The organism is Vibrio agarilyticus (assembly GCF_012641465.1).
Classification (GTDB): domain Bacteria; phylum Pseudomonadota; class Gammaproteobacteria; order Enterobacterales; family Vibrionaceae; genus Vibrio; species Vibrio agarilyticus.
This window is the reverse complement of sequence record NZ_JABAIK010000007.1, coordinates 1-57,671: the sequence shown is the minus strand read 5'-3', so window position 1 is coordinate 57,671 and position 57,671 is coordinate 1. Positions and strand designations below refer to the sequence as shown.

At 47.2% G+C, this 57,671-nt stretch carries 52 protein-coding genes and 2 pseudogenes (1 of these 54 running past the window's edge); 18 read left to right on the top strand and 36 right to left on the bottom strand.

Annotated elements, in window-relative coordinates:
- The 3 genes from pheS to ihfA all read left to right on the top strand — a co-directional run.
- Positions 1 to 3 carry the end of a phenylalanine--tRNA ligase subunit alpha gene (gene pheS / locus HGP28_RS08610; protein ID WP_168836044.1) on the top strand. Its footprint begins 981 nt before the window's first position, so the window shows 3 of its 984 coding nt (coding positions 982–984); the start codon falls outside the window, past its left edge; the stop codon is at positions 1 to 3.
- 18 nt (positions 4 to 21) lie between these two features.
- The gene (gene pheT, locus HGP28_RS08605; protein ID WP_168836043.1) at positions 22 to 2,427 is read left to right on the top strand and encodes a phenylalanine--tRNA ligase subunit beta; all 2,406 of its coding nucleotides are present in this window, start codon (positions 22 to 24) and stop codon (positions 2,425 to 2,427) included.
- A gap of 493 nt (positions 2,428 to 2,920) precedes the next feature.
- Positions 2,921 to 3,214, top strand: a complete 294-nt coding sequence (ihfA, locus tag HGP28_RS08600; protein ID WP_168836042.1) for an integration host factor subunit alpha — start codon at positions 2,921 to 2,923, stop codon at positions 3,212 to 3,214.
- 53 nt (positions 3,215 to 3,267) lie between these two features.
- Here ihfA and HGP28_RS08595 read toward each other — a convergent pair whose 3' ends face one another.
- Entirely contained in the window at positions 3,268 to 4,041 is a 774-nt protein-coding gene (locus HGP28_RS08595) for a RelA/SpoT domain-containing protein (protein ID WP_168836041.1), read from the bottom strand.
- A 332-nt stretch (positions 4,042 to 4,373) separates the two neighbouring features.
- Between HGP28_RS08595 and HGP28_RS08590 the strand changes: the two genes are divergently transcribed.
- On the top strand, positions 4,374 to 5,021 hold the full coding sequence (locus HGP28_RS08590) for a thiopurine S-methyltransferase (protein ID WP_168836040.1): 648 nt from the start codon (positions 4,374 to 4,376) through the stop codon (positions 5,019 to 5,021).
- 60 nt (positions 5,022 to 5,081) lie between these two features.
- On the opposite strand, the gene purT is transcribed toward HGP28_RS08590, so the two are convergent.
- The 6 genes from purT to HGP28_RS08560 all read right to left on the bottom strand — a co-directional run bounded on the left by purT (position 5,082) and on the right by HGP28_RS08560 (position 12,272).
- On the bottom strand, positions 5,082 to 6,266 hold the full coding sequence (gene purT / locus HGP28_RS08585; protein WP_168836039.1) for a formate-dependent phosphoribosylglycinamide formyltransferase: 1,185 nt from the start codon (positions 6,264 to 6,266) through the stop codon (positions 5,082 to 5,084).
- A gap of 270 nt (positions 6,267 to 6,536) precedes the next feature.
- Positions 6,537 to 7,424: a cytidine deaminase gene (gene cdd / locus HGP28_RS08580; protein WP_168836038.1), complete on the bottom strand. Its 888-nt coding sequence runs from the start codon at positions 7,422 to 7,424 to the stop codon at positions 6,537 to 6,539.
- Positions 7,425 to 7,756: 332 nt separating this feature from the next.
- Complete coding sequence (locus HGP28_RS08575) at positions 7,757 to 8,434, bottom strand: CidB/LrgB family autolysis modulator (RefSeq protein WP_168836037.1); 678 nt, start codon at positions 8,432 to 8,434, stop codon at positions 7,757 to 7,759.
- 1 nt (position 8,435) lies between these two features.
- Positions 8,436 to 8,807: a CidA/LrgA family protein gene (locus HGP28_RS08570; protein WP_246225657.1), complete on the bottom strand. Its 372-nt coding sequence runs from the start codon at positions 8,805 to 8,807 to the stop codon at positions 8,436 to 8,438.
- 67 nt (positions 8,808 to 8,874) lie between these two features.
- Entirely contained in the window at positions 8,875 to 10,296 is a 1,422-nt protein-coding gene (gene sbcB, locus HGP28_RS08565) for an exodeoxyribonuclease I (protein ID WP_168836036.1), read from the bottom strand.
- A gap of 614 nt (positions 10,297 to 10,910) precedes the next feature.
- Entirely contained in the window at positions 10,911 to 12,272 is a 1,362-nt protein-coding gene (locus tag HGP28_RS08560) for an L-cystine transporter (protein WP_168836035.1), read from the bottom strand.
- Between the two features lie 348 nt (positions 12,273 to 12,620).
- Between HGP28_RS08560 and HGP28_RS08555 the strand changes: the two genes are divergently transcribed.
- Positions 12,621 to 13,133, top strand: coding sequence for a lipocalin family protein (locus tag HGP28_RS08555; RefSeq protein WP_168836034.1), 513 nt, complete (start codon positions 12,621 to 12,623; stop codon positions 13,131 to 13,133).
- A gap of 40 nt (positions 13,134 to 13,173) precedes the next feature.
- Here HGP28_RS08555 and HGP28_RS08550 read toward each other — a convergent pair whose 3' ends face one another.
- On the bottom strand, positions 13,174 to 14,658 hold the full coding sequence (locus HGP28_RS08550; protein WP_211091934.1) for an MFS transporter: 1,485 nt from the start codon (positions 14,656 to 14,658) through the stop codon (positions 13,174 to 13,176).
- 88 nt (positions 14,659 to 14,746) lie between these two features.
- A complete protein-coding gene (locus tag HGP28_RS08545; RefSeq protein WP_168836033.1) occupies positions 14,747 to 15,463 on the bottom strand; it encodes an NAD(P)H-binding protein in 717 nt (238 codons plus the stop codon).
- Positions 15,464 to 15,631: 168 nt separating this feature from the next.
- On the opposite strand from HGP28_RS08545, the gene cobT reads away from it, so the two are divergent.
- The 7 genes from cobT (at position 15,632) to btuD (ending at position 21,772) form a co-directional block, all read left to right on the top strand.
- Complete coding sequence (gene cobT, locus HGP28_RS08540; protein WP_168836185.1) at positions 15,632 to 16,744, top strand: nicotinate-nucleotide--dimethylbenzimidazole phosphoribosyltransferase; 1,113 nt, start codon at positions 15,632 to 15,634, stop codon at positions 16,742 to 16,744.
- A 1-nt stretch (position 16,745) separates the two neighbouring features.
- On the top strand, positions 16,746 to 17,546 hold the full coding sequence (locus HGP28_RS08535) for an adenosylcobinamide-GDP ribazoletransferase (protein ID WP_168836032.1): 801 nt from the start codon (positions 16,746 to 16,748) through the stop codon (positions 17,544 to 17,546).
- Between the two features lie 4 nt (positions 17,547 to 17,550).
- Positions 17,551 to 18,129 carry a bifunctional adenosylcobinamide kinase/adenosylcobinamide-phosphate guanylyltransferase gene (gene cobU / locus HGP28_RS08530; protein ID WP_168836031.1) on the top strand — a complete coding sequence of 193 codons (579 nt, stop codon included), beginning with the start codon at positions 17,551 to 17,553 and terminating at the stop codon, positions 18,127 to 18,129.
- Positions 18,126 to 18,770 carry a histidine phosphatase family protein gene (locus tag HGP28_RS08525; protein WP_168836030.1) on the top strand — a complete coding sequence of 215 codons (645 nt, stop codon included), beginning with the start codon at positions 18,126 to 18,128 and terminating at the stop codon, positions 18,768 to 18,770. The genes cobU and HGP28_RS08525 overlap by 4 nt, the downstream gene beginning before the upstream one ends.
- A 174-nt stretch (positions 18,771 to 18,944) precedes the next feature.
- Positions 18,945 to 20,009 (top strand): succinylglutamate desuccinylase, encoded by a 1,065-nt coding sequence (locus HGP28_RS08520; protein ID WP_168836029.1) that lies wholly within the window; start codon positions 18,945 to 18,947, stop codon positions 20,007 to 20,009.
- A gap of 13 nt (positions 20,010 to 20,022) precedes the next feature.
- A complete protein-coding gene (gene btuC / locus HGP28_RS08515; RefSeq protein WP_168836028.1) occupies positions 20,023 to 21,018 on the top strand; it encodes a vitamin B12 ABC transporter permease BtuC in 996 nt (331 codons plus the stop codon).
- Complete coding sequence (gene btuD / locus HGP28_RS08510; RefSeq protein ID WP_211091933.1) at positions 21,005 to 21,772, top strand: vitamin B12 ABC transporter ATP-binding protein BtuD; 768 nt, start codon at positions 21,005 to 21,007, stop codon at positions 21,770 to 21,772. Before btuC ends, btuD begins: the two co-directional genes overlap by 14 nt.
- On the opposite strand, the gene nqrM is transcribed toward btuD, so the two are convergent.
- The 12 genes and pseudogenes from nqrM to HGP28_RS08450 all read right to left on the bottom strand — a co-directional run bounded on the left by nqrM (position 21,773) and on the right by HGP28_RS08450 (position 33,603).
- Entirely contained in the window at positions 21,773 to 21,970 is a 198-nt protein-coding gene (gene nqrM, locus HGP28_RS08505; RefSeq protein WP_168836027.1) for a (Na+)-NQR maturation NqrM, read from the bottom strand.
- Positions 21,971 to 21,984: 14 nt separating this feature from the next.
- Positions 21,985 to 22,497: a NifB/NifX family molybdenum-iron cluster-binding protein gene (locus HGP28_RS08500; RefSeq protein ID WP_168836026.1), complete on the bottom strand. Its 513-nt coding sequence runs from the start codon at positions 22,495 to 22,497 to the stop codon at positions 21,985 to 21,987.
- Positions 22,498 to 22,521: 24 nt separating this feature from the next.
- Positions 22,522 to 22,803, bottom strand: a complete 282-nt coding sequence (locus tag HGP28_RS08495) for a DUF134 domain-containing protein (protein WP_168836025.1) — start codon at positions 22,801 to 22,803, stop codon at positions 22,522 to 22,524.
- Between the two features lie 180 nt (positions 22,804 to 22,983).
- Positions 22,984 to 23,637, bottom strand: coding sequence for a sugar transferase (locus tag HGP28_RS08490; protein WP_168836024.1), 654 nt, complete (start codon positions 23,635 to 23,637; stop codon positions 22,984 to 22,986).
- Between the two features lie 10 nt (positions 23,638 to 23,647).
- Positions 23,648 to 24,847, bottom strand: a complete 1,200-nt coding sequence (locus HGP28_RS08485) for a glycosyltransferase family 2 protein (protein ID WP_168836023.1) — start codon at positions 24,845 to 24,847, stop codon at positions 23,648 to 23,650.
- A complete protein-coding gene (locus HGP28_RS08480) occupies positions 24,837 to 25,949 on the bottom strand; it encodes a glycosyltransferase (RefSeq protein WP_246225654.1) in 1,113 nt (370 codons plus the stop codon). Before HGP28_RS08480 ends, HGP28_RS08485 begins: the two co-directional genes overlap by 11 nt.
- Positions 25,950 to 26,171: 222 nt before the next feature.
- On the bottom strand, positions 26,172 to 27,644 hold the full coding sequence (locus HGP28_RS08475; RefSeq protein ID WP_168836022.1) for a methyl-accepting chemotaxis protein: 1,473 nt from the start codon (positions 27,642 to 27,644) through the stop codon (positions 26,172 to 26,174).
- Between the two features lie 36 nt (positions 27,645 to 27,680).
- Entirely contained in the window at positions 27,681 to 28,538 is an 858-nt protein-coding gene (locus tag HGP28_RS08470; RefSeq protein ID WP_168836021.1) for a transporter substrate-binding domain-containing protein, read from the bottom strand.
- Positions 28,539 to 28,804: 266 nt separating this feature from the next.
- The gene (locus HGP28_RS08465) at positions 28,805 to 30,232 is read right to left on the bottom strand and encodes a GumC domain-containing protein (protein WP_168836020.1); all 1,428 of its coding nucleotides are present in this window, start codon (positions 30,230 to 30,232) and stop codon (positions 28,805 to 28,807) included.
- A gap of 60 nt (positions 30,233 to 30,292) precedes the next feature.
- Positions 30,293 to 31,456, bottom strand: a complete 1,164-nt coding sequence (locus HGP28_RS08460) for a glycosyltransferase (protein WP_168836019.1) — start codon at positions 31,454 to 31,456, stop codon at positions 30,293 to 30,295.
- Positions 31,457 to 31,617: 161 nt separating this feature from the next.
- A pseudogene (locus tag HGP28_RS08455) lies at positions 31,618 to 32,331 on the bottom strand (acyltransferase); the annotation flags it as partial.
- 144 nt (positions 32,332 to 32,475) lie between these two features.
- Entirely contained in the window at positions 32,476 to 33,603 is a 1,128-nt protein-coding gene (locus tag HGP28_RS08450) for a glycosyltransferase family 4 protein (protein WP_168836017.1), read from the bottom strand.
- Between the two features lie 422 nt (positions 33,604 to 34,025).
- Between HGP28_RS08450 and HGP28_RS08445 the strand changes: the two genes are divergently transcribed.
- Positions 34,026 to 35,012 (top strand): NAD-dependent epimerase/dehydratase family protein, encoded by a 987-nt coding sequence (locus tag HGP28_RS08445; RefSeq protein ID WP_168836016.1) that lies wholly within the window; start codon positions 34,026 to 34,028, stop codon positions 35,010 to 35,012.
- 49 nt (positions 35,013 to 35,061) lie between these two features.
- Here HGP28_RS08445 and HGP28_RS08440 read toward each other — a convergent pair whose 3' ends face one another.
- The 8 genes and pseudogenes from HGP28_RS08440 to HGP28_RS08405 all read right to left on the bottom strand — a co-directional run bounded on the left by HGP28_RS08440 (position 35,062) and on the right by HGP28_RS08405 (position 45,011).
- A complete protein-coding gene (locus tag HGP28_RS08440; RefSeq protein ID WP_168836015.1) occupies positions 35,062 to 36,519 on the bottom strand; it encodes a sigma-54-dependent transcriptional regulator in 1,458 nt (485 codons plus the stop codon).
- A 119-nt stretch (positions 36,520 to 36,638) separates the two neighbouring features.
- Complete coding sequence (locus HGP28_RS08435) at positions 36,639 to 37,115, bottom strand: Hpt domain-containing protein (RefSeq protein WP_168836014.1); 477 nt, start codon at positions 37,113 to 37,115, stop codon at positions 36,639 to 36,641.
- A 16-nt stretch (positions 37,116 to 37,131) separates the two neighbouring features.
- Entirely contained in the window at positions 37,132 to 38,715 is a 1,584-nt protein-coding gene (locus HGP28_RS08430; RefSeq protein WP_168836013.1) for a SpoIIE family protein phosphatase, read from the bottom strand.
- Between the two features lie 2 nt (positions 38,716 to 38,717).
- Complete coding sequence (locus HGP28_RS08425; protein WP_168836012.1) at positions 38,718 to 39,494, bottom strand: CpsD/CapB family tyrosine-protein kinase; 777 nt, start codon at positions 39,492 to 39,494, stop codon at positions 38,718 to 38,720.
- 86 nt (positions 39,495 to 39,580) lie between these two features.
- Positions 39,581 to 41,704, bottom strand: a complete 2,124-nt coding sequence (locus HGP28_RS08420; RefSeq protein ID WP_439333846.1) for an SLBB domain-containing protein — start codon at positions 41,702 to 41,704, stop codon at positions 39,581 to 39,583.
- Positions 41,705 to 41,970: 266 nt separating this feature from the next.
- Positions 41,971 to 42,660: pseudogene (locus tag HGP28_RS08415) on the bottom strand (OmpA family protein); the annotation flags it as partial.
- Between the two features lie 356 nt (positions 42,661 to 43,016).
- A complete protein-coding gene (locus HGP28_RS08410) occupies positions 43,017 to 43,346 on the bottom strand; it encodes an STAS domain-containing protein (RefSeq protein WP_168836009.1) in 330 nt (109 codons plus the stop codon).
- 279 nt (positions 43,347 to 43,625) lie between these two features.
- The gene (locus HGP28_RS08405) at positions 43,626 to 45,011 is read right to left on the bottom strand and encodes an O-antigen ligase family protein (protein ID WP_246225651.1); all 1,386 of its coding nucleotides are present in this window, start codon (positions 45,009 to 45,011) and stop codon (positions 43,626 to 43,628) included.
- 410 nt (positions 45,012 to 45,421) lie between these two features.
- Here HGP28_RS08405 and HGP28_RS08400 point away from each other — a divergent pair, with 410 nt between their 5' ends.
- Positions 45,422 to 46,222, top strand: coding sequence for a DUF3800 domain-containing protein (locus HGP28_RS08400; protein WP_168836007.1), 801 nt, complete (start codon positions 45,422 to 45,424; stop codon positions 46,220 to 46,222).
- A 145-nt stretch (positions 46,223 to 46,367) separates the two neighbouring features.
- Positions 46,368 to 46,877 carry a hypothetical protein gene (locus HGP28_RS08395; protein WP_168836006.1) on the top strand — a complete coding sequence of 170 codons (510 nt, stop codon included), beginning with the start codon at positions 46,368 to 46,370 and terminating at the stop codon, positions 46,875 to 46,877.
- Between the two features lie 351 nt (positions 46,878 to 47,228).
- On the opposite strand, the gene HGP28_RS08390 is transcribed toward HGP28_RS08395, so the two are convergent.
- From HGP28_RS08390 to HGP28_RS08375, 4 genes are all read right to left on the bottom strand, one after another.
- A complete protein-coding gene (locus tag HGP28_RS08390; RefSeq protein WP_168836005.1) occupies positions 47,229 to 47,474 on the bottom strand; it encodes a DUF3297 family protein in 246 nt (81 codons plus the stop codon).
- Between the two features lie 16 nt (positions 47,475 to 47,490).
- Positions 47,491 to 47,742 carry a DUF2999 family protein gene (locus tag HGP28_RS08385; protein ID WP_168836004.1) on the bottom strand — a complete coding sequence of 84 codons (252 nt, stop codon included), beginning with the start codon at positions 47,740 to 47,742 and terminating at the stop codon, positions 47,491 to 47,493.
- An 18-nt stretch (positions 47,743 to 47,760) separates the two neighbouring features.
- Entirely contained in the window at positions 47,761 to 48,339 is a 579-nt protein-coding gene (locus tag HGP28_RS08380; protein WP_168836003.1) for a nucleoside triphosphate pyrophosphohydrolase family protein, read from the bottom strand.
- Positions 48,340 to 48,494: 155 nt separating this feature from the next.
- On the bottom strand, positions 48,495 to 49,046 hold the full coding sequence (locus tag HGP28_RS08375) for a DUF1415 domain-containing protein (protein WP_168836002.1): 552 nt from the start codon (positions 49,044 to 49,046) through the stop codon (positions 48,495 to 48,497).
- Positions 49,047 to 49,232: 186 nt separating this feature from the next.
- Between HGP28_RS08375 and HGP28_RS08370 the strand changes: the two genes are divergently transcribed.
- The gene (locus HGP28_RS08370; protein ID WP_168836001.1) at positions 49,233 to 51,356 is read left to right on the top strand and encodes a TonB-dependent hemoglobin/transferrin/lactoferrin family receptor; all 2,124 of its coding nucleotides are present in this window, start codon (positions 49,233 to 49,235) and stop codon (positions 51,354 to 51,356) included.
- Positions 51,357 to 51,446: 90 nt separating this feature from the next.
- Here the strand turns inward: HGP28_RS08370 and HGP28_RS08365 are convergent, their stop codons facing one another.
- Positions 51,447 to 52,835 (bottom strand): MATE family efflux transporter, encoded by a 1,389-nt coding sequence (locus HGP28_RS08365; RefSeq protein ID WP_168836000.1) that lies wholly within the window; start codon positions 52,833 to 52,835, stop codon positions 51,447 to 51,449.
- 325 nt (positions 52,836 to 53,160) lie between these two features.
- On the opposite strand from HGP28_RS08365, the gene HGP28_RS08360 reads away from it, so the two are divergent.
- On the top strand, positions 53,161 to 54,465 hold the full coding sequence (locus HGP28_RS08360) for a ferredoxin reductase family protein (RefSeq protein WP_168835999.1): 1,305 nt from the start codon (positions 53,161 to 53,163) through the stop codon (positions 54,463 to 54,465).
- Here HGP28_RS08360 and HGP28_RS08355 read toward each other — a convergent pair.
- A complete protein-coding gene (locus HGP28_RS08355; protein WP_211091932.1) occupies positions 54,437 to 55,372 on the bottom strand; it encodes a LysR family transcriptional regulator in 936 nt (311 codons plus the stop codon). The two genes, HGP28_RS08360 and HGP28_RS08355, sit on opposite strands and share 29 nt — an antisense overlap.
- Before the next feature lie 446 nt (positions 55,373 to 55,818).
- On the opposite strand from HGP28_RS08355, the gene HGP28_RS08350 reads away from it, so the two are divergent.
- On the top strand, positions 55,819 to 57,045 hold the full coding sequence (locus tag HGP28_RS08350) for a multidrug effflux MFS transporter (protein ID WP_168835998.1): 1,227 nt from the start codon (positions 55,819 to 55,821) through the stop codon (positions 57,043 to 57,045).
- 84 nt (positions 57,046 to 57,129) lie between these two features.
- Here the strand turns inward: HGP28_RS08350 and HGP28_RS08345 are convergent, their stop codons facing one another.
- On the bottom strand, positions 57,130 to 57,627 hold the full coding sequence (locus HGP28_RS08345) for a MerR family transcriptional regulator (RefSeq protein ID WP_168836181.1): 498 nt from the start codon (positions 57,625 to 57,627) through the stop codon (positions 57,130 to 57,132).
- Positions 57,628 to 57,671: the final 44 nt, after the last annotated feature.

The following is a 57,671-nucleotide window of genomic DNA, read 5'->3' as shown; positions in this document are numbered from 1 at the left end:
TAATCCAGAGGATCTATCACAATGAAATTCAGCGAATCATGGCTTCGTGAGTGGGTGAATCCTGCGATTACCACTGACGAACTAACACATCAAATTACTATGGCCGGTCTTGAGGTTGACGACGTTCTTCCTGTTGCTGGCTCGTTCAATGGCGTTAAAGTGGGTTACGTTGTTGAATGTGGTCAACACCCAGACGCTGACAAACTGCGTGTAACGAAAGTAGACGTAGGCGAAGAAGAACTGCTCGACATCGTATGTGGTGCAGCAAACTGCCGCCAAGGGCTGAAAGTTGCTGTAGCAACCGTCGGCGCAGTGCTTCCTGGTGATTTCAAAATCAAAAAAGCCAAATTGCGTGGTCAGCCATCTCACGGCATGCTTTGTTCATTCTCTGAGCTGGGTATCGACGTTGAGTCAAACGGCATCATGGAACTGGCAGAAGATGCGGTTATCGGTACTGACTTCCGTGAATTCCTAGGCCTTGATGACGTCACCATCGACGTAGACCTAACCGCTAACCGCGCCGACTGTTTCAGCATTCGTGGTCTAGCGCGTGAAGTTGGCGTGCTTAACCGTGCCGACGTGGCGCAGCCAGAAGTAGCAGCAGTTGCTGAAACCATTGCTGACACTGTGTCTATTGAAGTGAAAGCGCCAGCTGCGTGTCCACGCTACCTAGGTCGTGTGATCAAAAACGTCAACGTACAAGCTGAAACGCCGCTATGGATGCAAGAGAAACTGCGCCGCTGTGGTATCCGCTCAATCGATCCAGTTGTAGACGTAACGAACTATGTTCTTCTAGAACAAGGCCAACCAATGCACGCCTTCGATCTTGCTAAAATTGAAGGTGGCATCGTAGTTCGTCTTGCTGAGCAAGGCGAAAAGCTAACCCTTCTAGATGGCAGCGAAGCCGAACTGAACGCCGACACACTGGTGGTGGCTGATCACAACAAAGCACTCGCTATCGCGGGCATTTTTGGTGGTGAAGGTTCTGGCGTAACGACTGAAACGAAAGACGTACTGCTTGAGTGCGCCTTCTTTGCACCTGACCATATTCGCGGCCGCGCGCGTAGCTACGGCTTGCATACCGATTCTTCAATGCGCTATGAGCGCGGTGTGGACTATGCACTGCAAGTGACCGCAATGGCGCGTGCAACTGAGCTTCTTGTTGAGATCTGTGGCGGCGAAGTCGCGCCTGTTGTGGCGGTTGAGTCAGAAGCAGACCTTCCTAAGCCAAACCACGTTGCTCTACGTCGAACTAAACTAGACAACCTACTAGGCCACCACATTGCAGATAGCGATGTGGTTGAAATCCTAGAGCGTCTAGGTATGAGCGTTGAAGCAAATGCTGAAGGTTGGGTTGCAGTTGCACCTACATGGCGTTTTGATATCGCCATCGAGCAAGACTTGATTGAAGAAGTGGGCCGTATCTACGGTTACGACAACATTCCAAACCAACACCCAGTTGCAGCGCTTAAGATGCACGACCAAGTTGAAGCGGTTCAACCGCTCAAACGCGTACGTGATCTGCTTGTGGATCGTGGTTACCACGAAGCCATCACTTATAGCTTCGTTGAGCCAGAGCAGCAAAAGTTAATCGTACCAGGTGTTGAGCCACTCATCCTGCCATTCCCAATCTCTGCGGACATGTCGGCGATGCGTCTTGGTCTCATCCAAGGTTTGCTAAACACTGTTGTTCACAACCAAAAACGTCAGCAGCCACGTGTTCGTTTGTTTGAATATGGCCTACGTTTTATTCCTTGTGAATCAGCAGAAAATGGCATGCGTCAAGAGCCGATGCTAGCGGGTGTGATCTCTGGTGCGCGTAGCGAAGAGCACTGGGATATCGCAACCAACACGGTTGACTTCTTTGACATGAAAGGCGATCTGGAAGCGATTCTAGAACTTTCAGCAAACGAAAAAGCGTACTCTTTCGTTGCATTGTCACCTGAAAGCAAAAAAGCGAACCCAGCGCTTCACCCAGGTCAGTCTGCGGCAATTATGGTAGACGGCAAAGAGGTCGGTGTGATTGGTACGGTTCACCCAGAACTTGAGCGCAAGTTTGGCTTGAACGGCCGCACTATCGTGTTTGAAATCGAGTGGAACGCAATCAACGCTAAAGTGATCCCTGAAGCTGTAGCGCTATCTAAGTTCCCTGCAAACCGTCGTGACATCGCGGTTGTGGTGGATGATGCAGTGGCTTCTGGCGACATCGTGAATGCGTGCCTAGAGCAAGGCGGCGAGTTCCTAAAAGCGGCGAAACTGTTTGACGTTTACGTAGGCAAAGGCGTTGAAGAAGGGAAGAAGAGTCTTGCTATCGCACTAACACTGCAATCTGTTGAGCGCACGCTTGAGGATGCGGATATCGCTGGCGCGGTAGATGCCATCGTTGCTCACATCTCGACGAAATTTGGCGCGAGCTTACGTGAATAAACCCAATCAAATGACACGGTATACTTGCCACATTTGAAGTGCCTGTTCCTTGGAAAATTAAGCAATGGGCACTCACGAACCTTATTGCATCGTGTATCTATGTGCATGACGTGCTCGAAGGCTTTGTTCACTTGTTGCCTATCGGTATCTTCAAGTTGTTTGGGTATCAGTGTCTGTTGATTAGTAATTGTAAACCCTGCTTCGGCAGGGTTTTTTATTTATTGCATAGCTAAAGTTGGCTGTGGCAAATTTTGGCGAGAAATAAGCTTCTGTTGCTATCGTGTTGTTTTTGTGTGACAAATGCACGGTGTTGTGTCAAGGGAAGGCAAAAATCGCGTATTAATTCTCAGGAATTTGATAAAAAGTTGGCGAAAATCATAAGCTTGGCATACACTTCTTGTGTAAACCCGATATGTTGTTGATTGGTAGGGTAAATTGACCATTATCGCTATCACACGTAGCATTGTTTAACACAGTTTTTGAGGAAAGGTCTATGGCGCTCACAAAAGCCGATTTGGCAGAGAACCTGTTTGAAAAACTAGGATTCAGTAAACGGGATGCCAAGGAAACGGTTGAAGTGTTCTTTGAAGAAATTCGTAAAGCACTGGAAGGTGGGGAACAGGTAAAACTGTCCGGTTTTGGTAATTTCGATCTACGAGATAAAAATGAACGACCCGGACGAAACCCGAAAACCGGTGAAGACATTCCTATTACAGCCCGCCGCGTGGTGACCTTTCGCCCCGGACAGAAGCTAAAAGCTCGCGTAGAAAGTTTGAAACCTGAGTAAGATGCAAAAAGACCACGCAAAGCGTGGTCTTTTTTATGATGGTTATTGATGCATTAGGCCGCGGCTTGAGGAGTGAGATAAGGCTGCCATGCGTCTTGATAGAGCTGCTTAGACGTTCGGCGCATTTTACTGATTTCGGCTAATTCGATGTCATTTAAATCGCGCTGCTCTGTTGCCGCAACGCGTTCTATTTTTTGGATCTTCTCATAGAGTAGGTGTTCAGGGCCGCTCTTAACTTCTGCAATTGCCGCTAAGTGCATTTGCACCTCTGCGATATGGCCACTTTGGGGTAATTTTACAAGAATGTTTAAATCACGGTAACCCGAACGTGCTGGTTCTTTGAAGCGATTTTTCACGCGCACAATGGTGGTTTCACGTTCAAGCACTTCAAATGCGCTCACCAGTGCTTCAATCGAATCAGCGCTGATCGTCGCTCGAGCGATATCAGTGATCGCGGAAACATTTCCACCCAGTTCAGTTGCGATTTTTTCTTGAGCACGCTCGCGAGATTTGACACCAGCAAAGACGGTTTTGGTGTCACTGAGCAGAGCCGCGCTACTGCATAGTGTTTCGAGTTCGGTTTGGGCAGTGAGCGCATTGTCGTACAAACGCTCAAAATCATTTTCAGGTTGAGGGGGCGTGTTGTCAAAATTGGTGATGCCATAAAGGCCGTTGAGGCTATGGCGAAATAATTTTGGGCAAACTTGATTTTGCCCGGTCGCGCGAGTGGGGTTATCCACTTGGCTAACCAGTGGCGCTGCACTAATTGCAGGCGCTCGGCTTAGTACTAGCAGCATCAATGCTGTTGTGCGAAGCAGTATATTCATCGACAATCCTTACCTTGCATTGTTTCAAAAAGGTGAGCAAAAAGCGCAGGGCAGAAACAAACAGGGTCTAACAACTATATTGGGTCGAGTTATCGAGAAACAACAGTACCTTTACAAAACTTTGCGTTATATCGCACTGTTGGAGAAGGGCGACAGGTTAATAGTTTAATCTGACCGCTGTCAGATAAAAATTCTGTAATTTGCTTCTCAATACGTCAATGATGTTATCAGTAATTGACCGTGGCAAATGCGATCACCTTAACGCTTTGACTACCGTTAATGTCAAGATTTGGTTAGGATGGATAATCAGTCAGCTTTTAAATAAAAATAGAATGCAAGAACAAGAGTTTTGGCACCAAAAATGGGCCAGCAATCAAATCGGATTTCATCTTCTCGATGTTAATCCTCTCTTAAGCCAATATTGGGGTGCAACTCAGCCTGAGCGGCATCATTCCGTCTTGGTGCCTTTGTGTGGTAAAAGTGAAGATCTTGTGTGGCTTGCTGCGCGACACGATAATGTTATTGGCGTTGAGTTATGTCCCATCGCTGTACGAGCGTTTTTTGCGGAGCATTTCTACACGCCAACGGTGACTGAGCTTAGTGGCTCGCATCAGTTATATCAATTTGATGAATTGTCGATTTATAGTGGGGATTTCTTTACCGCGCCTTTGAGTAAAGCGGACCGCATCTACGATCGAGCTGCATTGAGCGCACTCTCTCCGTCACAACGTGAGGCGTATGTTCGTAGGCTGCTTGAACATCTTAACCCCGGCGGAAAAATTCTTTTAGTCACGCTCGATTATGCGCAAGAAGAGATGTCAGGTCCGCCTTACAGCGTGCCTTTTACGGAAATTAGTCAAAGGTTTGAGCAGTGCAAAATCACCCAGTTATTTGTCGATGACGCCGACGAGGCCCATCCGAAAAGAGTGCAAAAGGGGTTAAGTCGCTTTTCTGAGCAGGTTTACTTGATAGAGACTTAACAGACCCCAAAAGGGGCAGGTTGATGACCTGCCCCTTTTTGTGCGCAAGAAAAAACGGGTTTAATCTGGTGAGTAAATGACTTTAATTTGCTTGGCCTGTTCAACCGCTTGAGTCACTGCCGTTTCGGTATTTTCTGCGCGAGTCAATACCACGCCTAAGCGACGGCGACCGTTAATCTCTGGTTTACCAAAAAGACGTAACTGGGTTTTAGGCTTTGCTAAACACTCGGCCATACCGTCAAAACGCACATCTTGTGATTGTCCTTGCCCAAGGATAACCGCAGAAGCCGATGGGCCAAATTGCTCAATCGCACCAATCGGCATGCCGGTAAAGGCGCGAACATGCAGGGCAAATTCTGAAATGTCTTGGGAAATTAAGGTAACTAAGCCAGTATCGTGAGGGCGAGGGGAGACTTCGTTGAAAATGACGTTATCGCCCTTTACAAACAGCTCTACGCCAAAGATGCCATATCCGCCTAATGCGTTGACCACTTGCTCCGCGGTATATTCTGCCGCTTTGCGAGCGTTGTCAGACATAACTTGCGGTTGCCAAGATTCACGATAATCACCGTCTTCTTGGCGGTGACCAATAGGCTTACAAAAATGCACGCCATCAACGGCGCGTACGGTTAGTAGCGTAATTTCGTAATCAAAGTCGACAAAGCCTTCTACAATTACACGTCCAGCGCCCGCGCGGCCCCCTTCCTGAGCGTACAACCAAGCTGCCTCTATATCGTCTTCACTACGAAGTACACTTTGACCTTTACCCGAAGAGCTCATTACTGGCTTGACGACGCAAGGCAGACCAACGGTCTCAATCGCTTGAGTGAAATCGGCGTAATTGTCTGCAAATTGATAAGCGGAGGTGTTGAGTCCAAGTGTTTCCGCGGCAAGTCGGCGAATACCTTCACGGTTCATGGTTAATTGAGTCGCTTTCGCTGACGGCACCACGTTGAGGCCTTGCGCTTCAAGTTCCACTAGCGTGTCGGTTGCAATCGCTTCAATTTCGGGTACGACAAAATCAGGCTTTTCACTGGCTATAAGGGCCGCTAAAGCATCACCATCGAGCATGTCGATTACATGGCTACGGTGCGCGACTTGCATCGCGGGCGCATCGGCATAACGGTCGCAAGCAATCACTTCAAGCCCAAGCCGTTGGCATTCAATGGCGACCTCTTTACCAAGCTCACCAGAGCCAAGCAGAAGCACGCGAGTGGCGGAGGGGCGAGTTGCAGTACCAAACATAGATTTCCCTTACAAAATACAGTGATGAAACGAAAACTGCTGGCGATCATACTGAAAAATGAGCCACATGCAAACGTTTGCGTCATGCGCATCGAAATTGATTCCGGTATTACCTATCGATACGAGGAGGCACGTTAGTTGGCGTTATGTTGGTGATTGTATTGAAAAGATTTACAGAGCTGCGCGGCGTATTTGGGTTTATCAAAATACCGACACAGCTCTATGGCCTTTTACATATGAAAAGAGGCCATGAACTGACGGCTAAAGAGCTTAAACTGTCGTATAGCTCAAAGGTAGATCAGGATTAATGGTGTCTAAAGCGCCTTGAGTTGCCTCGAGGTAGCTGGACTTGCCTGTCGATGATTCGGCTAGAGCGACCGCTTTAATTTCATCAAAGCGTTTGCCGGCAAGATGCAGCTGAGTTAATGCTACTTGCAATGGTGGAAGGCTCGGGTTGAACGCGGCATTTTCTGCATAGGCGCCGATGAAAATATCGCCGCTTTCCAGTTCAATCGCAACGCCACAGTGATTACTCGAATAGGGCGCGTGGCTTTTATTTAGTGCTTTGATCGCGTGCTGAATCAGTACGTCACTGTCTGATGTGCTATAGCCGTGATCGCTCGGCGCCATAAGGCCCGATACAACGCCCAAACTGTGTGGACCAAATGACTCAGGCAGATACTCTTGCAATGTCATTTCAGCGCGCTCTGGTAGTTGCACAACTAATGAATCGGCGGTGGTCAGCTCATTCATGAATTGGCGACAATGGCCACACGGGCTGTAGTTGATCGTAATGCTGGAAAGGCCAGTTTCGCCTTTCATCCACGCATGAGCAATGGCGGATTGTTCTGCGTGCATCGACTGCGACAATGCAGCGCCAGTGAACTCCATATTGGCACCAAAATAGAGTGTGCCAGACAGGCCACGAACAATCGCGCCAACGAGAAACTCTGAGATGGGGGCGTGGGCGTAAGCGGCAGCAAATGGCAGCAAAGCCACACGTAACGCTTGATCAGAAAGCTCAGTTTGTTGCATTAAAGTGTCAAATTGAGCAGCAGTGAGGCTCGCGTTAAATTGGCTATCGGTCACGATAGGGGCAAGATGCTGAGCAAGAAGCGCCGGGGCTTGTGCCAGCGCATTATCAAAACGACTTGTCATTGCAGGTCCTTAAAGTTTACAGAGCACAATCTTATAATAGACCCATTGAAGTTCCGAGATGAGATTCACATTTGGCTTGTCGTTCGCACTAATAATAAGCACAAAATGTCAATAATGATGGGGTAATCGATTACATATGTCGAAGTATGGTTAGATTTTACCAAATCATGGAGCTTTATAGTAATCCCACTTGATGTGGCCGCGCTTTGCTCGCCTATCTGCATCTTCAAGTTGTTTGGTATATCTCGATAGGCTAAGTAAGGTTCGATTGTGTGGCGGTCGTTGCCAATGGCTTTGTTTTAGCAAAGCCATTGGTCGAGTGAGCGATAGCGCTAGACGCTGAGCCACGCCGCAAAGAGGAAAAAGCTCGGGGCTAAAATAGAGGTGATCACGCCACATAGCACCAGCGCGAGTGATGAAAACGCAGCGTCTTCCGGCTGTTTTTCGACACAAGTTGCGGTACCTAGTGCGTGAGATACCGTCCCCATCGTGAGACCTCGTGCGATAGGGTGGCGAATATCGAGTAGTCGATAGATAGGGTATGCGAAAATAGCGCCGAATAAGCCGACCAGCAGCACGAGAATGGCAGCAATCGCCGCTTCGCCACCCAGTTGACGCGACACTTCCATTGCAATAGGTGTCGTGACTGACTTACCAAGCAAGCTCGCAATCAAGGTGAGATCGGTAGCAAATAGGGAAGCGATGAGTGTCGCCGTTAGCATCGACATCACACTTCCGACGAAGCTGGCCAACAAAATGACGCGCCAATGACGGCGAATTTGCGGCAGTTGTTCATATAACGGATAGGCAAGCGCGACTACCGCCGGTTGTAATAGCAGATTGAGCCACTGGTTCTCGGCGTAATAGTGCTCATACGGAACTTTTAGCCACACCAAAGTTGGGATGAGTACCGCAATACTAATCAAAAGTGGGTTTGCAAAAGGGTGATTTAACTGACGGCTAAGCGCGCGCGCGGCGAAAAATACCGCGATGGTAATGAGTAGCCACATATTAAGATTCTCGCCTTAAAACTCGGTCAAGTAGCCATGAAAGGCTCACAAGCACAATAAACGATCCCCCCACCGCGCTCGCTAAAATGGGTATCGCGTTTGCAACAAGTAGCTCAAAATGTTGCATCAGACCGACACTTACTGGCACGAAAAGCACAATCATATAGCGAATGATAAAATGGGCGCTGGGTTGAACCCATTGAGGTTGAATGAGCCCACTGGCCATTGCGGCAAAAAGCACCAACATGCCAATTACGCTACCAGGTATGGCGAGCGAAAAATAGTTTTGTATTGTCACCCCAATGGTTAATGCTGCGGCAATCAAAGCCGCGGAAATCGCGTAGCGGCTGGCGAGCATGATATAAGCTTTCATCGTGTCACACTATTCCATTTGATCTGAGCGCTCATGTTAATCATCGTCCTTATATGTACCGACCGATCTAGCTTAATAAATTTTGGGTATAGCGATAGACCGCCTGCAAAATTGCCAATTTAGTGTCATTACCTTGGTGTTCATGCACGAGATTTTCCAAATTTATGCCGTAGTCATCAATTCTCGTTTCGAAATAGTCGCGGCAATGCGCTTGCCAGCGATGTTGTTCAGATTCATTGAGCGTCCATGGAAAATGACGCGCACGATAACGAAACAGTAATGGCTCAATTCGAGGATCGCTAAATTCAATGTCGATCTCTCCCAGCTGGTCCGGTGGCGTGTTGCGGATAATCTCCATCGCCGTGCGGTCTGCCGGTGAGAAAAAACCATCATACAGCTGAGTATCGACGTCATTTTGTTTTGCGTACTCAGGGGCATTGGTATAGAGCTCAAGCAGTTTTTCTCGAATTTCTGAATGCTGACGCAATAGCGCTAAATTGGCCAAACACGCTTCACGATCGATGCCAATGCTCGCCGCATTTTCTGCGGTCAAGGTTTTTGCTGGCGCAAGGATTGGGCATTTGTTGAGGTGCACCAATTTGATTGGCACAGGCGCGGCGCCGTTGAGATCTTGATGTTTGGTGTATAAGCGCTCTCGTAACGCCTCAGCATCCAGTTCAATTAACGGGCTCACATCTTTGGCTAAATCGACCACCACCACGGCATTGTTATTGGTAGGGTGCCAAACAATTGGGACAATCCAACTGGTGTATTGGCAGTCGCGCCCGAGCATGCCTGAGACATGCATCAGTGGCGTTAGGTTGACAATATCAATAAGCTCGTTGAGTTTGCGTTTGTGTCGCATCGACAAAAAGTAGTCAAATAACTTGGGCTGAGCCTGTTTGAGTTTTTTCGCCATGCCAATGGTCGCCAGCACGTCACTCATGGCATCGTGTGCATTGGTATGTTCAATGCCATTCGCCACTGACAGATGCTCTAACTTAAAGCTAGGATAACCTTCCTCATTTTCAGGCCACTCAATGCCATCTGGGCGTAATGCGTGACACGCGCGTAACACATCCAATAAATCCCAGCGCGAGTTGCCATTTTGCCAACTCCAGCCATATGGGTCGATAAAGTTACGGTAGCAAGTATAACGTGTTACCTCGTCATCAAACCGAATACTGTTGTAACCCAAACAGGTGGTATTGGGTGTAGCAAGCTCTTGATGAATTTGAGCAATAAACTCGGGCTCTGGCAATCCCTGCTGCATTGCTTTTTGTGGCGTGATGCCAGTAATAAGAGCGGCTTCTGGTGAGGGCAAATAGTCGGATGGCAATTGACAGTAGATCACTAAGGGCTCACCAATGATATTGAAATTTTCATCAGTGCGAACGCCAGCAAATTGGCTGGGGCGATCTTGAGCGGGGCTGGTTCCCCAAGTTTCGTAATCGAAAAAGAAGAAAGTCGGTTGGTGATCTTGTGTCATGTTGCACATCAACGTTGAAAGCGAGAAAGTTATTATACCCAAGTAACCTCAAGATGCGAGATTCAGCGAGAATGACTTGGTTTGTCAGTGAGGCGAGGATTTGAAGATTGAGTGGCCCTCAATCGAAAATCGTCAACAAAGCTGATGAACCAAGACCTTGTTTATAACAAATAGGGCCCCTTTGGGAGCCGATCACTGAACTGCTTTTTGTTGTAACGAAAGTGCGTTAAACAACTTGAAAATAGACTGGCTATTTCGCTACGTTGTTTGCCTTGCTCTCACAGCCCAGTGAGTCGGCTCTGAATCCTGCATCTTGAGGTCACTTGGGTATAGACCATTTTCAATACGGGCTGGCAATCAGTTCGCGTTAGACAAAGAGTGAAAAGTGCAGCTGCAACTTCAAGTTATTTGGGTATAGCTGTATTTGATAGGCAATGCCAAGCCTAATGAGAGAGGCTTGGCATTGGGGTGATATTTGTCACTATATACCCGTCCTACTTGAAGTTGCAGCGGTGTTGACGGGCACTCACAAACCTCATCACATAGCCTACCTATGCTCAGAGGCTTTGTTCGCTGGTCGCCTACCTGCATCTTCAAGTTGTTTGGGTATAGCTCTAAGCGATGACAGGTTCCGGTTGTGCTTTTTTTAGCAAACGGCTAGTGATGGTGCCTGCCGTCATGGCTCCAGAAACATTAAGCGCGGTTCGTGCCATATCAATTAATGGTTCAATTGAAATCAGCAGAGCGGCGATGGTAACCGGAAGCCCCATTGCTGGTAGAACAATCAGTGCGGCAAACGTCGCGCCACCACCAATTCCGGCAATGCCAAACGAGCTGATGGTGATCATCGCGATGAGTGACATCAAAAATGATGGTTCAAGGGGATTGATCCCCACCGTGGGGGCAACCATAACCGCGAGCATCGCTGGGTAAATACCCGCACAGCCATTTTGACCAATCGTTGCGCCAAACGATGCCGACAAATTTGCGATGGCAGGTGGCACATTCAGTTTGTTAATTTGCGCTTCTACATTTAACGGAATCGTGGCTGCAGAACTGCGTGAGGTAAAGGCAAACGTCAGTACAGGCCATATATTTTTAAAGTAGTGAGTTGGACTCATACCTACCATTGACACCAATGCGCCATGCACTATGAACATCAGGAAAATGGCAATGTAGGAAGCAAAAATAAAACCGAGCAAATTGAGAATATCGCTGCCATTGGATGTAGCAACCACTTTAGCCATCAACGCAGCAACACCATAGGGTGTCAGCGCCATGATCATTTTGACTAATCGCATCACAACCGCTTGGCTTGCGTCGACAAATGTGCGAATAGATTGGTTAAATTCTGGCTTTTCACTCATCACATGGCGAGCTGCAATCCCAACGAGCACACCAAAGATCACCACCGCAATAATAGAAGTAGAACGAGCCCCGGTCAGATCGGCAAATGGGTTCGTCGGAATAAAATTCACAACCATTTGCGGAATAGTCAACTCACTCACATTACTGGCGTGCGATTCCAAGACTGCAATGCGCGCCATCTCACGTGAACCTTCAGTCAACCCTTCTGCTGAGAGCCCAAAAACGACTGTGACTGCAATGCCAATCGCCGCCGCAACGGCAGTTGTTATTAGTAACACCCCGATAGTTAATAGGGATATCTTGCCCAGTGCGCCACCTTGTTCGAGTTTGACGACGGCGGCAATCATAGAAACTAGCACCAATGGCATGATGATCATTTTAAGCAGATTGATGTAGCCGGTACCAATCATGTTGACCCAGTTCATCGCCTCATTTAATACGGCGCTGTTTGACTCAGAAAAAAGTTGTAAGCAGAGGCCAAATAATGATCCCAGAATCAGGCCAACCAGAACACGACGTGACAATGTGTGTTGTTTTAATTGCAATTGAAAGAGGGCAAATAAGATGATCGCAAAAGCCGCGATCCAAGCTAATACAGCTAAGCTCATAACAGCGTTCCTAAAAATGAGTATCACATAGGTGATGAAAATATGACGACCTAATCAATCCACGATGCGGTTTAATCTTTGCTAACGGAGCATCAACTTAAACGTGGCTCGGTTGAACGTGTCAGCGAACGATAGATTGACGTTAAGCGCTGAGGTGGTTTGAACCGAGATTGTCAGAGTGGCTAGGTAAGAGCGTTGTGATGGGATTAGAGTATCGCGCACGGTTTCGCATGCGAAATAACACTTGAGAATAATTTAGTGTAAATTGCCATAGATACTGTGTGGTTTTTAATCAATGAACGGTCGGCTTAATGTTTATTCAACATTGCGTATGGATGAGAGGTAGAGATGAAAGTATGGACACTATTACTGGGTTTAGTGAGTTTAACTGGCTGTTTGGGAATGCCACAGTCAGTGACACCTGTCGATAATTTTCAGTTGGACCGCTATCTTGGCACTTGGTATGAAATCGCGCGGCTTGATCACTCCTTTGAGCGCGGGTTGAGTCAGGTGACGGCAGAGTATCGTTTACGCCCCGATGGTGGCGTGGATGTGATTAACCGTGGGTTTTCCGCTGAAACCGACGAATGGCGAGACGCGCACGGTAAAGCGTATTTTGTCGAATCACCGAATAAGGGCTATCTCAAAGTGTCCTTTTTTGGCCCATTTTATGGCTCATATGTTGTTTTTGAACTTGAGTCTGAAAATTACGATTACGCCTTCGTATCCGGCCCGAATCACGATTATTTATGGTTATTGGCTCGGTCACCGAATGTAGCACCAGAAGTCATTACCGAATTTAAACAGCGAGCGAGGCAGCATGGCTTTGCAACGGATGAATTGATTTATGTGTCTCATTAGGGTTTTTGCGTGAAATTGAATCATCAAAGGTCAATTGGCTTTAGTCTTGCTGCGCATCCAAATCAATGCCCTTAGTTTCGATACGGCACCAAAAACTAATGACAGCACCAAGTAACGATGTGCCAATGAGAATCGACAGCATAGCGGCAAGGCCCCAATGAACAAGTAGCCACGGCAAGCTAAATGCTGCAAGCATCGCGCCTGTTTTGGCCACGGTTGCAGCAAAACCTGCCCCAAGACCACGAATGTGTGTGGGAAACACTTCGCCTGCAATCAAATACGTTTGTGCATTGGGGCCCATATTATTCATTATGTTGTAGAGAATGAAGCCACCAAACAAAAGCAGAGTTTGAGTTTGCCCGGTGTAACTCATTGACCAAAGAACCAGAGCAACACCAATCGCACAGCCAATAAAGCCGCCAATCAGCAGCGGCATCCTTCCCAGTCTATCGGTAAGGAATACCGCAAGAATAAAGCCAACTAATAACCAAACATCAATCATTGCAGCGCCCTTGGCGGCAATCAAATCTGCGGAGATGGTCGCTGCCGCGGAGTTATCAATTGAGTTGTGTTGTCCAAGCATCATGGTGATCACTGTCGGCGTAAAAATACCAATGCCATAGGTGGCCATATCTTGCAAAAACCAAGGTATGCTCGCAAGAACTGTAGCGCGGCGTCGTTTGCGGCTAAACAGATCGCCAATTTTGTTTTTGCGCAGGCTCATGTTAGCTCGAGGTTTTAAACGAAAGCTTTTGGGGTACGCTGGAGTGCGTTTGAGCAAACGTGATAGGGCCCGCTCTGCCTCTGCTGTTTTGTTTTGATGAAGCAAAAATTGGGGACTTTCAGTAATCGTTATGCGCCCAATTAGAACGATGAGACAAAATGGTAAGATGGAGGCGTACATCCAGCGCCAAGCGTCAAGTGTTGCAATTTCACTTAGCGCTGCCACGCCAATCAACATACCACATAGAGCACCAAACGCTTGAAAACCGAATGCACTGAGTACCATTTTTCCGCGATTTTGGCTTGGAATGCTTTCAGATAGGATGAGATGAGCGGTTGGATAATCGCTGCCCAGTGCGATACCGATACCAAACAGACAAATCACCACTTGCAGCAGTGAGTTGGCAAAAATCAGCCCAACTAAAAAGATCAGCATAATCACCATTTCGATAATAAAAATGGTGCGCCGGCCCCAACGGTCTGACAATCGGCCAAGCAAGGTGGCACCTAAGGTAATTCCGGCTAATGTGGCTGCGGTGAGAAAGCCTTTTTCCACGGTGCTGAGGGAAAAACTGTATTCAAACAAAGGCAGGGCGAGGCCCGTCATAAAGACCACAACACCTTCAAAAAATTTGCCTGCGCACGCTAGAAGCCAGATACGCCATTGCATTTGCGTCATGGGCACATAATCAACGGGAGTCCCATCACGCCACGCTGGAACCTCATCAATGTAGCTTTGTGATGCTCGCGGTAACTCGTTTTCGCTCAATGACGGTACTGGCTTTGGAATAGTAATCACCACTATGACAAGGCGCTGTTTATACCCAAACAACAAGAAACATCTGTGTCGGAGTATAGCAAGTACATATCGTGAAAAGGTGTCTCGTTATTTATACCGCGTAGCGGCGCAGCAACTGCAACATGTCACGACGTTTCCACCGTTCAACTGTGGAAAAATCAGAGGCAAAAGTGCGATAAAGTAGCGTTTGTGCCACAACATCAGCATCCACGGGCAAAAAGTTTTGTAACCGTCCCCACATCAATGGTTTGAGTAGCGTTAGCAGTGCTTCAACGCCTTTCTCTCCGGGACGTGGCCTATTACGTTGACCGCGCAACGGGCCAGGCTGAGCAAAAACGACCTGCTCAAATCCCATTTTGGTCAGGGTTTGCTCCATGCGACCTTTACAACGTAAATAGTGGAAGAAGGAGTTGGCTTTGGCGCCATCGCACGAGACAACCCCAATGCGTTTCACGCCAAGCAGCTTCATGGTTTGGGCAGTATGGCATACTAAGTCGACATCAATCTTTTCCAGCGCAGACTGACTTCCTGCGTCTTTCAGCGTAGTGCCAAGGCAGATATAACCCACAGTCGGCGCCGCATATGACTCGCGCCAATCGGTGATAGAAAGATCGTTTGATACCAGTTGGATTAACTTATGATCCGGGTCGCGCTCTGGCGAAAGAGTATGGCGTGAGAGACTATAAATTTGAGTGATGGCCTCATGATAAAGCAGGTGCTCAAGAAGCAGACGGCCCGTTAATCCCGTTGCGCCTGCAATGATCACGTTTGCGTCTTTATCCCAAAGTTCGGTATCCCATTGTGTCATCACGGCTCTCCTAATCTGTTCTCAAAGGCTTTGCTCATCAGCTGCCTACCTGCATTTTCAAATGGTTTGGGTATATAATCAATGCCTTGTTGTTTTGTGACGCCAAAAGAAAAGATAGCACGGAGTCTTTGGCGCTCGCGTTGAATGATTGATTAAGAAGTGACGATGATGAATTTTACGACTCAATGGAATGAGCAAATCCAGCAGCGAATTGATAATAAAACCAAACCGATTGGCGCATTAGGCTTATTAGAAAGCACCGCAAGTCAACTGGCAAATCTTGCCTCATTGCGAGAGCAGACGTTTGTCACTCAATTGCATGTTGATAAGCCGCATCTTTTGCTGTTTGCAGGGGATCATGGCATCGCAGAGCAGGGCGTCAGTATTGCCCCCAGCGCGGTCACACAGCAAATGGTGGCGAACTTTCTTCACGGAGGCGCTGCAATCAATGGCTTTTGTCGAGTCAATGGCATCGACCTGACCGTGATCGATTGCGGCATATTAGCGCCCGTTGCCGTACCATCAAATCTCAATATCATTACATCCTCCATGATGGGCTCGCGCCCTGATAGCGACAAGGCTCCTATTCAAATGAGCTATCTTGAGCAGCGCCTTGGCACCACAACCGCGGACTTTTCTCAACACGCCGCCATGACGCAAGAGCAACTCGAAGAGGGATTGCGACTGGGAGCTGAGATTGCTCAAACACGGCTTTCTCAAGGCGCGAATCTATTGATGTTTGGCGAAATGGGAATTGCGAATACCAGCAGCGCGGCTGCATTGCTCGCAGCACTCACCGAACGTTCTGTTGCCGAGTGTGTTGGTCGTGGAACGGGTATTAACGAGCAACAACTTGAACGCAAACAAAAGTTAATCGGTCAAGCTGTCGAGCGAGTTAAAGCGCTTTATGGTGATACGCTTACACCCAAACAAGCTTTGCAAGAGCTAGGCGGCTTTGAAATTGTGCAAATGGTTGGGGCGTTCTTAGCGGCCAGTCAGCAGCGCATCCCTGTGCTAGTGGATGGGTTTATTGTGAGTGTGGCCGCATTAGTCGCCACGCGAATGGATACGAATGCTCGCGATGTAATGATTTTTGCTCATCAGTCTCACGAAGCGGGTCACAAATGGGTGCTTGATGCGCTGGATGCTCATGGATTGCTTGATTTACAATTGCGTTTGGGCGAAGGGACCGGTGCGGCGCTTGCGTATCCGTTGGTTAAAGCCTCGGCTGAATTTTATAATGCAATGGCGAGCTTTGAATCTGCTGGGGTGACAGTGTAACATGTTGCCGGGTCATTATCGCAGACTTCAGTATCAGATGGAGCTGTTTTGGTTGGCGTTAAGTTTTTTTAGTCGTCTTCCTATTCCACGCAATACGCCATACAGTAGCGAGCGAATGAATCATGCTAACCGCTATTTTGCTTTGGTGGGCTTGTTGCTTGGTGCGCTGTGCGCGCTAATTTATGTTATTGCACAAACCGCTTTTTCCGCGCCGATTGCCGTGCTTCTTACGATGCTCTTCAGTTTGCTTTTAACCGGAGCATTTCATGAGGATGGTATGGCCGATATGGCTGATGGTATTGGTGGCGGTATGAGTGTTGAGCGGCGCTTGGAAATTATGAAAGACAGTCGCATCGGGACTTATGGCGCCTCGGCTCTAGTGATGGCATTGCTGGCAAAGTTTATTTTACTGTCTGAGATCGCAGCAACTGGCACAACCATGTCCGTTGCCGTTTCGCTCATCGTGGCTTACACCAGTAGCCGCACGTTTGCGGCCAGTTTTATCTATGACATGCCTTATGTGTCAGAGGCCAATACCAGCAAAAGCAAACCGCTAGCCAGCCGGCAGTCTCAAGGCGAATTGGCGTTTTTACTTGCGTGTGGCGCACTGGCACCCATGATGTTCGGGATTGATGTTGCGCTTGTCATGATCGGCGTCTTATCGGGCTTGAGAGCCATGTTTAAGCGGTGGTTGATGTCCCGAATTGGAGGATTCACTGGCGACTGTCTTGGCGCAGCGCAGCAGATAGGGGAAATGGTTATCTATCTGGTATTGCTCGCGTTGCCAAACGCGTTGGTGTGACATAATGAACAATCAAGTGACTCATAAAGCACTGGTGCTTGGCGGCGCGCGCTCTGGCAAATCACGTTACGCTGAAGCGCTGGTGAAGCAGTGGAGCCAATTGCACGGTGATTCGATGCGCCATTATATTGCAACAGCGCAGCCCATGGATGCAGAAATGGCACAGCGCATCGCACATCACCAGTTAACGCGAGGTGAGGGTTGGACGCTTCATGAGTGCCCTTTGCATCTTAGTGAATATTTATCGCGATTTAACTCTAGTGATGTCGTGCTCATCGATTGTTTGACCTTGTGGCTCAATAATCAAATTTATCATTTTGGCGAGTCGTGCGCGCAAGCGCAGCTAGACCCTGTGCTTGAGCAGTTGGTAAACGCGGTGAATGCGTGCCCTGCCAATGTGGTTATGGTTGCTAATGAGGTCGGGTTGGGTATCGTGCCGTTAGGCGCCGTTTCACGGTTGTTTGTGGATAACGCAGGACGGCTTAATCAGATGTTAGCCGCCCATTGCGACTATGTACAATTTGTCGCGGCAGGCCTACCTATGACATTAAAGGCACCAAGGCGTGAAGAGGGGCGCGTGTGATAACCAAAGACATCTATTTAGTGCGTCATGGCAAAGTGCAAGGCGCCTCAGCCTTGTATGGGCGAACCGACGTTGCCGTTGCTGACGAGGAGCAGCAGCGATTGTTACACCGCTTGAATCAACGCAATCTCGCGGTCAATGGTGTGTTTAGTTCGCCTCTTAGTCGCTGCTACAACTTAGCAATGCATTATGCTATGAAACACCACTGGGATCTGAACGTGTTGGCTGACTTTCAAGAAATTGATTTTGGTATACTAGATGGTGTTGCGTTTGATCGTATGGAAGAGAAGCAGCCTTGGTTTGACGTGTTTTCACGCGATCCGGTGACGACGCAAATACCCCAAGGTGAATCACTCAGCCAATTTCACCAGCGCGTGACAACTCAGTGGCAAGCGTTAATCGAGCGAAATGAATCGAGTTTGCTGGTGGTCACTCACGGTGGGGTAATACGCCTTTTAGTTGCTCACGCTTTGGGTATGGATTGGCGCAATCCAGGATGGTTTCACAACCTTGCGCTTGGCTATGGCACTTTGACTCACATTCGCCTGTATATCGAGGACGCGGCTGTAGCGTCAGACGACGCATCTCACAATTCAAACGCACATTGGCACAGCGTGCTCACGATTGGCGAACCATTATGAGGATAAAATCGTGAAAGTGCGCGTTTGCTCAAGGCTTGCGCTTTGAAAAAACAATGTGTTTTCTATCATTTCACCAATTTGCTGTGATATTATCGTTTGCATCTATCTTTTTTTATTAATAAAAAGAAAAGCCATTAAAACCATGGATTTATCAGGCAACAATAGGAGCTGTGCATGACCGAATCGTTGTTTCGACAATCATTTTTGTTGGATACGTTAGATGACGCGCAGCCAATTGCGACAAAAAGACGCACTTTGGATAATGGTGTCACACTGATTTTGCATCAGCGCGGGGTATTAGAAGTATTGCCCGCCAACTACCAAGCGCCTCATGAACGTAAAACGGTAACCACCGATGATGTCAGCGTTAAGAGTATATTGATTTCCAGCGGTATTCATGGTGACGAAACGGCGCCAATGGAGCTTATCAGTAGCCTTGTTGACGATATTGAATCGGGTTTTCAGCCAGTGGCTGAACGTTGTTTGTTTGTGATTGCGCATCCTCAAGCGACGCGTCGCCACACTCGTTTTATTGATGAAAACCTAAATCGACTTTTTGACAGCAAATCCCACCCTAAAACCACAGAAACTGAAATTGCGACTTGGCTTAAGTTATTAGCAGCGGATTTTTTTGCTGACACTACCATTGAGTCCCGCTGGCACTTAGATTTGCACTGCGCTATCCGTTTATCGAAACATTATTCTTTTGCAGTGAGTCCCAAAACACGCCATCCGATTCGAACTCGCGCGCTGGTTGATTTCGTGAGCAGCGCTCATATTGATGCGCTGCTTTTGTCTAATTCACCCTCGAGCACGTTTAGTTGGTTTACAGCGGAGCATTTCTCTACGCAAGCCTTAACGGTTGAGCTGGGTCAAGTAGCGCCTATCGGTGAGAACGACTTGCACCGTTTGATAGCGTTTGATATGACTCTGCGCGATTTGATTGCCAACGTTGCATCGGAACACCTACCAAAACCGCCCGTAATGTATCGAGTCAGTCGCACCATTGTGCGCGTTCACGACGATTTTGCGTTTCTCTTTGGTGATGACGTTGAAAACTTTACCACGTTTAAGCATGGGGAAGTGTTTGGCCATGATGGGGATAAGCCGTTAATGGCCAAAAATGAAAACGAAGCCGTGGTATTTGCCAACCCCCATGTGGCGATTGGCCAAAGAGCCGCATTAATGGTTTGTACGGTTAAAACGCGCTATGAAGGCGGCCAGTTGGTTTACGACTAATTAGGTCTGCGTTTTGGATTTTTATCAGTTATTGCATTTGAAACAGCGCCGCTGGCAACGCGTTATTGCAGCGAGCAGCGCTGTGCTTGTTTTGGTGAGTTTTGTTTACCTCATCGTCGGCGAAGTAATCTTATTACCATGGGATTCCCTGTCTCATTTTGAATGGCGTTTGCTCCTAGATTTGCGTTTGCCTCGACTGCTGGCGGCGGCGGTTGTCGGAGCTTCCCTTGCCGTTTCTGGCGCAGCCCTGCAAGTGCTGCTTGGTAATGCCCTAGCAGAGCCTGGCGTGCTCGGCATTTCTGGCGGCGCAAGCCTTGCGATGGTCATTGTTCTTTTCGTATTGCCAATATCGCCACCTCCACTTGTTTTTATGTTGGCAGCAATGGCAGGGGCGATTTTGTTTACCCTTTTGTTGGTCAGCATGGCGCGAGTTATGCGCTTGTCGACAGCGAGGCTTTTGTTGGTCGGCGTCGCTTTGGGAATATTGTCGAGTGCTGCCATTACGTGGGCTTCTTATTTCAGTGATGAACTGAGCCTGCGGCAATTAATGTACTGGTTAATGGGCAGTATTGGCGGCACAACATGGGCGCATCATTGGGTGACGCTGCTGATGCTGCCACCGTTACTCTGGCTGACAGCACAGGGCAAAAAGCTTGATAAACTGATGATAGGTGAGGTGCATGCTGCTCAACTCGGTATCGATGTTGCGCAACTTCGCTGGCAATTGATTGTCGCCACCGCGATTTTGGTCGGTGGCGCGGTATCCCTCGGTGGTGTGATTGCTTTTGTTGGTCTAGTTGTTCCCCATTTACTTCGCATCGCGTTTGGCAGTGAAAATCGCTATTTGTTACCTTTGTCAGCATTGCTTGGCGCGACATTAGTTGTAATGGCCGATATTATTGCCCGAATGGCACTTTCCTCCGCTGAGTTGCCTTTAGGAGTGGTAACCACCACGCTCGGCGCACCGGTGTTTATTTGGATGCTAGTTAAAAACCATGATGCAAGTTAATCACTTAAGTGTTGGTCACCGACTGTTGCCTTTGTCGTTTCGCTTAGGTCAGGGCGATATTTTGCATGTTGTGGGGCCCAATGGCGCGGGAAAAAGCACCTTATTGGCAGCGCTTTCTGGGCTGCTTGGCGCCAACGAGGCGAGGCAAGGCGAGGTTTTGCTCGAGGAAGAGGCGTTATTTTCACTCTCAAGGCAAGAGCAAGCACGAGTTCGCGCGTATTTGCCACAGCAGGCTCGCCCCGCGTTTCAATTGGACTTATTTCAGTTTCTTGCGCTCTCATTACCCAGTTACGTTGAGGTGAGTTCGCCGAAAACGCGAGATATTGTGACGCAATTGGTCAGCATGATGCAGCTTGAGGATAAACTGCACAGAAGCATTCAAACCTTATCGGGTGGGGAGTGGCAACGCGCACGGCTGGTGGCGATTTGCTTGCAAGTGTGGCGTTCTCTTAATCCGCGAGCGCGGCTGCTGATTTTAGATGAGCCGGCAACGGCACTGGATGTCGCGCAAGAGGCAATGCTTTATCAGCTCATTGAGGCAGTGGCGCAGCAGGGCATTAGTGTGGTGCTGGCCAACCATGATCTCAATCGGACTTTGCACCACGCTAAGCACGTTCTACTGCTCAAGCAAGGCGTTATGCAGGCCTTTGGTGAGGTAGATGACGTGATGCAAAGTCAAACACTGAGCCAAGTCTTTGAAACGCCGATCCGCCGAGTCGAGGTTGAGCAGCGTCCCTATCTGATTTTGACTTAATTATTTGCTTGGCTCTTGAATTTGGTAAAGTTGGCGAGGTTCGTTGGCACACGTGGTTTCACAATTACACTCCTTGTCTACGCCCACGTTATTAAGCCCACCACAGCTGCCTTGAATACGTTTGTTGTGAAAAATAACCCCAAGAGACATCAATAGAATAACCGTTAAAAATGCAACAAACGCAATTAGCCACACCATAGCCGCCTCCTCAGTTATTGTTGACCAATCTTATTGATCATAGCACCTGCAAGGCGACCCATTTGGCGACCACGGCGTAATACACTGTGGTGATGCGATGACGCAGTTTCGTGATGGTGACCACAGCCGCATCCATTTCCCACATGACCGTCGTTATGACTGTGCAGATGTTTCTTGGCGTGATTTATCGAGGGGCGTCCCTCTGAGGGAACCGTAAGCGCGCTGCGTGGCGCGTAGATCACCTTGTTCAATTCAGCCCGGCAACCAACGCGATAAACCATAATATTGCGTTTGAGTAGTTTCTCTAATGAGCGTTCACCAATGTTACGTACCATCACCGCATCGACGTTATGTTGTGCGATTTGATTGAGCAACTGTGACTTGCTTTGGCATGAGGATCCCGCTTGAGCTGCGTGGTTAACAAAGTTATCAATTAAACCATCGCCATCTGAATAGATGGCGATAAACGGTGCCTTGATGAAGTGATTGGTGATCTGTTCACCATCGTTTGGGATTGCATAGATCATCGTGGTTATTCCTTGTCAAAAAAACTATTCTTTGTCAGAAAATACAAGAGCATGGCCATGAACTAGTGCGTTTGCCACCTTACCGCGCGCTTGTTTAACCGCGTTACCAAAGGTTTGACGAGACACGCCCATTTCATCGGCAGCCTGTTGTTGGCTCAATCCCATCACATCAGCAAGCCGTAATGCTTCAAGCTCCTCGCGAGTTATCGTTACTTTGGCTAATTGGCCAAGCGCAACCCCGTTAGGTTTAAAGCAGGAATAAGCGGCGCTGCCGCAGATACGTCGTTCTATTTTGGGGCGAACCATTTATTTACTCCTAGTGATCATACCAGCAACTTTAAGTTGCTTGGGTATGTGCCGTTAAAGTACGCCTCAAACTGGCATATGCCAATAACTATTTTTGGCATATGCTAATAACTTAGGTTGCATTTTTGCTTGTTTGCAGAGCGAAGCATCTTTGCACAGTGGTTTGTTTAACCTCAAATGCTATTGGCCTCGACCACACACCATCACCATAACTGTGCGCAGCATGATATAACCATCCATACGCAACCAACTTTTGGCTGAGCTCAGCGATAGCGCATAGGAGTGGTCAAAACCCACTTTAGAACGAACATCTTCGATACAAGTGTCATAACCTTGGTTGACTTGCGCAAGACCGGTAATCCCTGGTGTTACGCCATAGGTGCGCTCTGCAAAGTAGGGAATCGCATTTTCCAATTTTTGATAGAACCCTGGGCGCTCTGGGCGAGGGCCAATAATTGACATATCACCGAGCAATACGTTGATGAACTGAGGAAGTTCATCAAGTCGTGTCTTACGTAAAAAGAGCCCAACTCGAGTAATACGAGGATCGCCTTTTTCTGCCCAAGTCGCGCCGGATTGCGCTTCAGCATCGGTTCGCATGGTACGAAATTTAATCATATTAAATAGTAGGCTTCGGTCGGGAAGGGCGCGGCCAATACGCAGTTGTCGAAACAGAACCGGTCCACGACTGTCACATTTAATGGCCAGAGCAATCAAAGGAAACAGTGGCAAGGTGAGCGCTAAGCCAATCAGTGCGAAAACGATATCGAAGCCGCGTTTTGCGATGGCCGTCGTAGGATTGATGCTATGGTTGTGTGAGTTGAGTGTTTTCATTGTGTGCTCCTTAAGATTTGCGCTCTTGGCCGACGCGTTGCCAATGTCCATTTTCAAGTCCAAAAAGATAGCGTAGGCAGCCAATAAGATTGGCGGTATGGCCTACAACGAGATAATCGAGTGCTTTGCATGCTTTATGTGTTAAGGTGCTGCGGCGTAAATGCCAGTAAAGAACTAGGCCATAAAGCGCGAATTGACCTACGGCGGCAAGCGCAAAAATCCAGGCTGTCGTGCTTAATATCAAACTCCCGATGAATGCCCAAAGCATAAGAAAAGGCATCAATACGCGAAGTGCTTTACCTGAGGCAAACGCAAATGCCACGCCGCGATAACGAGGATGCAGTAGATGCATTAGGCGCAACAATTGCTGACAGTTGCCTGCGCCAATACGTAAGCGGCGGCGAAAATCTTGCTGTCCAGTAGTCTGTTCCAATTCAATGGCGTGGATTTGAGCCACGGCTTCTGCGCGATATCCACGTCCAACAATCTCCATTGGCAGTACGAAGTCATCGTTGATGGTGTCGGCTCTCAGTGGTGAAAACAGTTCACGACGAATGAAGTAGAGCGCGCCATGAGCGCCAAGTGCAGAGCCAAGCTGCGCTTCACGATGCTGAATTTGGTTTTGATATTGCCAGTAGTTTTTTTCTTCGGTTGATGAGTGGATAAATCCATATTGGCTATTAACCACACCGACGCTGTGCCGACGAAAGCGCTCCGCAGCGAGTTGAAGTGCATCAAAAGATATTAGTGCTGATACGTCACTAAAGGCGATGATGTCGGTGGTGACTTGCATTGCGGCATCGTTAAGGGTGGCGACTTTGCCTCGATTATCGGTAAATTCAAGTACCGTTACCTTAAGCGTTTGGCACAAAGGCTCTGAAGCGGTTTGTCGTGCGATAGCAGCAGTATCGTCGGTGCAGCCATCACACGCGATCAACACCGTGAGCTTGTCACTGGGGTAATCGAGCATGGCAATATTGCGAATTTTTTCGGCAATCCAACACGCTTCATTGTAGGCTGGCATCACAATCGTTATTGAAGGTAGGGTGGCAGTGCATGAATTGGCAATACTGTACGCCTTCTCATCAAAGTTTGTTTGCATCGGTTTATGACGAGTCAGCCACTTTAACGCGAGGGGATAGCCAAGATGGTGGTAAACAATCAGAGCCATAGCAATGAGCGTTGAGATAATAAGAAGGTTAAGCCACATTTGCCTGCTCCTTTGCCAATAAGTCGAAAATGGCGCGATCATAGCGGCGTGCCATAGTGCAAACATCGGCTTTCTCTTGAGCGTGAAGTCGCGGAGATACCGTACTTGGCCAGCGCATTGCTTGGTCCAGCGCTATGGCCATCTGTTTTGGGTTATCGGCCAGTAAGCGAGTACCGCTTTGTGGGCATAAGGTCTCAGTAGCTCCACCGACATCGGTTACCGCAGCTGCAATGTTGCACGCCTGCGCTTCCAGTGGTGCGAGTGGGTAGCCTTCGTTAAATGAGGGCAAACAAAACAGATCGAGCGCTTGGTAAAAGCGTGGCATGGAATCAAGGTGTCCAAGAAAGTGGACTCTGTCAGACAACTTTAAATCGTGGGCAAGGCGGCGCAGTGCGCTGGATTGGGAGCCACTTCCCGCGATAGCCAAGTGATGGCGTTTGTCCATTTTCGCTAACGCTTGAATCAAGACTTGGTGACCTTTTTCCACTTCAAGTCGACCACTTGAACCAATCAAACTGAGGCTTGGATCAAGCCCCAATTGTTGACGTGCCAGACACTTATCTCCAGGGACAAATTTTTCAAGGTCAATGCCATTTTTGATCACTTGCGGTGCGGCAATACCTAACTGCTTCGCTAGATTTTTCGCCACTATGTGTGCATCAGCAATCAATTTGGTTTGGCCAAAACCACTGACAAATTTGTGCATTAGTCGATGACGCACATTTTGAAAATGCCATGCATCGTGTTCAGTGTGCATATGCGCTAAACCCGACAGGTGCGCCGCCAAGCCGCCATAGAGATAAGGGCCGATATGATGAGTGTGCACAACGTCTGCCTTGAGCACTTTTAGCCAGCCGTTAAGCGCTTTGAAAGTGGCAGCAGACCAACCTGATGGTTTGTTGAGAAAGATGAGCTTATCTTGATGCGCTTTTAGTCTTGGCCAATGCTCGAGAGCTTGGCTAAGCGAACCTTCGAGGCTAATGATTTTCATCGCAGGGTTAAAGTGCGAGTGCTGCATATAATCCAAAGCCATGACCTCAAGGCCACCTGGGCGCAGATGCTGAACTATTTGTACGACGTTGATGTTGGGTGTTGTGGTCATAATTGGCTCCAAGTGTTCAGGTATAAACACTAGATAGCGAATGATGTGCCAACAATTCACTCAATTTAATGTATTGATTTTTATCTTATTAAATTCCGCATTATCATGAGATAACGCCTTTTTATCGAATTGAGAATCAGATTGAAGGTTGAAGATGAAAAAAAGCGAGCCTTGAAGACTCGCTTGAGAAGATCAGAATAAATATGGTTACCTGAGTATATCTTAATACTTGAAGCGACGAATTTGCTGTGACAGTTCGCCAGTATGTTCAGAAATTTCTTCTGCCAAAACTTTCAAGTTGCTGTTTACCGCTTCCAGCTCTGTTGCGCTGGCATCGAGTTGATTCATATCAGAAGCGATGGTGCTACTCACATTAGACTGCTCCTCACATGCTGACGCGACGGAGTGGACCATACCATTGATAGCACTAACAGAATCGATAATGACACTCAGCGCGGCGTCAATTTCATCAGAACTTTGTTTGGTTTTTTCTACGAGGGTTTTTGACTGCTGTGTCGCGTCAAATGACGCACGAGTCTCATGTTGCAAACGCTCAATGATAGACTCAATTTCATTTGTTGATTCATGCGTTTTAGACGCTAGCGCGCGAACCTCGTCAGCAACCACTGCAAATCCGCGCCCACTTTCCCCTGCGCGCGCCGCTTCAATGGCTGCGTTGAGGGCGAGAAGGTTGGTTTGCTCCGCAATGGCTTTGATCACTTCGATAACACGACCAATGTCTTCACTACTGATATTTAACGAGTTGGCACATTCTGCTGCGGTTTCTAAGCTTTCAACCAATTGATCAATATTCTTCGCATTGAGTTTCAAGCTTTCGCCGCTGCGGTGGCTGAGTTCAAGCGCTTCATTGGTTTGCTGAAGCGTATTGTCGGTGTTTGATGCAATCTCTTTAGTCGCCAGATTAAACTGTTCAATTTTATTAAGGCTTTCATGAGTCAGCGAAGATTGTAGTTGCGTTTTCTGGTTCATTTCGTCACGCAAGTCGCTGATTTTTAGCCCATTGGTATTAAGTTTTTCTGTCGTTTGCGCCGTATCAACGATGATTTCTTGAACGGTTTCGACAAATTGATTGAACGCTTTGGCAAGACCTGCAATTTCGTCATCGCCTTGAGCAGTAACGCGAGAGGTCAAATCACCACCACCTGCGGCAATATCATTCATGCGGTTGGACATTTGGCGAATCGGTGCCACAACACGTTTATCAAGCACCAATGCGATCAGGAAAATACTTGCAAAGGCGACAACTAAAATGGTGGAAAGTGACATTTGCGTCGTTTGCGCGAGTTCTTCACGTTCCACTGAGCGGTTATAGCCAATTGCCACGTCACCAATCGCAAGGTTGTCCCACTCAACCTTAATATTGCCAGAGTGCTCGATTTGGCGAAGCGCAACTTCTGCGATCATTTTGCCATTTTGGTCACTGACACGGATGGAGGATATCATCGGCTTCTGTGCGTAGGCATCAATGATATTTTGAATCAGTGGGCGGTCGTAAACATAAATCGGCTCTTGCAAAATAACCGCAAGTTCCGATTCCATCGTTTTAATTGTTTGTTCAGTTTGAGTTTGAATGGCATTTTTATTGACTACATATTCCACAGAAAGCGCAATGGCAGCAACGATGGTCATAACAATGCTGACCCAAATAATGATTGTTTTTGTAAGTTTATTCATAGTCTTTATCTATATTGGTTGGCTCAGAAATAACCGTTATGGTTGCAATGGATCATAAAAATATTTCTTCGGGATGGAACGAGTTGCTTCAGTTAAATAAGGGTTTTCGAGCTCAATAACGACTCGCTGAGAAACATTGGCTTGAGCCAATACGGCTTTGACTTCGGGTTCATTGAAGAAAAGTTTTTCATAGGTGCCATCTTCAAATATTTCTTCAATGATTTGTAAAAGATGCGCGGCCAGTTGAGGATTGTTTTTGTTAACAAAGAACATGTAAGGCATCTGGTAGCGCAACATTACATGTTTATCAACCGCAAGTGGAAGTTCTGGATAGGTCCGCATCTCATTAAACGGCTCCATCAAACCACGAGCAAATAAATGACAGCGGTTGCCTGCTAGCATCATTTCAAAAATGTTTTTATACTTTAGTGACTTAGCAATAGTAAATCCGTTGGACTCAAGAATTTGAGTATCGGACCATGTTTTTCCCGAACAGATAGAGTATTTCATCATATCGGTTTTATTGCGTACATTAGCAAGCATATTGGCATCTTTCTGGTGAATCATTCCAATACGCATCCCAAGCATGCCACGATAGATAGGAAAGCGTACCGGAGCAAAGCGCGATTCCAGTTCAATACTCGTCGCAGTCCAATACACATCGAGGCGGTCAGCCTCAAGATCTGCGTAAACACGAGTTACCGCAGGTTCACCATTTTTTGCGTAAACATAATCTAAACTATCGTACTTATCAGATCGTTTTACGATTTCTTTTAATAACGTTAAGTAAAGCTTATGATCATTGACGCTACCAGCAACTCGAAGCGAAGCTGCAAAACTATCTAAAGAGAATAAGCTTAACGAAACGGAGGCAAGCAAAAAAGCAAGTTTCATAGTTTAACCACACAAGGAATTTATAAAGTAACGCATTATAATTATCTATATAAAGGAAAGCGGTTCCAATAGCTAATTATATAAATATCATTGTAAAATAAAGCAAAAAGCATATGCTGATATTAATCAAGAAAAAAGAATAACACTTTTGTTTGTTACACTATTTTCGTTTCTTGATCACACTTTTTGCAACTCGGTAGAAAACAAACTCGAGCGGTTTATAAAGATTGGCGAATGTGGTCTTATTCACTAAAAGTTGGCGGGTTTTATGAATTGTTATTTGGCAGTCTCGATAGCACTGGAACACCACTGAGATGCTCAAGAGTCGCCGCTCGCCGAACTGTGCCATCCAGCAGTTCCATGATAACCGCGAGGCCACAGCCGAAAAAAATACCTCCGATGAATCCAGCAATGGTAAAAACAAACAGCGGTAAATTACTCGGGGCGCTCGGCGAGTAGGGGCGGTCAATTACTTTGATTCGCTTGTCTTGCTCAAAGACGCCAAGTGAACTGATAAGTCGCGCTTTTTCTTGGCGTTGGAGCAGTTCCTCAAACAGTTCGCGTTTCACTTGTAAATCTCTTTCAAGACGCCGTATCTGCTGCTCTTTTTGACCGGAGAGTTGAGTTTTCAACTCTAACTCATCCACCATGGTTTGCAGGCTGCTGGTCTCCTCAGTCAACATCTCAACGCGGCTACGAGCCAATTGCAGGTTCTCAAGTTGTGAGATGAGCAGAGGCTGAGAATTCCCGGTTTCACTAATTCGCGCGCTATTAGCGATTTCCCACAATTGATCACTGTTAACATCTAGCTTGGTCTCACTCACCAGCTGCGAACGCTGCTCTTCTAAACGGCGAAGATTGCGCATCGCCGCTTGGATAGAGCTATGCTCATCGGTATAGCGAGCTTTTAGTAGTGCCAAATCGCTGCGCAGCCGAATGATCTGGTTCTCTATGCTGCCAATGACGGGGTTGGTACTAGAGAGCTGCTGATCTAAGCCACCAAGACTTTTTCTTGCCCCCGCCAGTTCTGCGCGCTTTTCGGATAGGCGCTGCTTTAACTGCTCGATGCGCGCAAAATTGGCCAATTGTAGCTCTGGTAACCCATCGGAATGTTGCGCGCGAAATTCCGCTAAGGCGGATTCGGCTTTATCCAGTTCAGCGCGACGATATTCAATGTGCTCGGCTAAAAACGAGCGTGAGTCTTGCATTGAGGAGCGCTCAGGTGCGAGTAGCTCCTCAACCACATGATAACTAACGGTTTCTAGGGTCTGTTTCATTCCATCTGGATCATTGGCACGATAATCAATTCGAATCACATCTTTACCAATAGCGCTCATACTCAAAGCGGCTGAAAGTTTGGCAATCGCTTCGTCGTGGCGGTACGAGGGCGCAGAGGCATCAACAAACCCCCGCTCAATTGCAACTTGTCCGAGAATATGTCGGCTGTGCAGTAAAGCCTGTAATCCACTAAAGCGCTCTTTTATTTGGGAAGAGACCGCAAGATCTTCTAAAAACGGATTCATTTTTGCGGTCTCTTGGATCAGCATGCTGGTATGAGATTGATATTGCTTAGGCGTAATGGCACCGATAAGCGTGCCTATGAGAGGCAGTATAAAAATAGGCAGTAAGATCACGTAGCGTCGACGCCAGGCACCTTCTAAAATCATCAGCAGTTTATAACTTAAGCTGTCCACGGTATGCGACTCCTTATCTGCATTTTGACGCTATTGACCCTATCTGGAGCGAAATTACGATCATAAATTTTCCAGCCAATTTGATAGCTGATCCGCTCGAGCGTCCCATGTATCTTGAGCAACTGCGCGCTGCTGCGCCGTGTTAGTCGAATGATTCTTTACCTTTTCAAGCGCGGCAATCATCTCATGCGCATTCCTCACTTGGGTGACGTAGTCGCGGTAGTGTGCAAGAGCGGGAAAGGGCGTGCTGACGACAGGACGACCTGCGGCCAGATATTCTCTTAGTTTTAACGGATTACACGCGCGAATTTGGCCATTATCAACAAAGGGCAGCAGGCTAACGTTCCAATGTTGGCTGTAACGTGGAAGCTCATGGTGCGGTAGAGGGCCAAGCAGTGACACATTCGCATAACTACCAAGTGCTTGTGCTTGGGTATTGGCCGCGCCAATAAAGATAAAGTGCCAGTGGGGAAGCGCTTCGATAACCTGACGAAGCAAAGGGTAATCCAGCCATTCGGATAATGAGCCATAAAAGCCAGCAATCGGAGTACTGTTATTGGAAAACGAGTCGGCGGGCGGCGCGCGGCGCGAAAAAAGATCATGATCGACCCCGTGCGTCAGTAATTGAGTGCGTTCAGGGGGAAATTTAGCGACCAGCGATTCGCTCGCCGCTAAAATCAAATTTGATCGAGTGACTAATTCCTGCTCGCGCATGGCGACTGTGTCGTGGTCAACTCCGGCAAGGGTTGAAAAGTCATCGCCACAATAATACACCAGGGAACGTGTGGGCAGCTTATCAAACAGATCTACCGCTGTGGGCAACGAGGTCCACATAATAGGATCGTGAAGCTGAGCACGTTCAATCACGGGCTTAAGCTGCTTGCTTAAGCTTGCGGCGGCAAGTTTGCGCGCCAAGCGGCTTTTTGGTGCGGGTATGGTTTTAGGTGCAACAATAGTGATGTTATTTATGCCGGTTTGAGACTTCATCGAAGATATAGAGTGAGATGACGTGCCTTTCATTGACGTATTGCGGTTTGCTGTCGTCACCGCGCGCAGCTTTCGCCATAAACGCTCAACATCATGACGATTGAGTTTGGGTTGACGTAGTCCAATGGAGTTGACCCAAATCACTTTGCGAGACGCTGCCAAACGCTTGATCAAGTGTTGTGTCGATGAAGGTAATCCTCCCCAATCTTCGCCAAACACGATGAGATCTCGTTTCATGCCGCGCCCTCATGGTCGTTTACTTTGCGATTGATGCACGCTGCGCTTGTTCGTTTATTCGAAGGGCGCTCGAAGGTCGATTGCTCGTGCGTTGAGTGCTCGTCAGAGGATGCGCCGCTGTTAAGCGACTCGGTGTGATTTTTGTGGTGTGAGTTGAGCTGCTCTTCTTTGGTCAGTGGACGCAGAACTTTCGCTGGCACACCACCTGCGACGACATTGGCAGGGATTGAATGTGTCACGACACTACCTGCTGCAATAACGCTATTTTCGCCAACCGTGACACCTGCCATCACGGAAACCCCAGTGGCGAGCCAGACATTACGCTCTAAAATAATGTCGCCAACTTGTTCATCGAGTTCAGGTAATCCAGCAGCGCGATCATAAGGGTTGATGGGATGCCCTGGATACCCCGCTAGAAACGCGCGTCCCGCAATGCGAGCGTTATCACCGATGATGACGCGTTTTCCCACGGCAATTGTGGTCTGCCAGCCAATATCGACATTATCTCCAACTAATAATTCCGGAGGATGCAACGCGCTCACGCGGCCAGAAAACGTGGTCGCACCGGAGATTCGATTATCTTTTCCTAGCGAAATTTTAAGCGGGCCAGTAACAAAGGGCATGCCGCCGTACAGATACAAATTGGCGCCTACTTGATCTATTCGTCCTTTAAAAATCGGTGTCCATAAAAACACGCGAGTCACTGTTGCCCAGACTTGCTGCAGCGTTACTGTCACTTTATAGAGCGGCACGACAATGACCTTGGGGGCGGGGGCGCTGAGCCCTAACAGTGATTTGGCAACGATAAACAGACGACGAGCGACCGGATGAGGGCTGTGTTTGAGCCAATGGCGCAGAGTTTGTGTCGAATGCATTAGGGCCTCCTTCGCGTATCACTCAGGTCGTTGAAGTGACTTATTTATATGCAACTAAGTGATATTGTTAAATTGTAGATGAGCTAAACCAATTTGCGCCAATTTGTCTCTTTGGAACAGTGTTCTTCATACCATCTTTACACCTCAACACAGCGGTTTAATACCATAGGCTCGTAGTAAGGTGGTGACCTCGATTTCAGCATTAAAACAGGCGCGAATGCGAAGTTCACACTGAGACTGCATCTGCTTGCGTTGGACTTCATTTTGCGTGAGCCAATGTTCCACCGATAATTTAAGCGGTGAAGGGTGAGAGTCGAGATTTGGCTCATTAAATAACGTTTCATCAATCAGCCAGCCATTTTGACCATGACTGATTAATCTCGGTAACTCGCCGACTCGAGTGGCGACAATAGCAATCCCGCGCGCCATGGCTTCAAGTGCTGCCATGGGCAAACCCTCGGCACGTGAGGGCATGATCAATAAGCCAATTTGCGACCAGACGTTTTCCATATCAGAGCAAGCGCCGTGAAATTTCACATTATTTGGCGCTTGGGCAATAAGCTGGTTTTTCAATGGACCATCGCCGTAAATATGAAATGTTTGCTCAGGTAATTGACGTGCTAACACGAGCAATCGCTCAGGTGCTTTCTCAAAGCTTAAACGACCGACAAACGCAATTTGTTTACCTTGGGAGCGAATCACTTTATTGAGGTTGATAAAGTTGGCTGCGAATCGAGCCGGCGAGGGGATTTGTTTTAGAATTGGTGTGCTGACCGCAAACACGGAACTGGCAAGCCGCGCAGTTTGGCGATCTAGCCAATCATAAAGTGCCATCTTACCCCGTTTGGTTTCACCACTATGATAGGTGCTAACGCAAGTTATGCCCAACAATGTGCTCATGGCTCTAAGCAGAATGCCCGCTTTATAACCGTGAGTATGAACAGCAGTGGGATTTTGCTGCTTTAATGTTTGCCACAGCTGCTTAACGCTGCCGTTAAGCAACCGATACTCAATATTGTGCTGCGCGAGTTTCCTCAATAAAGGATGCGCGCCTTGCTCGCCGAAGAAATAGTCACAGAGAAAAACCACACAAACCCGATAGCCACGGTTTTTGATTGCTTGAGCCAATTGCTCTACATGGGATTCGATACCACCAAAATTTCGACTGTCTAGTGCAAGCCAAATTAACTCTGAGCGGTCTGAGTAGCCGGCTTTAATAGCTTCAGCAGATGGGGTTGTTATTGGTTTTTTATTTCTTTGAATTGTGTTCATTTATTACTCCCAAATAGCAAAATTATTTATGCTCAAGCAAATTCACGTTGTTTTGGTTAGTAAGCAAATGTCACGCCATCAATGCAAGGTGTTGTTTTAATTGTTTTTTATGTTTGTTTTTTAGTGAAATTTGCTAAATTGGACTTAATGGTGTCACTTTAATAGGGTTTAATTGCAAAGCGATTCTTAAAATGAAAATAAGTTAATTTCAATAATGGCTAATTAGATTCGATTTGCGATTAATACTTGGTTTTTCGCTCATAGGCTGGACATTTTGAGGTGATAAGCCGCTTCAGGATTTTGCTTAAAGCTTTGATTAATGGGTGATTGATAGATTTACTTTGCAAGCAAAAAGTGGTCAATTCATTTTATGGCAGGAGGTTTGCTTTGTCTTAGCCATAATCAAACATCGAGGTATGAATATGGCAAAATATCTGGTTACTGGTGGTGGCGGTTTTATTGGATCGCATTTGGTTGAAGCGTTAATACTGCAGGGTCATTCGGTTAGAGTCGTGGATAATTTTGTGCATGGACAAATCACCGAGCTGATGGGTCGATGCGAATTGCGAGTGGAAGATATTTGTGACTTTGGTGTTATGAGATCTGCGATGGAAAACGTCGATGGCTGTTTTCATCTTGCTGCAGTAGCCCCAGAGCGCACGCTAGAAGTCACCAAAAGCGCAGAAGAAACGCTCGTTAATGATCACTGGGCGGTAGCACATCAAGTGAATTTACTCGGTAGCATTCGCGTATTAGAAGCGGCAAAAAAAGCCAAAACACCGGTGGTGTATGCGTCTTCGGCTGCAGTGTATGGTGACAATGCGGATTTACCACTTTCTGAACGTTCCACCGCGCGTCCGCTTACCGCCTATGGTGCCGACAAGCTTGCGACGGAGCTCCATGCTCGAGTGGCGTCTTTACTGCATGGCGTACCAACAACGGGGCTACGTTTGTTTAATGTTTTTGGCCCGAGGCAGAATCCGCAGTCGTCTTATTCAAATGTGATCTCTATTTTTATTAAGCAAGTATTGGCGCAAAAGCCACTTGAAGTTCACGGTGACGGAGAGCAAGTGCGCGATTTTATCTACGTTGACGACGCTGTGCGCTTTTTATGTGCCGCGATGGCGAATGCCTCCACGAATGCCGATATTTTTAATGTGTGCCGTGGTGAAGCGCTCTCAGTAAACCAGTTGGCGTCGATTATTATGTCACTCGCGGATCAACGGGTTGCCGTTTACCACCAAGCGCCAAGACGGGGAGACATTCGAACTTCAATTGGTAGCCCAATGCGCGCAGGGTGTGAACTAGGCTGCTTTGCCACCACATCGGTAATTCAAGGCTTGCGAAATCTGATAGCGCATCAACGTGATTTCGCTGAGCCTAATGTTTTACGAGCACAATCTACGTAAGCTCTCCAACCAAACTGTTCCCAAGTGACTTCAAGATGCTCGGAAACCATTACGCTTCATCGGTTTCCCACGCTTGTTTTTTACGGTACAGAGTTGATGGGCTAATTTTTAGCAACACGGCTGCTTTTAGTACATTACCATCACAATAGGCGATGGTTTTTTGAATCGCTTCACGCTCAATGTCACACAGAGGACGTATGACAGGTTCAGTGCTTGCCGCTGAAGGTAGTGGATTGGCGATCATCTCTTTTGCGTCACTTTCTGGCGTGTCAGTCACTAGACTGCTTTGCGGGTTTTCAAGCGCAATGGCGCGAATTTCATGATCGCTCAGCGTTTCATTGAGTGGTGGCGGTAGCTGTTTTATTGAAACGGCGTCGCCATCGTGAAGAACCACAATATTACGCACCACATTTTGCAGTTGGCGCACATTTCCAGGCCATGGGTAATGGCGCAAAACGACTTCGGTTTCAGGCGCAAACCGGCGGAATTTTTTGCCTTCTTCTTTGGCGTAGCGAGTTAAAAATCGCGTTGCGATAGCCAAAATATCATTACCGCGTTCACGTAGCGGAGGAATCGGAAGAGGCACAACATGCAAACGATAGTAAAGATCTTCACGAAAACGTCCCTGTGCCACTTCTTCTAGCGGGTCGCGGTTGGTGGCGCAGATAAATCGAATGTCGACTCGCTCTTCTTTGTTTCCGCCGACTTTTTGAAAGCGACCCGTTTGAATAAAACGCAGCAGCTTTTTTTGTAGTTCCAGATCCATTTCGCAAATTTCATCAAGGAATAGAGTGCCGCCATCAGCTTGAGCCGCTACCCCTTTGCGCTCGGCGCTAGCACCAGTAAATGCACCTTTGACGTGACCAAAGATTTCGCTTTCCATGAGATCTCTTGGTATAGCGCCGCAGTTAATCGCGACAAAGGGTTGTTCTGCGCGAGGGCTTTGTTGATGAATCGCTTCTGCGCACACTTCTTTACCTGTCCCGCTTTCACCAGTAATAAAAACCGTTGCTTTACTAGGGCCTGCTGCGTCAATGATGCGATAAACGTTTTGCATTGGTAAGCTGCCACCAATAAAGCCGCGATAGGAAGAACGCTCAAAATTGGATTGGAAATCTTCTACCAAGCCTTGCAACCGACTGCGCTCAAGCTGGTTATTAATGGTGGTTTTTAATCGGTCGGCATTGACTGGCTTTTCTAGAAAATCAATTGCGCCTTGGCGCATCAATTCAACCGCAGTATTCACCGAACCATGACTAGTTACCACCACGACTGGGCTGGGAATACCTTGCTTTTTGATCCACTGTAACAGCTGATTTCCTGAGATGTCCGGTAATTTGAGATCAAGTAATATTAAGTGGGGAGTATGCTCTTTGAGATACTGTTTTGCGCTCTCTCCCGTTTCCTTGTAGGCGACATTGATGGGTTCATTAGCCAAATATTGTTTGTACATTTGGATGAGTGGCAATGAATCTTCAACAATGAGTACGCGGCATTTTGATTTCATCTTAGGACTTCCTTAATAAAGCAAGGCATTGTTTTTATTTTATACTCAAGTAACTAACTAAGTGTATGTCAGATATCGATATGCACAAGATTGCATTTTTAACGGATGCCGCTGCAACTTCAAGTAGGATGGGTATCGCGAAACCCAGCGGCGGCTCTTTGGGTCAATTTGTCTAAGGAAACTTCGACAATGCCCGGCAGAGCTTGGGCTAAGGCCATCGCTTCTTCGGTGTGGTGTGAGAGACATTTTGCTTCGATATCGCGGCAAACATCACACAGCCATTGATTGCCATGGGCGGCCGCAGTGCTGCCAAGAGTGTGGACTTCAAATTCCAGGGTCTCTCTATCTCGCTGTTTTAGTGCCAGTTCTATTATGAGCAGCCGAGCGCGTGTATCTTCTAAATAAAATCCGATTAACTCAGTGACTAGCTGGGCTGAAGTGTCTTTGACCAATTGTTCCAATGTGCTCTCTAGCACAATGTTATTCGGCAGACAGGGTTCTCCGGCCATATGTTCCATAGGAATTGTGACCCCGTCTAAAGGTTCGCCATTGTTGGCGCATGAGTCGGGGTTTAGTGGATTATCAGTCGAATTCATAGGAGTCTCCTAATCGCTAAAGAGGACGGTGCTGCAGCAGAATTAAGGTTGCATCATCGCGGTGCCACTCGCCTTGTTTATCAAACACGCGCATCACATGGTGAAGTGCGTCAGCCAGTGGTAACGAATGGGTACGCTCTAACTCTTTAATAATAGCGAGTTCCAGCGCGGCACGTTGGGCGCGGTTTTCCGCAGCTTCAAATAAACCATCGGTAAATAGGGCAATCCGTGCGTCCTTTGTCATCACGCTACGGTACGTTTGGTAGTGAGCGGGCACTAACATTCCGGGCAAAATGCCGCCCACATTTAATGCATTTGAACCGTTAGATGAAATCAGTCGCGGCGCAGGATGCCCCGCGCTGGCAATATCGAACTGGCCATTGGGGTATAAAGTTACCGCGCAGCAAGTCAGCAACAGCTGTGACAGTAGGACATCATTACTGAGTGAGTCTGAAAGCTGGGCGAGCATGGTTGCGCAAGGGTCGTCGACTTTATCGAGATGATGCATTAACCCGCGAATATATCCGCCATACGCATAAGAGAAAAATTTTGCTGCAACGTCGTGGCCCATTACATCAATTAGCCCAAGAATAAATTTGTTCTCATGCTGATGAAACAGCGCTAAATCGCCGCCGCCAATTCCAGTGTTGCGTGACGCAATTGCAAGCTCCCAACCAAAAGCGCTGCTCGGTAGCGACGGAGTGAGCGCTTGGCTAATCCGTTGGTCTATTTTGTCGGTAAGTTGGCGAAATACCTGTTCTGATCTTTGCAGCACACGTTGAATGCTTTGAATCAACTCAGCCTTTTGAACCGGTTTAATCAGATAATCATCAATGCCAAGATCCGCCGCGCTTGCTTTAATCGCACTTGAATGGGCAGAGGTGAGAAAAATAAAGGGCGTTAGTAGAGTATCAGTTTGAGCATGAAGCGCTTTTTTGAGACTAAGACCGTCCATCCCGGGCATACGAATATCTGAAATCACCAATTCCACGCGATGCTCTTTCAACAATGTCAGCGCGGCAATGCCATCTTGCGCTTCGAGAATGTGGTAGTCGTTACAAAGGTAGGCGCGCAATAAACGCATTTGGCTCGCATCATCTTCAACCAAAAGTACTCTTGGTTTATGGCGTAATGACAATGACGAGGCGTTAGTTTCTTCAGCGACTGTTATTATGGTGTGCCAACCGAGCGTTAAGCAGTTACGGTTTAAGGCATGATTGGTGGCATAATGCTGGCTACTTGACTGAGCGCGGATAAGCGCAATGCCTCGTCCGTGCTCCGATTCGAGGTCTAGTGCAAAGTCCAGTGATGTGTCTAGGTGTTGAGAATTGACCGCCGTCGGATCCCAGCTTTGCCCATCATCTTCCAGCTTTAATTGCCAGCCATCACAAGAGCGAGCCAAGCTAATATCGAGATGCTTTGGCGGCGGCATACTATGTTCAATCAGGTTAGTCGCAGCTTCAGAGAAACAGAGTTGAATTTTGTTAATTAGCGCCGTATCAGCATTTTCACGTTGGAGTGATTTGCCCAGTGCGCGCCTTAGCTCACTGACGTTTGTAAGCGTGGCGGGTTGACTCAGGCGCTGAAAAAGTAATGTCATGGCTACCGTTCCAAAGAGAGGAGTTGACTGCGCTTGATGAGCGAAGTGAGTTTTTGAGCAATCTTGGGAAATCGCTTAGCCAGCCGCTCGATTTCTCTGAGCAATTCACTTTTTAGGCTTGGGTCAAATTGATCGTTCATCACGCACCCCACTAAGGTGCCATGGGCGTCAGAGATTTTCTTAATCGCCTCTTTTACTTGATTTTGGGTGGTTTTTCCCGAAAGAACCACGAGCAGCGTGCCATCACAAGCGCTTGCGACCCGTTCGGGTGAAATGCTCTCTGAATGAAGTGCTGCAACGGCCGCTGTATCAAAAATAATCAGGTCAAAGCTCTCTTTCCAGCGCTTAATGTAGCGCTCTAACGCATTAGGGCGCCGAAGTTCGACAATCGTTTCGCGTCTTGAGGGGGCCACTATTCCGGTAAACATGGCATTATTGTGGCTGGCGGCCACGAGCTCTGGCCCAGACAGTGCGCTCTCTGCCAAAATCGGATTGGACGCGGCGTGTTGAGATGGGTTCAGTGCATCGTTAGAGCCTGTTGAATTTTGTGGCGCAGTGGTATCGGTGAGATTGATGTTTTGAGCGATAAAACTGGGTTGGCTAAGATTAAAATCAACCAGCAGGGTGCGTTTTCCGGCGAGCAATGAGCGCTCCGCTAACAAACAGGCAAGTGATGTGACCCCTTCTTTGGGCTGACTTGCGGTTATCGCAATGCTGCGATAGTTATTGCGCACCAATTGGTAATAAATTCGCTCAACTTCGATCATTAACGGGTTCATAAGCCTCTCCCATTTAACTCATCCACAAATTACCGAACATTGCTGCATTTTTGGGTAACAGCTAGGGCAAGTTCTGCCAAAGTTCATCACAGCACTCCAATCAATGCCGCAATGCCAATCACTTGGAAGAGGTCGCTCAAACCATTACGCACTTGAGTTGCCAAGCTCTCTTCCCGTGTTGGTACATAAATGGTGTCACCAACGCGAACCACGGGAAGATCTTCAAATCGCGCGGTACGGCTAAAACGCGACAAATCAAATGTACGCGCTTGATCGGCGCAGCATGACAAATTGACGACAGCAATTTTTTCCACATAAGCGTTATCGCTGGTGCCTCCGGCTTCGGCGAGCAAATCGAGGATCGTCATTGAGTCATCAAAAGGGTAGCGTCCGGGCTTATTGACTGCGCCGAGCACGCGCACGGTCTCTTCTTTTGTGTTATCAAGCCAGCTTCTGTCTTTGGCGGGCACATAAATGGTGTCGCCAATATTGACTTCAGGCAGTAAGGTGGCATCGCCCGTTTCAAAAAACAGCGCTAAGTTGAGTCGAGAAACACGCGCGTGCTGGCCATCAAGATGGGTAATACGAATATTGTGCAGATCCGCTCGTTCATTTGGGCCATCCGCCGCGGCAAGAATGTCGAGAAAATTCATCTGTTCAGTAAAACGATAACGCCCGGGTGCGCCAACTTGACCCAGAATGTAAATTGAGCTGTCCGAACTTTGCCGAATCCATTTAGACTTGTTGTCGGTTGGATCATCCGGTAAATCGTGAATGCGAACGGTTGAGCCTGCGCGAATTTTTGGTAGCTCACTGTCGGGTTTGCCAGCCGAAATAAAGGTATCTAGATTAAACACGGTGGCTTGGGTTTGATTTGGCCCCGTTGGTGTCACAACTTCAATTCGGCTGGTGTCAGCGCGTGATGTCGGGCCTCCCACGTGGGCTAGCAAATCAAGCAGGGACATTTCGCTCGACCATTCTACGCGGCTAGGGCGCACCACTTCACCCAGAACGCGCACCGCGCGATCTGGTGAGACTTTTAGCCATGACTTTTCATTAATGTCGAGTTTTTCCGGTACAAAAATGGCGTCGCCGGGCTGCATTTTAGGCATAGCGCCAGCCATTTTCCCTTCAGAAAACAGCGTGAGATCAAACGGTATCGTGGTGCCATCACGACGAATGATGCGGATCTGACGGCTCTCGGCAAAGCGAGTAGGCCCGCCTGCATTAGCGAGAATATCAATAAATGTCGCGTTTTCTTTACCTTCAAAAGCGCCCGGTTTTGCTACTTCGCCCATCACATAAACGGTATTTGACCCCGCTTTGATCTCTTCTTCTTGCTTAGGCACAAAAATAGTGGCGCCTTCATTAATGCTGGGAAGTAGGCTTTCATCGCCACTATCAAGATACTGTTTGAGATCGAAAATTTTCGGCTCGTTATTTGAAATGACGCGAATTTGCTCGACGGCGGCATAGCGTGTCACGCCTCCCGCGCGCATCAGTAAATCGACTAAATTGTTGCTCTGCTTAGCGGAAAAACTGCCGGGGCTTAATACCTCACCAAAGACCTTAATTGCACTGCGCTCATTAGCTGCGTCGCCAGAGTCGGCTAATTTGGCTGGATCAAAGGTTTGTTCAATATTGCCAATCATCGGAGAGGCGGGCACAAATAGCAGATCAAGCGATTGTAGTTGCGGCAGTAGGGCTGAATCGCCAGTATCAAGAAACTTTTTATAATCAAAGGTGATAATTTGAGAGCCGCGACGCAGCTGAAATTTGTCCAGTTGAGCCCCCGGCCTAACGCCGCCAGCGGCCACAATCGCCATTTGCACAGAGGCGTTTTGATTGAGAGTCACTTCACCGGGTTCAAGGACATAGCCTTGTACCGTCACTAGAAGCTGGCGTTTGGTAATGAGTACTTGCAGCGCGGAAAGATCGCGAAAAACTCGGCTTAGCGCACGGTTGACGGTTTGCTTAAGCGCGGTTTCATTTTGCCCTGTAACAGCAATAGGGCCAATTTCTGGCAGCGTAATACGCCCTTGGCGATCCACTTGAAACGCTTGATTCAATGTGGTTTCGCCGGGTAATAGCACCGTGATTTCATCGCCGATTTGGACTTGATAATCTACTTTTTCACCGACAATGCCGTCATTTGCAGCAAGCGCAAAGCTGGTCAGCAGCAGAGTGACAAAAGCGAGCGTTAGTGCCAGCGCAAAAAGAAAACCACCAGGTTGCCACCTTGCGACTGATTGGCATTTGTTAGAGTGTATGAGCGCGATCATCGGCGCTCCTTAAGACGCTCCTCGAGTACCGCGTTAATATCACGATACACCGGCGCGCGATGTGACGGCGAGGCCGAGTTACTTTGCTTGGTTTTGCTATCTACCGTGAGCGCGTTGGCTCTAAAATGATCTGTATTGTTGTCGGTGAAAGCGCCGCTGGTGGCGCTTTCTAGTGGAACGTTCCCAGAGGTTTGCTCGATTAACTCAATCGACACTCGGCGGTTGACCAACCGCACTTGTGGTTCATTTCCTTCAAAGAGGGGATCGGTCGCGCCGACCGCCGCAATCGAAATTCGCGTTGCAGGAACGCCAAATATCAATAGATAACGGCGCACTTGTTTTGCGCGCTCTAACGATAAGGTCTGATTGGCCGCGTGCGTACCAATCGAATCTGCGTGTCCGGTGATATGCAGCCGATATTGTGGCAGATCGCGTAATAAATGTGCCGCTTCAGCCAAGTGCCCCATGTACTTGGGGTTAACGGCAGGCGAGTTAAACGCGAATTGATTGTCGATATTAAGTAATTCGTAAATCGTTGCGGCCAACTCGCTGGCGCTGATATCGCCGTTGGCTGAGTTGGGTAAGCAAGCACCGCTGCCTTTCACCGCATCAAGTTGATTTTCTAATCGCTCTAACGCCGCTCGCTGAATGATAATGTCGTTGGCAGCATCAAATTCAAGGCCGCCATAGAGCTCTCTAACGATTCGGTCTTGCAACTGCCGCGCTTGGTAAACCGAAGCGGGAAAACAGAGCTTTGCACCTTCTAAAACTAAGATATCCAGTTGGCGAGCCAGCAGCTCCCATTCAAATCGCATGCCTTGCTGTGGGGTAAGAGGCTGGTCGGGCAATACAGGTGAAAGGGTCGAATAATAGTGCTCTGCCATGCCCCCTTGTCCCTCTTCCGGGTAGTAGGTGCACCCAGAGAGTAGTAACGCGCCAGCAAGCAAATAAGCGCAGGGGTGAAAGCCACAAAAAGCCCTATGAATGGCTAAATGAATGTATTTGGAGACAACGTGGAATCCCATAGTTTTCCCTCCTTGTTCAATCTCGTCAAAATGCCCTTATACCCTTTCCACTTGAAGTTGCAGGGGTGTTGGCTGGCCCTCACAACCCTCATCATATAGCCCGTCTATGTTCACGAAGTGCTCAGAGGCTTTGCTCGTTTGTCGCCTACCTGCAACTCCAAGTTGTTTGGGTATAGACCTCGCTGGTAATGGCGACGCACCGAAACATCTCAATTTTAGGAAGGTGAGCCGGCAGTGCTGGTTAAGGGAATTGCGGTATCAATTCTCAGTAGTGTAATAATTTCAAGAGGCTGTCCATGAACATTGGCTAATGTGAGAGTGCAGCCTTGTGCTTTCAGACGTTTAAACAAAAACACAATTGCCCCAATACCAGAGCTGTCTAAGAAGTCGACCTCGGCTAAATCCATCGTCATGTTAACCGCAGGGTGCTCATTGATAAGCTGCTCAATCAGAGGCTGTGCCTGACTGCATCCACTGGCATCCATATCTCCGCTAACCACAAGAAGGAGTGAATCATTGGGCTGGTTTAAACATTCAATGTGCATAGACGTTACCTTAGTTTTTGTGCCGATGACGTTTGTGACAGTTGCCATTCACAGGAGCGAATTACGTGCCAATTTTTTATTAAATATATTCAATGAGTTAAATTTAAGGCTTTGTCATAATTTGACGATTTCGCAAAATGACAATCAACCTGCAATCGTTATTGCTTCTTACCAGCACGATGCTCATCAATGTGCATATGTTGCTTAAACAAAAGCGTAGAATGAAATTTGCAAGTTCGCGAATAATGGAGAAATTTTTGTTAAAAGAGTGAGATTAAACTATGGGCCGCGTGCAACATAACGCGAGACGGACGCTGTTAGGGCAAGCAGAATATACAAAGGCCAGGTAAAGCCTTGAGTCAAAAATGTGGCAGAGACACAAAATGCTACCATGCCGGAGTACAGCCCTTCTGATATGGTCAGAACAACGGGTGGGTAGTGAGAGGGGTTTTGCATCACAATATTGACAGTGCGCCGCGCGGAAAAAAAGACCGTTGCGGTCATCAGTAAAAAGGCGATTAAACCGACAAATCCAGTTTCAGCCAGAACGCCAAGCCACGTACTATGAACGGCGTGGTTAAGCCCATCCCAATGAGGCGAGTAAAAGAAGTAATTGAAGTAAAAATTATTCAGACCGACGCCGGAAAACGGATTGTCGACCGCCATAAAAAACGCCGCTTGCCACGCATAAATGCGTCCCATTGCGGATTCATCAATGCCATCTTCTGCCGCGCCACCGGATTTGCGGCCACTGATTCCAGCCAATACAAACAGAATCATCATGGCGATGCCGCCACCAATAATGAGTAACGCTTTTGATTTCACTCGTCGCCATGCAAAGATTGCTAACCCCGAAACAATACCAAGCAGGCCGCCACGGCTTTGGGTGGAAATAATCGCAAAGAAGATCGCGATTGCCGCGAGCAGCCCAATAAAGCGGGTCCATTTTGACAATCCTGGCGTTAAAACGATGCTCACAGTAAAAGAGAAAGGAAACAGCAGGACCAATGCAAGATCGTTAGGGTCACCTATCGCAGAGCCAAGGTCGCGAGCAATGGTGACGCGAGTGCCTTCGACTAATCCGATGCCATTCACCTTATTGAAAATCGCCACCGATGCGACCGCAAGCCCAGAGAGAGTGATCATAATTAATGTGTTGCGGTAGTGATAAGCGTCGGTGAGTAACCACGCCAGTGCGGGCGTCATAATGCCAATTTTGACATAGATGTTGGTGAAATAGGCGCTGGCTTCACCAACGTTACTCGCCAACGGCACGCCCAACAATGTTAGGGCGAAAAACGCGTAGAAATAATTAAGCTCTTTGCTGGTATACATTTTGAGCTTGCCGCTGATCGCAATATGCCACGCTAGTGTGGCCAATGTGCCTAGTGACAACAATAACGGAATCTTGAAGTTGTAGAGAGCGGGAAAGGCTTCATGAAGACGAAAAAACGAGAAGGCGATAAAAAGCAGACCGAGTAGCACCGGATAGCCGAGCGTTATCAGTATGGCAATGGGCAATAAACCAATCACAATCGGAATAATAGGGTGGGGCACAACAAGCCAAAGCGCGCTAATTAAGGCCAAAAACACCAGCGTACATAAAACATAGCGCGATTTTGCTTGATGAAGCAGGGTTGGAGAGGCCGGCTTTACTCTTTCCAATTTGAAATAACACTCTAATTTATATGCTCTTAATTGAGTAAAGCAGAGAATTGGACATGAGCAAGTTATACCTTTACCACTTGAGCTTACAGGAGTGAGCACTTCGATTGAATTGGGATTAAACGGCATTTTTACGCACGGTTATTTCAATATAATCCGTTTAACCAATTGAAATATAGATAATTTGAATCATGCATGACTGCATAAACGCTCTCTTTAACGTACGATGCGCAGTTTTTGCAACGAAAGCCAGATCGTTATTTGTTTACTACGTGACGTAACTCAATGATTGTTAAGGATATGATTGCATATAATGCGTGCAATAAGTCAAAGGACGGCTGTGTGTTAAAGAGATGGTTGTTTGAACCACTAGCTAAGTGCTTTCGATTAATTGGTACATTGGAGGTGAAATGCAAGACGGTAAATTAATTTGGCATGTAGCGTGTGATGAATCAGGCGTAGATGGTCAGAAATATTATGGTTTTGGTTCACTTTGGATGAAGTATCAAAGACGCGGAGACTTCGTTCGTATTATTCGAGAGCTAAGAGAAACACATAAATATACCAATGAAATTAAGTGGCAAAAGGCTCATAAAAAGCATTACGCTGGTTTTTATGAAGATCTAATAGAAACATTCTTCAAGCATCAATGGTTAGCTTTTCATTGTATCGTTATCCGAAAAGGTATGGTCGATAAAAAGTATCACGACGGTGACTACGATCTTGCAATGCGTAAACATTTCACAAAGTTAATTCAGACCAAAATTAGCGCAATTAACAAAGCCCATCCCCAACGACAATGTGAGTTTCGTATTGAAGTAGATCCTTTACCTTCGCGCTACAAGAAAGCAGATGAAGCGTTTCATAAAATCGCTAATAGCATGCTTAAAACTCAATTCGGTGGTGAAGTGCCAATACGCTCGGTTGTAACTAAAGACTCTAAGGAGTCAGAGCAAATCCAAATTGCCGATTTTTTACTAGGAGCGGTAATGAGTGCATTCCAAGGTAAGGCTAGCTCTCCCGCCAAGCTGAAAGTTGCTAAAAATATTGCAAGTTATTTAGGTTGGGATACTTTATTGCATGATACTAAACCACATGAGCGTAAGTTTAATGTATGGTATTTCTATGACCCTACTAAAGGGCCTCGCGAAGTTGAAACAAAAGACGTTAAGCTAAAGTACCCGCTTCCAAAAGTAAGAACAAGACGTTAGGTATAAGGGAGTTTCATTGTTATGTTTATTGTTTGGAAGCAAATTTATGATTGTGCTAAAGCAGCATCAAAGCGTATTGATATAGATTCACCCTTATACCTTATACCTTGTATTTGGTGATACTGAAGCACTCACAGCCATAATAATGTCTGTTACTTCGATTGAGGCTTACTTAAATGAGTTGAGTGATGTTATAGCTATCGAATCCGCTCAACTAAATGAAAGAACAATAATTTTGCATGAAAAATTATTGGCAGCAGAGCGAAATAGAGAATCATTGGAACGTAAGGTGAAACTTGTTTATGAGTATTCTGGTGCTAATTATGATCCCTCCAGGATACCTATTCAAGACTTCGGATTGCTAATTGAACTAAGAAACTCTTTGACTCACTATAAAACGCACAATAATCATACTGATCATCAACCAATAAAATTACTCGGAAAGTTGCGCTCAAAACGAATATTATTAGGGCGAGGAAACGAATTCTTATCATCTCCAGCTTATTCTTGGTTTCATGAAATATGCACAAAGGAAACTGCTTCATGGGCACTAAAAACGTGTCTAGCCATAATAACTTCGATGTCCTCAAACCTAGAACCCTCAATTGAGAACATTTTGACAGGTTGTTTAGCGCTAGAGGTAGAAAATGCTTAACGATGACTATTGCGTCAATCGCATAGCCATTTATGTTCAAAAAACTAGGGAAAAAATCAGGACGATTTTTTAGGTTTTCGGCGTAAGGAACGCCTCAAACCGACCGGACAAAGCTCACGAAATCAAAATGCCTTTCTGGTTACTCTTTGGCATGGTAAAGAGTAACTGGCTCGCTAACCATTAAACTCACGTTGTACACAATCTTCCTAGCGAGACAAATATTAGTGCGGACCACAATCAAGGCTATTTATTTAGAAAAACTTATAATGACCCAAAGAAGAGTGGGACATCAGTGGTTTGAGCACAAAAAAAGCCGCATAACGCGGCTTCAAGCTGTTTGGATATAGCAACTTATAGATAGTACGCTTCTACCGTGCCTTTTAGTTGGATCAGCATTGGGTTACCAAAGCGGTCTTTTGCTTTTGGTGAAGCGATTTTGATCCAGCCTTCACTGATGCAATATTCTTCAACATCGCTGCGCTCTTTGCCGTTAAAGCGGATGCCAATTGCGTGCTCAAAGCATTCTTTAACAAAGAATGGGCTGCGTGCGTTGCCAGCTAGGCGATCAGGAAGGGCCGGTTTTTCAGTATTACTCATGTTTTTTACCTAGAAGTTATTTCTGCAGTTTTGCCTTGGCTTCTTCAACTTTCGAAAAGTCGAGACCCAAAGTTTCTACCGCTTCTTTGATGAGCGCCGGATTTTGCATCACTTGCGCCATAAGTTGTTGTAATTGATCTTGAGGCAAACCCAGTTGACCAAGTGTTGCCATTGCCGCTAATGGGTTTTGCGTCAGTGCTTGGAAAAGTGATTGGATCTGTTCATCACTGATGTTGTTTGCTTTGAGCAATGCAATAATGGGATTCATGATTGTCTCTTTATCTTCTTAATTGATCGTCAATGGGACTAAGTCAGCAGGGCGGTAATAGACCGATTTAAGCACTTTACCCTGTCGAATGGTTTTACCCTCAGAGATAAAATCTTCGGCACATTTAGCAATAATATAGTTGCCTTTGGTCACGGCCATCAACTTAATGCCTTGCTGCGCGTAAAACGCTTCGGTTTCTGCGTATTCTTGGGTATTACGACACACCTTGCTCATGTTACTGGCATGCACTTCATCCCAGCAAGGCAGAAAATCGATACCACGATTTTTAGCGACGTTAAGCAGAAGATCAATTAAGTAACTGATTGTCATGTTGCTATTGATGTCATCCGCGCCCAAATGAACCAAACGGCCCATAAGTACATAAACGCTATCAACAATCGCGTCCGCTTGTTCCGTTTTGTTGTCCGCTTCAGCCAGTTCGGTTAACTCTTCAATTGCCAGCGAGGTGTGCAATTGGTCGGCTTTATCATCAAGTGAGCCAGGCTCAGCGACAGGCAAATCAAAGGTGCTACGAAATTCCGTGATGTCACGGTAGAGGTGAGCAAATATCGACGGTGTAAGTTGAGACAATTGCATAGTGCATTCCCTTTCTAAACAGTGGCGCGATAATAGCAGAGAGCGGCTGTCTGGGAAACTGGCTTATACCCGCCCTACTTGAAGTTGCAGGATACAGAGCCGACTCACTCGGATGAGAGCAAGGCAAACAACGCATCGAAATCGCCAGTCTATTTTTAGGGGTCGTCGAGATAAGCAAAATAATCTTGGCGCTGCGCGGCACTGAGCGCGCGTAACCGAGCAATGTTATTGCGAGGAATGGCTTGTGGATCGGGATAATGGCGCAAAACCTCGGTCAGGCTAGCCTGGCGAATTAAATGAAAAATAGGGTATGGCGCGCGATTGGTCAGATTGTCGACATCATTGGGCTCATTGCCAGCAAAGCAGTAGTGTGGATGAAAGGTGGCGACTTGTAGTGCATCATCCCAATGCTCTTGGTGTAAAAGGGCTTCAACCCAATCGATGCTCTGATTGTATTCATCAAAGTCAGAGAGCATCTGAGGGACAACAATTAGGGTGGTCTCAATAGCACTGGCGGGTTGCTCAAGAAGCTCAAGGCAGTGGTGGTAGAGGTCGGTCAGCAACGCCTCAAGAGAAGTGGCACTGGACACAACGACGTGCACCTGCTGATTACGCCTTGGCTTGGCGGCAAAAGGACAGAGATTTAACCCAATAACCACGGTATCGAGCCAGTGATTGGTTTTTTCGATGATGGTTTGTTTATCCATAGTGATCTTTTTGTTAGAAAAAAAACTGATGTTTTATCGGCAGGGTAACAAAAGGAGGTTGTAAAATGTAGCCAAATTGTAAGCAAAAAATACAAATGCCAATAATAATGATAGTAATTACCATTTAACTTGTGTACTATTCCCTGCGTCGTTTTTACCTCAAATGGAAAAGGGTATTAGAAGTTAATGTATAAACAATCTCTCCTATCTGTATCAATCCTCGCCGCGATTTCTCCGGCCCTTTACGCTAACGAAGCACTCGCTAACGAAGCCATGGCTGATGACGCTATGGTTTTTGATGAAGTTGTTGTCAGCGCCACTCGCTCCAATACTCAGATCGTCGATACTGCCGCATCGGTTGCAGTGATCTCAGAAGCCGATATTGAAGACAACATGATTGAGAGTCTCGAAGACTTGTTTAAATACACTCCCGGTGTGAGTGTACAAACCAATCCACGACAAGGCGTTCAGAGTATTAACATTCGCGGGGTGGAAGGGAATCGCGTCAAGGTATTGGTTGATGGTGTTTCACAAGGCAACCAATTCACACCTGGTGGGCCAAATTCAAACTTTATTAACTCGGCGCGGGTCGATATTGATACGGATTTAGTGAAAGCGGTAGAGATTGTAAAAGGCGCGGCTTCATCATTACATGGTTCAGATGCTATCGGTGGCATTGTCGCGTTTGAAACCAAAGATCCGGCTGACTTTTTGAAAGATGGCGATTTTGGTGGCCACGCAAAAATCAATTATTCGTCAAAAGACAGCAGCTTTAGAGAATCGGTTGCATTGGCAAACCGGTTTGGCGATGTAGAAACTCTGCTGGCTTATACACGCACTGATGGCAAAGAAGTCGATAATTTTGGCGATAAATTGCCTCAAGATGCGTCATCAAATGATGTTCTGGCAAAACTCCACTACCAAGTCAATGACAGCAATCGAATTGAATTGAACGGTATGTATATTCGTAATGATGGTGACATCGTACAAGAATACAGTGGCTATTCGAATGGTATTGGCACCGATGTGAAAGACCAATATCAAATTGGCATTAAGCATATTTGGGATATCAATGCGAATATCGTTGATACCTTGTCTTGGCAGTTTGATTGGATTGCTAAAAAAGAGAATGGCGTGACAAAACGTCTGAAAGATTCAAATAATAACTATCAGCGAAAAGATTATATTTATGATGAAAAAGGGTATCAGGTAGAAATCCAATTGGATAAATACTTTACTCTAGGCAATACAGAACACTTTGTGGTTTATGGTGCCTCATATGTTGATAAAGATATTAAGAATACCAACATGGAGTACAACAGTGTTGGTGGAAATAAAGAAATTTTCTACATTCCAGGTGCAACGGAACATCGCTATGGCCTGTTTGCTCAAGATGAAATTAGCCTAGGCGATTTTATCTTTACGCCCGGTATTCGCTACGACGCCTTTAAAACCAAGCCTGGTGATACCAGCAAAAACCCAAGCCAAAACCCGGATAGTGACTACAAGACATTTTCCGACTCAGCGGTTACCGCGCGTTTAGGCACCGTCTATAAACTGAATGAGCAAAACCGCGTTTTTGCTCAAGTCAGTCAAGGTTTCCGAGCTCCCGATTTTCAAGAGCTTTATTACTCTTATGGCAATCCGAATCATGGCTACATCAACCGTCCGAATCCAGATTTAAAAGCGGAGGAAAGCCTCTCTTACGAATTAGGCTTGCGTAATAATACCGCCTTTTCAAATAGTGAAGTTGCAGTTTTCTATAGTGACTATGACAACTTTATTGATACCGATACGGTGTCTGGTAGTTGGAGCCCAATGGACCCTGCCATCATTCAATATGTTAATATTAACAAGGCGATAATCAAAGGCGTGGAATTCTCAAACAGTGTTAACTGGGATGCCTTTTTACCTGTTTCTGGCGTGAGTACGCGAGTCGCTGCGACCTATACTGACGGCGAAGACGGTAATAATGATCCCCTAAACAGCGTTAATCCATGGAATCTGGTTGCTGGCATTAGCTATGATTCAGTTAATAACTGGGGAACGACGTTTACCGTTAATTATATGGCGAAGAAAGACAGCTCTGATATTAATGGCGATGACGTTTTGGAAAAGCCAAGTGCCACAATTTTGGATTTAACCGCTTACTATCGTCCAATGAAGGATCTAACGTTGCGTGCCGGCGTGTTTAATTTAACCAATGAAGAGTACTACTACTGGAGCGATGTACGCGATCTCACGCTTGAAAATAAAGATTTAACCCAAGCGAAGCGTAACTGGGCAGTGACTGCAAAATACGAGTTTTAACATAATTCGTTTTGAGAATCCCCGCTGGAGTGGCTGCTCGAGCGGGGATTTTTGCGTCATGATCACTGCGCGGATAACCACAGATGAGTGTTAGTCGAATTGGGCATATTCAAGTTGTTTGGGCATATAACGAGAGATGGTTTGCGCCAAACGCAACAACATCGCAATTGCTGAGGTGCTCAGCCCGACGATGATCCCAACCCAAAAGCCTTTTTCACCCATAGCGGGCACGATGATGTCAGTCAGTCCAAGAACCATGCCCAAAGGCAAGGCAAGGCCCCAATAGCTGGCAACCGCCAACATCATGGGTACTTTGGTTTCTTTGTAACCGCGTAACGCGCCATTTGCCGACGTTTGCAATGAGTCACTAAATTGGTAGATTGCGGTAAGCGCTAATAAACTGGCTGCAGTTGCTGCAACTGCAGGATCTTGAGTGTAAAGCGCTGTGATCCAATCGGGAAACAGTAAAAAGAAGCTGACCGAGATAAGCGAAAGTAGCCCTGCTGTGATCACACCTACGACACTGCGTTGTTTTGCCAGTTCTAACTTCTGTTCGCCTAATGCATGGCCGACACGAATCGTAATGCCAAATGAGAGGCTCAATGGGATCATATACGACATGCTAGAGATATTGAGTGCGATTTGCGCTGCCGCGACATTTTCCGCACCTAAGCGGCCAATTAACAGCGCAATCACCGCAAAAATACTGCCACAGATGGCGATATTGAGCCCGATCGGTAGCCCTAATTTGAAAAGCTGCCACATTTCGTTTGCCACAGGGCGAATGTGAGTAAAGTTAAGTACGGTTTTATAGTGATGGTGGCTTTTCACATAACTAAACAGAAGTAATGACATCAGCCAATAAACCAAACTGGTCGCCCAGCCACAGCCAACAGCGCCAAGTGCTGGTAAGCCGAATTTACCGTAAATAAGCATATAGTTGACGGGTATGTTGACCAGTAAACCAATGATAGAAACCACCATAGGTGCACGAGTGTTGTTCATCCCTTCACAAAAGCCGTTGAGCGTATAAAACAGGGCAATCCCGGGAACGCCAAGTGTCAGCGCGATGACATAATCACTGGCGATAGGGATGATCTCAGGTGCGACAGCGAGCGCATTCAATATGGCCTCACCGCTAAACAGATACCCGATAAGCACAAGGCTAACGGCGCCCGCAAGCCAAACCATTTGAATGAAGGCAAGTCGAATGCGTTCTGGCTCGTTCGCGCCGCGATGAAACGCAACCACTGGAGTGAGCGCCATAATAATGCCGCGCAATAAGAGCGCAACAGGGACCCATAAACTGGTGCCAAGCGCAATCGCGGCGAGATCGGCAGCACTCACTTGTCCTGCCATGGTCGTATCGGCAAATGCCATCGATTGTGTCGCCAGTTGGGTGAGCATGATGGGCAGCGCTAGCTGCAACAGGCCGCGTGATTCACGAAAAAATTGAGTGAAAGAAGTGTTGTTTAACATGTGGTTGTAACACCAATATCAATGCACCAATGAAAGCGTTATGGCGGTGTGCATCGTAGGGTGTGCCTTGTTAGCGCGCGCAATATACCGCCAAATCGATGTGATGAGCAAGGTTGCAATGAAAGATCTTTTGTTCAGTTTTGATTCAATACTAAAAATATCGAAAGAAGTTACGTTATCGCAAATTGTCTAATTTTCAATGTTCAATAGACTTGGCGCTTGATAGGCGATACCCGTTCTACTTGTAGTTGCAGCGCTTCCAAGTTATTTGGGTATAGCCAATTCGGTTGGTTGTATTTTGTTCTGCTGTCTTTTGAGCATAGTTATGTTATTCAAATTCATTGTGTTTCTTACGCTACTTTGGTTGCCAAGTTTTATTTTAGACCCAGAGGTTGGGTCAAATTTGTTTGTCCTGCGCAAACACTTGGTGATTTATTCCGGCACCTTACTGCTTGGCTTCATTTTCGCAGCGACGCTGCTTGCTTTTCGTTTTCAATGGGTGGAAAAGTGGGTTGATGGCTTAGATAAAGGTTATCAGTGGCATAAACAGTTCGGCCTTGCGGCGGGCATCGCACTGCTGGTGCACTGGCTGCTGATCGTTGGCGGAGAAATGTTAATTGAGCGTGGTTTGATGCCGCCACCACCACCGCCCCCGTTTACGGGTGAACCGCCTCTGTTTATCAAAGTGGCCCTCACGTTTGCTGATGTCTCTCTGTACGCTTTTGCGCTCGTCATATTGGTCGCTGTGATTGATGCGATAAGTTATCGTCAGTTTCAACGCATCCATAAATGGAGTGGTGTGGCTATCATAGTAGGCGTTGTCCATGCACTGGTGTTTGCATTACTGAATTTTGGTGATGGCAAAATGAATATTGCGCTATTTGGTGTGATTGTGGCTTTGGGACTGGGTGCATTGATACTGGCCATGGCTTCTCTATTTGGGCGTATCGGGAAGCGACGTCAAGTGAATGGAAAGGTGATTGAGGTCACTCGTTATGGCAACGAAAAGAGCGGCCGAGTCGCGCGAATCAAAGTGCAATTGGACGCGCCGATCCGTTATCGCGAAGCTCAGTTTGCTTATTTGGGCTTTGCGGGTGAGGCGCCACACCCGTTCACTATTTTGAACTATGATGCTGCGAGCCAGCAGGTGGTATTTGCAATCAAGGCACTCGGCGATTTTACCCGTGATTTGGTTGAACAGGTTCATATAGAGCAACCTGTAAGAGTGGAAGGTGGTTACGGACGCTTTCAAACCTCGGCGAAATCGCGTCAAGTGTGGATTGGCGCAGGCATTGGTATTACCCCGATGATCTCGAGGTTATCTGCAATATCGGCTGCGCAAGCGAAACCACAAATTGATCTCTATTATGCTGTGGCGGCAAAAACAGAAGCCTATTTCGCTGATGAACTGACGCAACTTGCAGAACGTGCTGGAGTGACGCTGCACCTGGTTTACGCCGATGAACATGCGCCACTGAATGGGCGCACCATTGTCGAGCAGGTGTCTCACCTTGATTTTGAAGTGAGCTTCTGTGGTCCTCAGGCATTTGCTGACGCGCTAAAAACGCAGCTAATTGAGCAGGGGTTTAATACGACTCACTTCAGGCAAGAGGCATTTGTGTTGCGCTGATGCTCCCATTGCTGTTGAGATAATGGCCTAAATTGGCTTTGAGAAAGTCTAAAAACAAGGTGAGTCGATAAGGCAGATGTTTACGCGTGGGATACATGGCATAGATGTTCACGGGTGGAAAATCGGCAAGATTTTTTAACTCAACTAAGTCGCCACGCTGCACTTCACTTTGCACAAACAGTGATGGCATTACCGTAATGCCCATATCGTCGCACAGAGCGCGGATCAGGGTATGGGTATCTGAAATAACGGCGACCCAAGGTTGCCGGTAAGCGACGGTTTTGCCATCCACTTGCAGCATCCAGTTGTCTCCGTAACGCGAACTTCCCATATGCAAGCAATCGTGTTGCTCAAGCTCTTGATACTGGGTTGGCGTGCCGTGTTGCGCGAGGTAGTTGGGTGACGCATAGAACCCGGAACGAGTGTCACCAAGTTTAATCGCAATGTAAGAAGAATCTTGCAAGTCATATGAGAGCCGAACCGAAACGTCAATTTTGTGTTCAATGAGATTGATTGGCTGATTTGAGAGCATAAGGTCAAAGCGAATATTGGAATAATGTTGGCGAAACGCTTTGATTGCTTGCATCAGAAAGGGCCCCATAGCGTCTGGCGCAGAAAGGCGAACGAGGCCACTTGGGTTAACTTGATGAGAGCTGGATAACGAATCTTCAAGTTGGTCGATGCTTTCTAAAACGGCTTTTGCGCCTTCATAGTAGGCTTTACCACCAGGGGTGAGTTGCATGTTACGCGTAGTGCGATTGAGTAAAATAAAGCCCAGCGCATTTTCTAACGCTGCAATGTGACGCCCGACGATCGCTGGCGTGACGTTAAGCGCTTTTGCCGCTTTTGCAAAACTGCCTTTATCTACTACGGTGCAAAAAAGCTGCATGTTTCGATACTTATCCAAAGGAACTCCCTAGTAATGCTGCTGATCTCATTCGTGATGTATTGTATACCCAAGTGACTTCAAGATGCAGGATTCAGAGCCGGCTCACTGAGCTGAGAGCAAGGCAAACAACGCAGCGAAATAGCGAGTCTATTTTCAAGTTGTTTAACGCACTTTCGTTACAACAAAAAGCGGTTCAGTGATTGGCTCCCAAAGGGCGAGCTGCCTTGGCTCATCAGCTTTGTTGACGATTTTCGATTGAGAACCACTCAATCTTCAAATCCTCGCCTCACTGACAAACCAAGTCACTCTCGCTGAACCATGCATCTTGAGGTTACTTGGGTATATCTTTTGAAATGACATTTGGTCTAATTGAATAGTATAGAGTGAATAATTTATTCTCTATACCCGTCCTACTTGAAGTTGTTTGGGTATAGCGATTTAATTGACGCCACTGAGGAGCCGTAATGAACAAACATGAACGACGTCACTATCGCGAGTTGCTTGGGCCTTTGGCGATCATCTTTTCGATTGTGCTTTTAGGACCTTTGGCCATTGATGTGTATTTGCCTTCTGTACCTGAGATGATCCGCGTGTTTTCTTCGACGGATAGCGAGATGCGTCAAACCATTTCGATTTATGTCCTCGCCCTTGGCGTGAGTCAGCTGGTGGCAGGTCCCGTCTCTGACCGATATGGCAGGCGAGCCTCTGCTGTGTTGGGTACTGCCATTTACGCCATTGGTAGCCTTGTCGCGGTGGTTGCGACTGGCATGGAGGTCCTTTATCTTGCGCGCGCTCTGCAAGGTTTTGGCGCGGCATTTACCATGGTCACTGCGATGGCGTGGATTCGAGACCATTTTGAGGGTAACGAAGCGGGTCGCTTACTCAGTTACATGGGAGGCGTTATTAGTACCATCCCAACGATTGCGCCACTAATCGGCAGTGGACTGGCCTTTTATTGGGGCTGGGTTGGTGGTTTTTACGCCATGGCCGGGTTGGCTATCTTATTGACTGTGTTGAGCGCGGTTTTGCTGGGATCTCAACCCAAAATCGCCCAGTCAGAGCGCGGCGCCCAATCAAAGCGTGAGAGTAACCAGCATGAGGCGTTAGGTTGCAATATCAGAGCGATTTTTTCCAACACGCACTTTCGTACTTTTGCCTTGGCTAACACACTGAGCTTTGCAGGATTGCTCACATACGTTGCGGTGGCACCAGTGATCGCAATGGAGCAGGGCAGTATGACCACCGTTGAGTTTTCTTTGGTGTTTGGCCTAATCGGTGGCGCTCAGGTACTCACCAGTTTAAGTGCGCCAAAGGTGATGTATCGCGTTGGACGGCCAAAAACCGTGCTGTTAGGCAGCAGTTTTGTCCTGTTGGCTGGAGCTGGTTTAGTACTGATACCAGAAGGTGTCATGTCGGGATTTTTCATTTTGGCAGGGGTAGCCAGCGCCGGGTTTAGTTTGCTTTCTGGCGCTGCGACGTCATTAGCACTGGAGCCATTTCGTTACTGCGCGGGGCTTGCGGCATCGATTGACGGCTTTTTGCGTATGGTGGGTGGCGCGCTGTTGGTGGCGATATCAAGCCTTGTGCCATTAACGGGGCAACGGACGCTCGCGCTCGTCTATTTGTTGTCGGTTATTGCCGTATTTATGTTATGGCGTTATTTAAAGACACTGGTTGAAAACGAAGCGTGACAGCCTGACGCTTATCAACCTCGCTACATAGCGCGCCGAATATGACAAAAAGCGGAGAGTCATTCTCCGCTTTTGTTGCTTAAATTAAAGCGCGCGAATCTGTTCAATTTCGCTGGCTTCAATGCCTAGAGATTCAAGAAATTTTTGATGTTCTTGAGGCTCCATCTCTTCAAATTTTTGGTGCCACTTCACCATGTCTTGCTCGTTGAAACCAGCGGCAATCATAATCTCTACCCAACGTTGTTTAGTCACTTTGTTTTCCTCAATTAAGCTTGGGTCTTGCAGCAGCGCCACAATGGCTTTTTGCTGCGCCCGAAGTAGTTGAATTTCTTGCTCAAGCTCGTTGAAGTGATCTTTGAGGATCTGAGCTTGAGTTTGGCCTTTGCGTTCAAGCAAGCTGCGAATTGCACTGATAGGCAAACCATAAGAGCGATAAGCGGCAATCGAGGTTAAGCGAGCGATCTCTTTCTCGCCATACCAACGATAACCGTTGTCTGAACGACAACTGGGAAGTAATAACCCTTCACGCTCGTAGTAGAGTAACGTTGCGCGTGATGTAGTTGCCCCCACTAAAACGGACAGTTTAACTCGCCACTTTAAGAGCTCGGTACTCTCTCGGTGACATC

Coding starts and splice junctions, on each gene's coding strand:
- HGP28_RS08555 (WP_168836034.1), top strand. CDS start 12,621: ATGAAAGTATGGACACTATTACTGGGTTTAGTGAGTTTAACTGGCTGT.
- HGP28_RS08520 (WP_168836029.1), top strand. CDS start 18,945: ATGACCGAATCGTTGTTTCGACAATCATTTTTGTTGGATACGTTAGAT.
- HGP28_RS08500 (WP_168836026.1), bottom strand. CDS start 22,497: ATGATCTATGCAATCCCAAACGATGGTGAACAGATCACCAATCACTTC.
- HGP28_RS08490 (WP_168836024.1), bottom strand. CDS start 23,637: ATGAAAACACTCAACTCACACAACCATAGCATCAATCCTACGACGGCC.
- HGP28_RS08590 (WP_168836040.1), top strand. CDS start 4,374: ATGCAAGAACAAGAGTTTTGGCACCAAAAATGGGCCAGCAATCAAATC.
- cobT (WP_168836185.1), top strand. CDS start 15,632: ATGAATTTTACGACTCAATGGAATGAGCAAATCCAGCAGCGAATTGAT.
- HGP28_RS08440 (WP_168836015.1), bottom strand. CDS start 36,519: ATGAAATCAAAATGCCGCGTACTCATTGTTGAAGATTCATTGCCACTC.
- HGP28_RS08445 (WP_168836016.1), top strand. CDS start 34,026: ATGGCAAAATATCTGGTTACTGGTGGTGGCGGTTTTATTGGATCGCAT.
- HGP28_RS08495 (WP_168836025.1), bottom strand. CDS start 22,803: ATGGTTCGCCCCAAAATAGAACGACGTATCTGCGGCAGCGCCGCTTAT.
- ihfA (WP_168836042.1), top strand. CDS start 2,921: ATGGCGCTCACAAAAGCCGATTTGGCAGAGAACCTGTTTGAAAAACTA.
- HGP28_RS08425 (WP_168836012.1), bottom strand. CDS start 39,494: ATGAACCCGTTAATGATCGAAGTTGAGCGAATTTATTACCAATTGGTG.
- HGP28_RS08430 (WP_168836013.1), bottom strand. CDS start 38,715: ATGACATTACTTTTTCAGCGCCTGAGTCAACCCGCCACGCTTACAAAC.
- HGP28_RS08410 (WP_168836009.1), bottom strand. CDS start 43,346: ATGCACATTGAATGTTTAAACCAGCCCAATGATTCACTCCTTCTTGTG.
- HGP28_RS08545 (WP_168836033.1), bottom strand. CDS start 15,463: ATGACACAATGGGATACCGAACTTTGGGATAAAGACGCAAACGTGATC.
- HGP28_RS08365 (WP_168836000.1), bottom strand. CDS start 52,835: ATGTTAAACAACACTTCTTTCACTCAATTTTTTCGTGAATCACGCGGC.
- HGP28_RS08475 (WP_168836022.1), bottom strand. CDS start 27,644: ATGAATAAACTTACAAAAACAATCATTATTTGGGTCAGCATTGTTATG.
- HGP28_RS08435 (WP_168836014.1), bottom strand. CDS start 37,115: ATGAATTCGACTGATAATCCACTAAACCCCGACTCATGCGCCAACAAT.
- HGP28_RS08395 (WP_168836006.1), top strand. CDS start 46,368: ATGTCTGTTACTTCGATTGAGGCTTACTTAAATGAGTTGAGTGATGTT.
- HGP28_RS08375 (WP_168836002.1), bottom strand. CDS start 49,046: ATGGATAAACAAACCATCATCGAAAAAACCAATCACTGGCTCGATACC.
- HGP28_RS08480 (WP_246225654.1), bottom strand. CDS start 25,949: ATGACCACAACACCCAACATCAACGTCGTACAAATAGTTCAGCATCTG.
- HGP28_RS08470 (WP_168836021.1), bottom strand. CDS start 28,538: ATGAAACTTGCTTTTTTGCTTGCCTCCGTTTCGTTAAGCTTATTCTCT.
- HGP28_RS08595 (WP_168836041.1), bottom strand. CDS start 4,041: ATGAATATACTGCTTCGCACAACAGCATTGATGCTGCTAGTACTAAGC.
- HGP28_RS08450 (WP_168836017.1), bottom strand. CDS start 33,603: ATGAACACAATTCAAAGAAATAAAAAACCAATAACAACCCCATCTGCT.
- nqrM (WP_168836027.1), bottom strand. CDS start 21,970: ATGGTGTGGCTAATTGCGTTTGTTGCATTTTTAACGGTTATTCTATTG.
- pheT (WP_168836043.1), top strand. CDS start 22: ATGAAATTCAGCGAATCATGGCTTCGTGAGTGGGTGAATCCTGCGATT.
- HGP28_RS08485 (WP_168836023.1), bottom strand. CDS start 24,847: ATGTGGCTTAACCTTCTTATTATCTCAACGCTCATTGCTATGGCTCTG.
- HGP28_RS08390 (WP_168836005.1), bottom strand. CDS start 47,474: ATGAGTAATACTGAAAAACCGGCCCTTCCTGATCGCCTAGCTGGCAAC.
- HGP28_RS08380 (WP_168836003.1), bottom strand. CDS start 48,339: ATGCAATTGTCTCAACTTACACCGTCGATATTTGCTCACCTCTACCGT.
- btuD (WP_211091933.1), top strand. CDS start 21,005: ATGATGCAAGTTAATCACTTAAGTGTTGGTCACCGACTGTTGCCTTTG.
- HGP28_RS08385 (WP_168836004.1), bottom strand. CDS start 47,742: ATGAATCCCATTATTGCATTGCTCAAAGCAAACAACATCAGTGATGAA.
- HGP28_RS08460 (WP_168836019.1), bottom strand. CDS start 31,456: ATGAAACGAGATCTCATCGTGTTTGGCGAAGATTGGGGAGGATTACCT.
- HGP28_RS08570 (WP_246225657.1), bottom strand. CDS start 8,807: ATGAAAGCTTATATCATGCTCGCCAGCCGCTACGCGATTTCCGCGGCT.
- HGP28_RS08575 (WP_168836037.1), bottom strand. CDS start 8,434: ATGTGGCTACTCATTACCATCGCGGTATTTTTCGCCGCGCGCGCGCTT.
- HGP28_RS08560 (WP_168836035.1), bottom strand. CDS start 12,272: ATGAGCTTAGCTGTATTAGCTTGGATCGCGGCTTTTGCGATCATCTTA.
- HGP28_RS08370 (WP_168836001.1), top strand. CDS start 49,233: ATGTATAAACAATCTCTCCTATCTGTATCAATCCTCGCCGCGATTTCT.
- HGP28_RS08350 (WP_168835998.1), top strand. CDS start 55,819: ATGAACAAACATGAACGACGTCACTATCGCGAGTTGCTTGGGCCTTTG.
- HGP28_RS08535 (WP_168836032.1), top strand. CDS start 16,746: ATGTTGCCGGGTCATTATCGCAGACTTCAGTATCAGATGGAGCTGTTT.
- cobU (WP_168836031.1), top strand. CDS start 17,551: ATGAACAATCAAGTGACTCATAAAGCACTGGTGCTTGGCGGCGCGCGC.
- HGP28_RS08360 (WP_168835999.1), top strand. CDS start 53,161: ATGTTATTCAAATTCATTGTGTTTCTTACGCTACTTTGGTTGCCAAGT.
- sbcB (WP_168836036.1), bottom strand. CDS start 10,296: ATGACACAAGATCACCAACCGACTTTCTTCTTTTTCGATTACGAAACT.
- HGP28_RS08400 (WP_168836007.1), top strand. CDS start 45,422: ATGCAAGACGGTAAATTAATTTGGCATGTAGCGTGTGATGAATCAGGC.
- purT (WP_168836039.1), bottom strand. CDS start 6,266: ATGTTTGGTACTGCAACTCGCCCCTCCGCCACTCGCGTGCTTCTGCTT.
- cdd (WP_168836038.1), bottom strand. CDS start 7,424: ATGACAAGTCGTTTTGATAATGCGCTGGCACAAGCCCCGGCGCTTCTT.